Source organism: Nocardiopsis sp. TRM 82005 (assembly GCF_056312425.1).
In genome coordinates this window covers 57,255-114,925 of sequence record NZ_JBWDTQ010000026.1, presented here as the reverse complement: position 1 = coordinate 114,925, position 57,671 = coordinate 57,255, and the positions used below count along the sequence as shown (strand labels likewise).

Genomic DNA, 57,671 nt, shown 5'->3' with positions numbered 1-57,671 from the left:
GTTAGCGATCGTGGCACCGTGTCTCATGAGTCCGATAACGTGACCCGGCCGGGGCGCCGAACGTCTCCGGTCAGCACTCAGACCCCCCACCGGGGAGTGAACGTAAGGGGACGGCGATGACCAGCGGACGCAGTGTTCTCCTGCTGGCCCACACCGGTCGGCCCGCGGCGGTACGCAGCGCACAGCTGGTTCACGAGAGCCTCAGCCGCGCCGGTCTGACCGTGCGCATGCTCAAGAACGAGACCGAGGAACTGGCGGCTGAGGGCTGCGTGCTCTCACCGATCGAGGTCGTCGCGCCGGGCGATGCCGCCGACGGCGCCGAACTGGTCATGGTGCTCGGCGGCGACGGCACCCTGTTGCGGGCGGCCGAGACGGCGCGTCCGGCCGGGGTGCCCCTGCTGGGGGTGAACCTGGGTCACGTCGGTTTCCTCGCCGAGGCCGAGCGCGAGGATCTCGGCGCGACCGTGCGCAGCGTCGTCAACCGCGACTACGACGTCGAGGAGCGCATGACCCTGGACGTGGCGGTCTTCAACGGGGGCCGCTGCGACGCGGCCCCGCCCGTGCGGACCTGGGCGCTCAACGACGCGACCCTGGAGAAGGGCGAGGCACGCCGCATCCTGGAGACCGTCCTGGAGGTGGACGGGCGTCCACTGTCGCGGTGGGCCTGCGACGGGGTGGTGTGCGCCACCCCCACGGGTTCCACCGCGCACGCTTTCTCCGCGGGCGGCCCGGTGGTGTGGCCGGACGTGGACGCGCTGCTGGTCGTGCCGATCAGCGCGCACGCCCTGTTCGCCCGGCCCATGGTGGTGGGACCCCAGGCCACGGTGGCTCTGGAGGTGGTCCCGGGGACGGCACCGGGCGTGCTCTGGTGCGACGGACGGCGTATGGTCGAATTGCCCGCAGGGGCACGAGTCGAGATCACTCGTGCCGATACGCCGGTTCGGCTGGCCCGGTTGCACCGGGCGCCGTTCACCGACCGGCTGGTGGCCAAGTTCGGGCTGTCGGTCGCGGGCTGGCGCGGACGGGACGAGCACGGCCACTGATCGGGGCCGCATGTCCCGGCCCGCCGTGCATGCGTGTGCGTAAGCGCGTGGAGGAGTGGCGTCAACTACAGGAGAGGGATCGGTGCTCGAAGAAGTCCGTATCCAGGGACTCGGGGTCATTGACGACGCCGTTTTGGAGTTGTCACCGGGGCTGACCGTCGTCACCGGTGAGACCGGCGCGGGAAAGACCATGGTCGTCACCGGGCTCGGACTGCTCTTCGGCGGCCGTGCCGACCCCCAGCGCGTACGCCCGGGCGCGCCCAGGGCCGTGGTGGAGGGAAGGCTGACCGTGCCCTCCGAAGGCCGGGTGGCCGCCCGGGTGCTGGAGGCCGGCGGCGACATCGACGACGACGTCCTCATCCTCACGCGCGCGGTGTCGGCCGAGGGCCGTTCACGCGCCACCATGGGCGGCAGGTCCGCTCCGGTGAGCCTGCTCGCCTACCTCGCCGACGATCTGGTGGCGGTACACGGCCAGTCCGACCAACAGCGCCTGTTGCGCACCGACCGGCAGCGCTCCTCCCTGGACCGCTTCGCCGGCGACCAGCTGTCGAAGCTTCTCAAGCAGTACACGGTGGCCTACCGGCGCCACCGCGAGGTGTCGGCGGATCTGGAGGAGCTGGTGCGGCGGGCGCGTGAGCGCACCCAGGAAGCCGACATGCTCCGGTTCGGGGTGGAGGAGATCGCCGCGGCCGAGCCCCTGCCGGGCGAGGACGCCGAACTTCTGGCCGAGGAGACGCGGCTGGCGCACGCCGACAGCCTGCGCGTGGCGGCCACCACCGCGCACGAGGCGCTGGCCGGAGACCCCGCCTCGGACGTGGAGATCGACGTGGCCGCCCTGCTCGCGGCGGCCCGGCAGGCCGTGACGGCGGTACGCGAGCACGACCCCGATCTGGCCGCGATCGGCGGCCGCCTGGACGAGGCGTCCTACATTCTCGCCGATGCCGCCACCGAGCTGGCCTCCTACGCCGAGTCGGTGGACGCCGACCCCGCCCGCCTGGCGGAGGTTCAGGAGCGCCGCGCACTGCTCACCTCGCTCTCGCGCAAGTACGGCGGGACCACCGACGAGGTGCTGGCCTGGGCCGAGAACGCGGGCAAGCGGCTGACCGACCTGGAGGGTGACGACGAGCGCATCGACGAGCTGCGCGCCGAGGTCGACGAGCTGCGTGAGCGCATGGACCAGAACGCCGTCGAGCTGACCCGCGTCCGCACCGAGGCCGCCGAGCGCTTCGGTGACGCGGTCACAGAGGAGCTGACCGCGCTGGCCATGCCACACGCCCGCGTGAGCGTGCGGATCACCACGGGCGAGGAGTTCGGCCCGCACGGCCGCGACGAGGTCGAGCTGCTGCTGGCCCCGCACCCCAGCTCCCCGCCGCTGGCCCTGAACAAGGGCGCCTCCGGCGGTGAGCTCTCGCGTGTGATGCTGGCCATCGAGGTGGTCTTCGCCGGAGCCGACCCGGTGCCCACCTTCGTCTTCGACGAGGTCGACGCGGGCGTGGGCGGCAAGGCCGCGGTGGAGATCGGTCGCCGTCTCGCCCGCCTGGCCCAGCGCGCCCAGGTCATCGTGGTCACCCACCTGCCGCAGGTCGCGGCTTTCGCCGACGCCCACCTGGTGGTGGAGAAGTCCACCGAGGGGCTGGTCACCGAGAGCGGTGTGGTGCGGCTGGACCGTGCGGGTCGTGTCCGCGAGCTGTCACGGATGCTGGCGGGTCTGGAGGACTCCGAGCTGGGTCGCGCGCACGCTGAGGAACTGCTCGCCAACGCCGCCCCGGAGCGTGCCTACCCGGCCGCCTGACCTGGAGCGCGGCTGCTGTTCGCCATGGCCGTGTGACCGGTGGCCTTTTCGGGGTAGGGCCTGAGGCAAGGCCGTCGTCAACATCCCGTTCTGGGGCGGAGGCGACGGCTTTGACCCTGAACACGCCGATCTCACAGCTGTGATAACTCTCCGCAGTAGAGTTCTGACAGTATGCCAGCGATGAAGGTATCGGATGCGCTCAGCGCCACAGTCATGCGGTTCCGCCGCACCCGGGCGGACGCTCCCACAGGGCTGGTCGCGCCCGTCCGCTCGGACCGGCGCACCAAGAACCTGACCAAACGCCTGCGACCGGGCGACATCGCGGTCATCGACCATGTCGACCTGGACCGCGTCAGCGCCGAGGCCCTGGTGGGCTGCGGCGTGTCCGCGGTGGTCAACGTCGCCACGAGTATCAGCGGCCGCTATCCCAACCAGGGACCGGAGATGATCGTCGAGGCGGGCATCCCCCTGGTCGACGACGTCGACCCGGAGGTGTTCACCCGGGTCTGCGACGGGGAGCGGCTCCGGCTGGAGGGCGCCACCCTGTACCGCGGCGACGAGGTCGTCGCCCGCGGCACCCTCCAGGACACCGTGACCGTCAGCGCCGCGATGGCCGAGGCCCGCGCCGGGCTCTCCATCCAACTGGAGGCCTTCGCGGCCAACACCATGGCCTATCTCCAGCACGAGCGCGACCTGCTCCTGGACGGTATCGGCATCCCCGCCATCGAGACCGACATGGAGGGCCGCCACGTCCTCATCGTGGTCCGCGGCTACCACTACCGTGAGGACATCGCCGCCCTGCGGCCCTACATCCGGGAGTTCCGTCCGATCATCATCGCCGTGGACGGCGGGGCGGACGCGGTCATGGAGGCCGGTTACCGGCCCGACATCATCGTCGGCGACTTCGACTCGGTGTCCGACCAGGCGCTCGCCAGCGGGGCCGAACTGGTCGTGCACGCCTACCGGGACGGCCGTGCGCCGGGCCTGCCCAGACTCACCGACCTGGGGTACAACGCCGTCGTCTTCCCCGCGACCGGTACCAGCGAGGACGTGGCGATGATGCTCGCCGACGGCTCGGGCTCCGCGCTCATCGTCGCTGTGGGTACCCACGCCACCTTGGAGGAGTTCCTCGACAAGGGCCGCTCGGGGATGGCCAGCACCTTCCTGACCCGCCTACGGGTGGGCGGAAAGCTCGTCGACGCCAAGGGCGTCAGTCGTCTGTACCGCTCGCGCATCTCTCCTTGGGCGCTGCTCGGGCTGGTCGCCGCCTGCCTGCTCACCATCGTGGTCGCCGCCTACAGTTCGCCGGCGGGCCAGGTCTACCTCACCTTTCTCGCGGCGCGCTGGGACGCGTTCTCCTACTGGCTGACAGGGCTGCTGACGTGATCGATTTCCGCTACCACCTCGTGTCCATCATCGCGGTGTTCCTCGCGCTCACCGTGGGGCTCGTCCTGGGGACCACCATGCTCCAGGACCCGCTGCTCAATACCTTGCAGTCCGAGACCGCCGACCTGCGCGGCCAGACCGACGAGCTGCGCGCCGAGCGCGACGTCGCGGACAAGGTCAACGCCGGTGCCGACGAGATGGCCGAGGCGGTGTCGGAGGACATGCTCGACGACCGCCTGGCCGATCTGGGCGTGACCGTGGTGACCGCGCCCGGTGCCGGCAAGGAGATGGCCAAGGCCCTGACCCGGCGGGTGGAGGAGGCCGGGGGCGAGGTCGTCGGCCGGGTCCAGATCACCGGGGCGTTCCTGGAGGGCGGCAACGCCACGTTCGTCGACGAACTGTCCCTGCAAATCGCCCACGAGCCCGACGACCTCACCGGCGGCCCCTACCAGAAGGCGGGTACCGCGATCGGCCGTGCCCTGGCCGTCACCGAGGAGGACGAGGACACCGGCGCCGAGGACGGCTCGGGGCCCGGGGACGAGGAGGCTGCGGCCGGGGATGGCTCCGAGGAGGACGCCGGAACCGATGAGGCCTCCGAGTCCGAGTCCGGCGACGGGAGCAGCGATGGGCGGAGCGGTGACGGGGAGGGCGACTACGACCCGGAAGCCGTCCTGAACGCCTTCTCCGAGGGCGGTCTGATCACGGTCGAGGACGATCCCGTCGAAGCCTCGGACGCCGTGCTGGTCGTCGCTCCCGCGGCCGGGGCCTCGTCCGGTGGGGACGAGCGCGAGACGGCCAACGCCGTCCTGAGCGCACTCACCGCGGCCCTGCACGAGGAGGTCGGCGCCGCCGTCGTGGCGGGTGACGGAGCCTCCGCGCGGGGCGACGGGATGCTCGCGCAGGCTCGGGCACAGGAGTCGGCGTTCGCCACCGTGGACGTGGCCGGACGCCCCATGGGCGAGGTCATCGCGATCCTGGCCCTGGCCGAGAACCTGGAGGAGGACGGGGGAGCCTACGGCATCGGTGAGGGGGTCCGCGGCTTCCTGCCCGATCCACTGCCCGACCGGCTCAGTTCCTCCGACGAGGACTCATCCGAGGACGGCACGGACAGCCAGAGCACGGACGTCGACGGCGACAGCACCAACGAGGTCCGCCGTACCACCCGGAACGGGGAGTGACACCGATGACGGTCCCCGTCCCCCGCTCCACCCTCTCCTGCACGCGTCTCCTGTCCCAGGGGCTGGCGGGCGCCCTGGCCGGTGCCGCCGCGGCCTCCACCGCCTACGCCCTGCTCACCCGCCGCCCCGCCGCCGGCGGCGGTGTAGGGCGGTCCGCGGCCCGCCGCACCGCCCCGGCGGCCCCTCGGCCCGCGGCCCCCGGCCCCTGGCAGCGCACCAACTTCCGCGGCCGTACCGTCACCCTCCACCAGGGCACCGCCCTGGCCTGCGGGGTGTGCGCGGCCACCGCCCTCGTACCCGGGCCGTCCCCGCGCGTGCGCGCCGCCTCCACGCTGGCCGCGGCGGGCGCCGCCGCCTTCGGCGTCTACGACGACCTGGCGGGCTCGGCACGGGCACGCGGGCTGCGCGGACACCTGGGCGCGCTCGCGCGAGGCAGGGTCACCACCGGGATGGTCAAGATGGCGGGTATCGGCGCCACCGGGGTCGCCGCCGCACGTCTGCTGGGACGCTCCCCTCTGGACACCGTCCTGGACGGGGCACTCATCGCCGCCAGCGCCAACCTGATCAACCTGTTCGACCTGCGCCCCGGACGTGCCGCCAAGGTCGCCCTGCTCGCCGCCGCCCCGGCCCTGGCATCCCCGGCGGCACCGCTGCTCGGCCCCGTCGCGGGCGCCTCGGCGGTGCTGTTGCCCGACGAGCTCGCCGAGCGCTGCATGCTCGGTGACGCGGGCGCCAACGCCCTGGGCGCCGCCCTGGGCTCGGCCGCGGCGGCCGGTGCGCCCCGGCCGATGCGTGTCGCCCTGCTCGGCGGGGTGGCGGCCCTGACCCTGGCAAGCGAGCGCGTCAGCTTCTCCCGCGTCATCGATCGCGTTCCCGCCCTGAGCCGCCTCGACCGGTGGGGCAGGCGCGAGTGAGACGGCCACGGTGCCCCCTACCGTTCACGGCGTGACGCGCGGGGTAGGAACGGCGGCGGCGCTCATCGCGGTGGTCACGGTGGGGGCCCGCCTGGCGGGGTTCGGGCGCACCGTGGTGTTCTCCCAGACCGTCGGCGACACCTGTCTGGGCACCGCCTACGTCACCGCCAACCAGCTGCCCGCCGTCCTGTTCGAGATCGTCATCGGCGGAGCGCTCACCGCCGTGGTCGTTCCCGTCCTGGCCGCCGCCATCCAGCGCGGCGACCACGAGCAGGTACGTCACACCGCCTCGGCCCTCATCACCTGGGTGCTGTTGCTGGCGGTGCCCCTGTCCGCGCTGCTCGCCCTGGCCTCCGTCCCGGCGATGTCGCTGATGCTCGGCGCGGGCACCGGCTGCGACCGGGGCGAGCTGCTCTCGCTCGCGGCACGCATGCTCGTGGTCTTCGCCCCCCAGATCGTGCTCTACGGCCTGGCCGCCGTGCTCTACGGCGTTCTTCATGCACACCGCCGGTTCCTGGCGCCGGCCCTGGCCCCGCTGGTGTCCAGCCTCGTGGTCATCGCCGCGTACCTGGCTTTCGTGCCGCTGGGCGCCGGCCACCGCCAGGATGTCGCGGGCCTGCCGCTGGCGGCTGAGCTCACCCTGTCCCTGGGCACCACCGCCGGGGTGGCCGCGCTCTTCCTCACGGTCCTGGGCCCCGCCGGGCGGTTGCGAGTGCGACCCCGGCCACGCCTGACCTTCCCGACGGGGGTGGGGGAGCGGGTGCGTGCGCTCGCGGTGGCCTCCCTGCTGCCGCTGGTAGCCATGCAGGTGTGCCTGCTTCTGGCGGTGGCCCTGGCCAACTGGGGAGGCGGCGCGGGCGCGGCCGTGCTCTACGCCTACGCCTGGGCGCTGTTCACCCTGCCCTACGGGGTGATCGCGGTTCCCATCGCCACCAGCGCGTTCACCGCGCTGGCGGTGGCGCACGCCGAACACGACCAGAGGGGGTTCGCCTCCCTGGTGTCGGGCAGCGCACGCGCTTGTGTGGTGATCACCGCCGCGGTGGGCACCGCACTGGCCGCCGCCGCGGGCCCGGTGGCCCTGGTCTTCGCCCAGCAGGACCCGCTGACCCTGGAGCGCGCCCTGCTCGCCTACGCGCCTGGGGTGGTCGGGTTCGGCCTGGTCGCTCTGCTCAGCCGGGCCCTGTACGCCTCGCACCACGGCCGCCGGGCCGCCACCGCCCAGGTGGTGGGGTGGCTGGTGGTGATGGCGTGCGCGGTGTCGCTGGTGTGGGCGCTGCCCCCGGGGTGGGCCATCGCGGGTCTTGGCGCGGCCAGCACCGTTGGACTGACCCTGGCCGCCGTCCTGCTGTGCGCCGGGGTGGCACGCACGCACGGGCCCGACGCGCTGGCCGGGGTGGCGCGCTCGGTGGTGGCCGCGGTGCTCGGCGGTGTGGTCGGGTGGGCCGTGGGCCGCTCGGTGGCCGCGGCCCTGCCCGTGGAGGGCATGTGGACGACGGTGATGGCCGCCGCGGTGGCGGGCTCGGCGGGGCTGGCGGCCTACGCGGTCGTCGCCGCGACGGTGGACCGCCCGGCGGTGCGTGCGATCGCTGATCGGGCCAGGACCGTACTCGGACACAGGAGGGGGAAACGGTGAACAGCAGGATCGCGCTGGTCGTGGGGACCAGCAGTGGAGGGGTGGGGCGCCACGTGCGCTCGCTGGGCGCGGGCCTGCGCGCGCGTGGCCACCGGGTGGCGGTGCTCGGCCCGGCTTCGGCCGAGCGCGAGTTCGGCTTCACCTCGGCGGGGCTGCGGTTCTCCCCGGTCCGGATCGGCGCGGTTCCCTCCCTGAGCGATCCTGGCGCCGTGCTGCGGCTGCGCGCTCTGACCGGGGGCGCGGACGTGGTTCACGCCCACGGGCTGAGGGCCGGTGCCCTGTGCGCGCTGGCGGGTGCCGCGCCGCTGGTGGTGACCGCGCACAACGCGCCGCCGCTGCTCCGGGGGCCCCTGGCGGCGGCCTACCCGATGCTGGAACGGGTGGTGGCCACTCGTGCGGACGCGGTGCTGGGAGTGTCCGGAGACCTGGTGCGGCGGCTGCGCGCCGCCGGGGCCCGGGACGCCCGGCTGGCGGTGGTGGCCGCGCCCGAGACCGGTACGCCGCTGAACGGGCGCGAGGCCACACGGGCCGATCTGGCGGTGCGGCCGGAGCGGCCGCTGCTGTTGACCGTCGCCCGTCTGGCCGAGCAGAAGGGGCTGGACATGCTGTTGGACGCGGCGCCCGCCATCACCGACCGCAGGCCCGAGCCCGTGGTGGCCATCGCCGGGGACGGACCCCTGTGGGGGCGCTTGCACGACACGGCCGCGGAGATGCGCGCCGACGTGCGTATGCTGGGGTACCGCTCGGACGTGGCGGACCTGCTGGCGGCCGCGGACGTGTTCTGCCTCACCAGCCAGTGGGAGGGTCCGTCCCTGGTGATCATGGAGGCGCTGCGCGCGGGGCTGCCCGTGGTGGCCACCCGGGTCGGCGGTATCCCGGACCTGTACGAGGGGACGGTCCTGATGGTGCCTCCGGGGGATCCCGCGGCGTTCGCGGCCGGGGTGGGACGGGTGCTGGACGATCCCGCGCTGGCCGAGGACATGCGGGCGCGCTCGCGCGAGGCGGCCAAGTCCCTGCCGACCGAGGAGGACGCGGTGGAGGCGGCGACCGGGGTGTACAAGTCAGTGCTGCGGTGTTGAACCGGGGCGCACGGGGGAGGGGCCCGGTTCGGGCCCTTGGCCACCGGTCCCGGCCCGCTTGGCCCCGTGGCTCGCGGGAGTGGTGCGGGTATCGCCCGGGTGAGGTGAAGACCATCGCCGCCGCGACTTCCGCCGCGAGGGTTTTGATGACATCCTTACTCTCGGTCCGGTGTGCGCGGCTCACTGCGATTCACCGGTATCCTGGCCTGACACGTGAGGGGAGTATCCCTGTCGCGGCGGTGTCGTCATCACGGAGTACAGAGTCGTTCTCCCGGTGCCGTCGGCTCACAGCACCACTGTGTGAGCGGGAGAGACCTCCGGTAGTTCGACGTGCGTGCACACGGCTCGCGCGCACTGACCGGAGGAGAGACCGCCCGTGAACGTTCCCTTGTGGGTGTGGGGTGCCACCATCGGCGCCATGATCATCATCCTGGTGATCGACCTCGCCATCGTGGACCATCCCTGGAACAAGAAGAAGGGTCCCCAGGAGTTCGGCATGAAGCAGGCCGCCTGGTGGGCGGTCTTCTATATCGGCATCGCGATCGTGTTCGGTTTCGGTGTCTGGTACTTCGGCGGCGGGGCCGTCGGGGCCGAGTACTTCGCCGGGTTCGTCACCGAGAAGAGCCTGAGCATAGACAACCTCTTCGTGTTCTACCTGCTGATGGGCTCCTTCGCGGTGCCCAAGAAGTACCAGCACGAGGTTCTGCTCGTCGGCATCGTGATCGCGCTGGTCATGCGCGGTATCTTCATCGTCCTCGGTGCCCAGGTGATCAACGCCTGGAGCGAGGTCTTCTACCTGTTCGGCGCCTTCCTCATCTACACCGGTTACAAGATCGTCCGTGACCACGTGAAGGACGACGAGGAGGACAAGGACTTCACGCAGACCCCGGTGGTGCGGCTGGTCAAGCGCTTCTGGCCGGTGAGCAGTGACTACCACGGTGCCAAGCTCACCGCGAACATCGACGGCAAGCGCCACGTCACGCCGATGCTGCTGGTCATCGTCGCCATCGGTGTCATCGACCTGGTCTTCGCCGTCGACTCCATCCCGGCGATCTTCGGCCTGACCCAGGACGCCTACATCGTCTTCACCGCCAACGCGTTCGCCTTGCTGGGCCTGCGCCAGCTGTACTTCCTGCTGGCCGGTCTGATGGACCGCCTGGCCTACATCAGCTGGGGCCTGTCGGCGATCATGGTCTTCATCGGCGCGAAGATGATCCTGCACGCCCTGCACGAGAACGGCGTACACGTGCCCGAGGTCGGTATCGGCCTGTCGTTGACCGTCATCGTCGGCATCATGGCGGTCACCATCATCGGCAGCCTGCTCAAGTCCCGGCTGGACGACCGCAACGACGCCGCGGCGAAGGTCGAAAAGGACTCCACGGCTGATCGCTCCTGATACCGGGCGGACGGTCGAGTCCGCTCCGTGCGACATCCCGAGAAACGGCTGGTTTCGAACAACCGTTCGTCTATAGTGGTGGCACTCTGGCGCTCCGGCGCCGGGGTGCCACCACTTTTGCGAGGTGGAAGAAACCGTCGTCGGCGGTCGTTAGTCTGAACGGGGAGCCGTGCGCCTCCCCCCACATCCCCCTCAGCGGCCCGCCTCCGAGGCCGAGGCGGTCGCCGGGAGGCCTTCGACCGCCATACCGCGAAGTCACACACGGGTCAGCCGACGTCACGTGACGGGGCCGCGTCCTGTGCGCCAATGCCGAAGGATGTCTCACTCGATGGTCGAACAACTGGTAGTCCGGGGAGCCCGCGAGCACAACCTCAAGGACGTCTCGCTGGACCTGCCGCGCGACTCCCTGATCGTGTTCACCGGCCTGTCCGGCTCGGGCAAGTCGTCGCTGGCCTTCGACACGATCTTCGCCGAGGGACAGCGCCGCTACGTCGAGTCCCTGTCGGCCTACGCCCGCCAGTTCCTGGGCCAGATGGACAAGCCGGACGTGGACTTCATCGAGGGCCTGTCGCCGGCGGTGTCCATCGACCAGAAGTCCACCAGCCGCAACCCGCGCTCCACCGTCGGCACCATCACCGAGGTCTACGACTACCTGCGCCTGCTGTGGGCGCGTGTGGGCGTTCCGCACTGTCCGGAGTGCCACCGCGAGATCGCCCGGCAGACACCCCAGCAGATCGTGGACCGCGTCCTGGAGATGGAGGAGGGTACCCGCTTCCAGGTACTCGCCCCCGTCGTGCGCGGGCGCAAGGGCGAGTACGTCGAACTCTTCAAGGACCTGCAGTCCAAGGGCTACACCCGGGCCGTCGTGGACGGGCGGGCCGTCCGCCTGGACGAGGCGCCCAAGCTGGGCCGCTACGACAAGCACGACATCGCCGTGGTCGTGGACCGCCTCACCGTCAAGCCCTCCGCGCGCGGGCGCCTGACCGACTCCGTCGAGACGGCCCTCAAACTGGCCGGGGGCACCATCGTCCTGGACTTCGTGGACGTGGACGCCGATGACTCCGAACGCGAGAAGGTCTTCTCCGAGCACCTGTACTGCCCCTACGACGACCTGTCCTTCGAACAGCTCGAACCGCGCTCCTTCTCCTTCAACGCCCCCTACGGTGCCTGCCCCGACTGCGCGGGCCTGGGAACCCGCTTGGAGGTCGACCCCGACCTGCTGGTCCCCGACCCGGAGAGGACCCTGGCCGAGGGCGCCATCGGCCCCTGGTCGAGCGGGCCCAACAGCGGCTACTGGGAGCGCATCCTCAAGGCGGTGGGCGAGGCCGTGGGCTTCGACCTGGACACCCCTTGGGAGAAGCTGCCGCGCCGCGCCCGCAAGGCCCTGCTGGAGGGGCACGCCACCCAGGTGCACGTCTCCTACCGCAACCGGTACGGGCGCCACCGCTCCTACTACACCGAGTTCGAGGGCGTCATCCCCTGGGTCAAGCGCCGCCACTCCGAGACCGAGAGCGACTACGGCCGCGAGCGGCTGGAGGGGTACATGCGCACGGTGCCCTGCCCCACCTGTGGGGGGAGCCGCCTCAAGCCGGTCATGCTGGCCGTGACCGTGGGCGGCATGTCCATCGCCGAGGTCGCCGAGATGCCGCTCAGCGAGAGCGCCGCCTTCCTGGCCGGCCTCCAGCTCTCCGACCGCGACATGGTCATCGCCGCCCAGGTACTCAAGGAGATCAACGCCCGTATGGGCTTCCTGCTCGACGTGGGACTGGACTACCTGAGCCTGGCCCGCTCCTCCGGTTCGCTCTCCGGCGGTGAGGCCCAGCGCATCCGCCTGGCGACCCAGATCGGCTCCGGCCTGGTGGGCGTGCTCTACGTGTTGGACGAGCCCTCCATCGGCCTGCACCAGCGCGACAACGCCCGCCTGATGGAGACCCTGCAACGTCTGCGGGACATCGGTAACACGCTCATCGTCGTCGAACACGACGAGGACACCATCCGCGCCGCCGACTGGGTGGTCGACATCGGCCCCGGCGCGGGCGAGCACGGCGGCCACGTCGTGGTCTCGGGGATCGTGGACGAGCTGCTCACCTCCTCCGAGTCGCTGACCGGTGACTACCTGGCCGGACGGCGCAGTATCGAGGTGCCCGGAACCCGACGCCCCCTCACCCGCGGACACGAGATGGTGGTCAGGGGAGCCCGCGAGAACAACCTCGGCGGCGTCGACGTCACCTTCCCGCTGGGGGTCCTCACCGCCGTCACCGGCGTGTCCGGCTCGGGCAAGTCCACCCTGGTCAACGAGATCCTGTACAAGGCGCTGGCCAAGGAGCTCAACGGCGCGCGCAACGTGCCCGGACGCCACCTGCGGGTCAACGGCATGAACAGGGTCGACAAGGTCGTGCACGTGGACCAGAGCCCCATCGGGCGGACCCCGCGCTCCAACCCGGCCACCTACTCCGGTGTCTTCGACCACGTCCGCAAGCTGTTCGCGCAGACCACCGACGCCAAGACCCGCGGCTACATGCCGGGCCGTTTCTCCTTCAACGTCAAGGGCGGCCGCTGCGAGGCCTGCGCCGGAGACGGCACGCTCAAGATCGAGATGCAGTTCCTGCCCGACGTCTACGTGCCCTGCGAGGTGTGCCACGGCGCCCGGTACAACCGGGAGACCCTCCAGGTCCGGTACAAGGGCAAGAACATCTCCGAGGTGCTCAACATGCCCATCTCCGAGGCGCTGGAGTTCTTCGAGCCGATCAACGCCATCCGCCGCCATCTACAGACCCTGGTGGACGTCGGTCTGGGGTACGTGCGGCTGGGCCAGCCCGCCACCACGCTCTCCGGCGGCGAGGCGCAGCGGGTCAAGCTCGCCTCCGAGCTGCAGCGCCGGTCCACCGGGCGGACGGTGTACGTGCTCGACGAGCCCACCACCGGCCTGCACTTCGAGGACATCCGCAAACTGCTGGGAGTGCTCAACCGGTTGACCGACACCGGTAACACGGTGATCATCATCGAGCACAACCTCGACGTCATCAAGACCGCCGACCACGTCATCGACATGGGTCCCGAGGGTGGCTCCGGTGGCGGCAGGGTCGTCGCGGAGGGCACCCCCGAGGAGGTCGCGGCGGTCGCAGACTCCTACACCGGGCAGTTCCTGGCCAAGATGCTCTAGCGGCCCAGAGCCGTCGGGGCCCGTCGCGCACCGGGAGCCGGTGCGGGGCGGGCCCCTCGCGTCAAGCACGTTCGTTCCGGGCCACAGCGGGTTGGCGCGGTCAAGGCATATGTCCCGGGTGAGTAGGCTCGGACGTGCCGGTGCGCTCGCTGGGCGGTCATCCGCCGTGTGCGGCAGCCGGTGGAGCACAGCCCCGCGCGACCGCCCCCGACGAACCGCCCTGGAGGTCGGCCACCGCCATGAACGCTCCTCCTCCCGGCCACGGCAGGGGTAGGCCGCCGGAAGACCAGCCGCGTCCGTGGCGGACGCGCCCGCCCCACGGCGCCGCCTCCGGAGCGGGCGGACCCTCCGGCCCCGAGCCCGTGGAGCGGCTCTATCCGCTGGCCAGCCGAAGGATCCGCGTCCACGCACGTGTCATCGACCTGGTCCTGGTCGCCCTGCCCGCGCTGCTGCTGGCCCTCGTGCTCTCCCTGGCCTGGGTCGGCGTGCAGGAACTCGGTCTCGGTGACACCGACGACATCGGCCAGCGGTACCCGCTCTTCCTGTCGGTGACCTTCTTCCTGCTCTACACCGGTTACGAGACCCTCGCCCTCTCCCGCTGGCAGCAGACCCTGGGCAAGCGCAAAGTGGGCCTGCGTATCGCCCCGGCGGCCGGGACCGGACGTCTGGGGCCGCTGCCGCTGCCGGCCCTGGCCGTGCGCGCCGCGTTGCTGGCCCTGCCCTTCCTGCTGCTCTTCTCCTTCGGTTGGTTCTGGTGGGTGCTGGTGGCCGTGACGGCCCTGCTCACCGGTGGTATGGCGGCCTGGAACAAACCCAACCGGCAGGGACTGCACGACAAGATCGCCGGGACGGTGGTTCTCGACGTGGGAGCCCACGCCCCGGAGCAGGGCCTCCGGTCCACGCCGCCTCCGCCGCGGGGCTAGGGTTTCCGGCCACCCCGGCACCGGGCACCCCAACGCAGCTACTACATTGTGTAGTGATATTTCGGCGCAGGTGAGGAGCGTTTGGTCGTGGCCGGTAAGAGGACGTGTGGGTGCGGGATGAGCAGGCGTCGACTGCTCGGAACGGCGGGGGCGGCCGCGGCCGTCACGGCCGCGAGCGCCTGTGGCGGCGAGGGGCCCAAGCCTCAGGAGGCCCGGTACGGCCAGGTGGTCGGCCAGACCACCGACGTCCCCGAGGGCGCGGGGGCCGTCTTCAGCGACAGCAAGCTGGTCGTCACCCAGCCGGAGAAGGACGACTACCGGGCGTTCGGCGCCGCGTGCACACACGGGGGCTGCACCGTCCAGGAGGTGGAGGAGGTCATCCGCTGCCTCTGCCACGGCAGCGAGTTCGACATCTCCTCCGGTGAGCCGGTGACCGGACCGGCTCAGGAGCCGCTGGAGTCGTTCGTCGTCACCATCGACGGCACCGACATCATCCTGGAGTCGGCTTCCGAATCCTGAGGGACCAGGCGCGGGGACGGCGTCCCCGCGCCCACACGAACGGCGCCCGGAGCAGCTCGCTCCGGGCGCCGTTCGTGTCATGGGCCGAAGAGGGTTCAGGCCTCGCCGGGGTCGCCCCCGGGAGGACCGGTGACGCCGCTGGGCTCGCGGTGCCGAAACGCCGAGGTCGGGAACTGGGAGGCGTAGGAGGCCTCGCTCTCGTCCGCTGCGAGGAACTGGGTGCGGTCGCGCGGCAGGGACTCGGGGTAGTTGGCGACCAGCCAGCCGATCATGTGTTCGCGGATCTCGCAGGCGATGTCCCACTGGGCGCCGGTGTCGGCGGCGGTGGCCACCACCCGCACCATCACACCGCCGGTCTCGGTGATGTCCACGACCTGGCAGGACCAGCTGCGCCCGTCCCAGCTCTTGCTGGAGGTGATCAGGCGCCCGGTCTCCTCGCGCAGCTCCGCGATCGGAACCTCCCAGTCCAGCGGCAGTACCACCTTGGCGGTGATCGCCGTGCTCTGCTTGGTCCAGTTCTCGAAGCTGGTCGTGGTGAAGTTGACGACCGGTACCACCAGGCGGCGCTCGTCCCAGATCTTGATGGTGACGTTGACCAGGCTGAGCTCCTCGACACGGCCCCACTCGCCTTCGACCACGACCACGTCACCGATGCGCAGGGCGTCGCTGAAGGCCAGCTGCAACCCGGCGAAGAGGTTGCCCAGGGTGGACTGGGCGGCCACACCGGCGACGATGCCGATGACACCCGCCGAGGCCAGCAGCCCGGCGCCGAGCGCCTGGACCTCTTCGAAGGTGAACAGGATGGCGGCGATCGCCAGGACCACGATGACCGAGGTGATCACCCTGCGCAGCAGCCGCACCTGGGTCTGTAGGCGCCGGGCCTTGCGGTCGGCGTCGCCGTTGGCGGCCGACAGGCGGGCCAGGACCATGTCCGTGGCGGCGTGGGCAAGGCTGATGCCCAGCGCCGTCAGCGTCGCGATCATGAGGATGCTCATCGCGTGGTCGATGGTCCGGAACGTGCTCCAGTCCACCTCATTCGGGTCGTTGCCCGGGTTGGGCAGGGCCAGGTTCACACCGAGTATGGCGGCCGCGCCGTAGGCCGTGTAGGTCGTACGCGCGACCACGTACTGGGACACCCGCCAGACCCTGCCCAGCTTGTGCTTGAGCACCCAGCGCGCGGCGAAGACCAGCAGCACCGCGATGGTGACGGCGATGCCGATCGTTATCCATTGCTGAACGCTCACGACGAGGGCCCCCTTGTCGTCCATGTCGGGAAGATCCGATGTCCTGGCCCAACTTAGACCATGCGGATACATAATCGTGACGTTTACCTTGCACGCGATGGTAGACGTGAGCGTGCTCCCGGGCCGAAACCGGGTGGCCTGCGGGCGAGGGAGACGGTGGCAGCCGGCCGAGGTGAGGAGCACCACTCCCGGGGCGCACGGGCCGTGGTTGGCCGTATGTCCCCCCGACCTACCAGAATGGGGGCATGGCTGCGACTCCTCACTTGCGTCCCGCACCCGGATCGATTCCGACCGAGCCGGGCGTGTACCGGTTCCGGGACGCGTCCGGCCACGTCATCTACGTGGGCAAGGCCAAGAACCTGCGGTCCCGGCTCTCCTCCTACTTCCGCGACTTCGCCGGGCTGCACCCGCGCACCCAGCAGATGGTCTCCACCGCGGCCGACGTGGACTGGACGATCGTCGGCACCGAGGTGGAGGCCCTCCAGCTGGAGTACTCCTGGATCAAGCAGTACGGCCCCCGGTTCAACGTCAAGTACCGCGACGACAAGAGCTACCCCTACCTGGCGGTCACCCTCCAAGAGGAGTTCCCCAGGGTGCAGGTGATGCGCGGTGCCAAACGCAAGGGGGTGCGCTACTTCGGCCCCTACTCACACGCCTGGGCCATCCGCGAGACCGTCGACCTGCTGCTGCGGGTCTTCCCCGTGCGCACCTGCTCGGCCGGGGTCTTCCGCGGTGCCCGCAACAGCGGCCGGCCCTGCCTGCTCGGCTACATCGGCAAGTGCGTGGCCCCGTGCGTGGGCAGGGCCTCACCGCAGGACCACCGGGCCCTGGTCGACGACTTCTGTTCCTTCCTCGCGGGCGACACCGGCCGGTTCGTCCGCGAACTGGAGGGGCAGATGAAGGAGGCCGCCAAGGAGATGGAGTACGAGCGCGCCGCCCGTATCCGTGACGACCTCGTGGCCCTGCGCGCCGCCCTGGAGAAACAGGCCGTCGTCCTGCCGGACTCCACCGACTGCGACGTCATCGCCCTGGCTGACGACCAGCTGGAGGCCGCCATCCAGATCTTCCACGTACGCGGCGGCCGCATCCGTGGCCAGCGCGGCTACGTCGTGGACAAGGTCGCCGACGATGCCCCGGCCGAGCTGATGAGCACCTTCCTGGGCCAGCTCTACGGGCCCACCGAGGGCGCCGAGGAGAGCGCGGGCACCGGCAGTGCCGTCCCACGCGAGGTCCTGGTCTCCCACGAGCTCGACGATCCCGCGGCCATGGCCGCCTGGTTGGGGGAGCACCGCGGCTCCGCCGTGGATCTGCGGGTGCCCCGGCGCGGCGACAAGAAGTCCCTCATGGAGACCGTCGACAAGAACGCCCGAGAGGCGCTGGCCCGGCACAAGACCCACCGTGCCGGGGACCTGAGCACCCGTGGCCGCGCGCTCAACGAGGTCCAGGAGGCCCTGGACCTGCCCGAGGCGCCGCTGCGCATCGAGTGCTTCGACATCTCCAACCTGCAAGGTGAGCACGTGGTGGCGTCCATGGTGGTCTTCGAGGACGGCCTGGCCCGCAAGTCCGAGTACCGGCGCTTCTCCATCCGCGGCAGCGGCGAGGGAGGACGGGAACAGCACGACGTCGCCGCCATGTACGAGGTGATCCACCGCCGCTTCCGCCGCTATCTGGAGGAGAGCACCAGGAACGGTGAGGTCGCCCACATGGGAGAGACTGGGGACCACAGTGGTCATCAGAGCGGCGACGAGCCGTCACCCGGCAAGTTCGCCTACCCGCCTAACCTTGTGGTGGTGGACGGTGCTCGGCCCCAGGCCGAGGCGGCGCGCCGCGCTCTGGACGAGCTCGGGATCGAGGACGTCGCGGTGTGCGGTCTGGCCAAGCGCCTGGAGGAGGTGTGGTTGCCCGGAGACGAGGACCCGGTGATCCTGCCCCGCGCGGGTGAGGGCCTCTACCTGCTCCAGCGGGTGCGCGACGAGGCGCACCGCTTCGCCATTCGCTACCACCGGCAAAAGCGCGCCAAGGCGCTCACCGGTAGCAGCCTGGACGAGCTGCCCGGCCTCGGTCCGGCCCGCAGGTCGGCCCTGATCAAGGAGTTCGGCTCAGTGAAACGACTGGCCTCGGCCACGGCCGAGGAGATCGCGGCGGTGCCCGGGATCGGCCCCAAGCTGGCCGAGTCCGTGCACGCGCACCTGTCCGGCGGCCCCGCCGGAACAGGCAGGGAGGGAAACGGGGCACCAGAACGGCACACCGCTGACGGGGGAGGAGAGGTATGACGGTCGAACTGGGCGGGGAGCTACCGCCCGAGGTGGTCATCGTCACCGGCATGTCCGGTGCGGGCCGCAGCACGGCGGCCAGGGCCCTGGAGGACCTGGACTGGTTCGTGGTGGACAATCTGCCACCGGGCCTGCTGCCGACGATGATCGAGCTGGCCGGGCGCACGCACGGCGCAGTGCCGCGGGTCGCCGTGGTCGTCGACGTGCGCTCACTGGCTTTCACCGAGGACCTGCTGACCACGGTGGAGGAACTACGCAAGCGCGACATCATCGCGCGCGTGCTCTATCTGGAGGCCAGCGACGAGGCCCTGGTCCGCAGGTTCGAGGGCGTGCGCAGACCCCATCCCCTCCAGGGCGACGGCCGCCTGACCGACGGGATCGACCGCGAGCGCGACACCCTGCGCGCCGTCCGCGGGGAGGCCGACCTGGTCATCGACACCTCCCAGCTCAACGTGCACCAGCTCAAAGCCCGGGTGATCGGCTTCTTCGGGCAGAGTGACGAGGCGCGCCCCCGGGCCAACGTGGTCTCCTTCGGTTTCAAGCACGGTCTGCCCGTCGACGCCGACCTGGTGCTGGACTGCCGTTTCCTGCCCAACCCCCACTGGGTGCCCGAGCTCAAACCGATGAGCGGCCGCGAGGACCAGGTACGCGACTACGTCCTGTCCCAGGACGGGGCCAAGGAGATGCTGGAGGCCTACACCGAGGTCCTCAGGCTGACCATCGACGGGTACCAGCGCGAGGGCAAGCACTACATGACCCTGGCGGTGGGCTGCACCGGCGGCAGGCACCGCAGCGTGGCCATGGCGGAGCAGTTCGCCGACCGCCTGCGCGGGCAGGATGTGGACGTGCACGTGGTTCACCGGGACATCGGCCGCGAGTGATCCGGATCGGCCACCCGGTGCCCTGACTGCCGCCGGTGCACCGTTCTCGGTGGTACGGTCCGATTCGTCCGGTGGACCTGGGACGAGGGGCAGACCACAGCCATGATGAGCACAGCACCCGACGAGGACGGGCGGCGCCCGCCCCGGGTGGTCGCGCTGGGGGGCGGACACGGCCTGCACGCCTCCCTGTCGGCCCTGCGCAGGGTGACCACTGACGTGACGGCGATCGTCACGGTCGCCGACGACGGCGGATCCAGCGGCCGGCTCCGCGAGGAACTCGGCGTTCTGCCGCCCGGTGACCTGCGCATGGCGCTGGCCGCGCTGTGCGGCGACGACGAGTGGGGGCACACCTGGAGCCAGGTGATCCAGCACAGGTTCCGCTCGGAGGGGGAACTGCACGGCCACGCGGTCGGCAACCTGCTGATCGTGGCCCTGTGGGAGCTGCTCGGCGACTCGGTGGCGGGCCTGGACTGGGTGGGCCAGCTTCTGGGCGCGCACGGCCGGGTACTGCCGATGTCGTCGGTGCCGCTGGACATCGCCGCGGAGGTGTCCGGGATCGACCCGGAGCGTCCGGACGCGCTGACCACGGTGCGCGGCCAGGTGGCGTGCGCCAGCACCAGCGGCAAGGTGCGCTCCATCTCCCTGATCCCGGAGGCCCCGCCCGCCAGCCCGCAGGCGGTCAAGGCGGTACGCGAGGCCGACTGGGTGGTCTTCGGCCCCGGGTCGTGGTTCACCAGCGTGCTGCCCCACCTGCTGGTACCGGACCTGGCGCACGCCCTGATCACCACCCGGGCCAAGCGCATGGTGGCACTGAACCTGTCGCCGCAGCGGGGCGAGACCGACGGCTTCCGCCCCGAGACCTATCTGGAGGTGCTGCGCGAGCACGCGCCCAAGCTGGGCGTGGACGTGGTGCTCGCCGACCGGGGAACCGTGGAGGAGACCGAACCCCTGGCGGAGGTGGTCGGCCAGCTGGGCGGGCGCCTGGAACTGGCGCACCTGTCGCGCGCCGACGGTACCCCGCGCCACGATCCCGACCGGCTCGTGAGGGCCTTCGAGCGGATTCTGGAGGACTGACGGATTCGCTCGGGAGGGGAACGGGAAGACCAGCGCCATGGTCGAGCACCACGTGTACGTGGAACGCGTTCACGACGAGGTTCGCGCGGCGCCGAACCCGGACCGGGAGGGGCAGGACACGCCACCGGGCCGGCGCTTCCTGGTGGACCGGCTGTGGCCGCGCGGGGTCTCCAAAGAGGCCTTGGAAGGGGTCGCCTGGGTGAGGGATACCGCACCCAGCGACGGGCTGCGCCAGTGGTTCGGACACGCCCCGGAGCGGTTCGCCGAGTTCGCTGAGCGCTAACGGTCCGAACTGGACGCCCGGCCGGAGGCGCTGGTCCCGATCCTGGAAGCCGCGCGGAGGGGCCGGTCACCCTGCTGTACGCGGCCCGGGACACCGAGCACAACCACGCCCTCGTCCTACGCGACTACTTGCGTGAGACGCTGTCCTCCCAGGCCGGGAGCAATTGACCGCACACCGGCACGAAGGCCGACAGGAACGTCGCCGACCTGGTCGGCGGATGGGCGACACGCCGTGCGAGGGTCGGCATCTGGCGCCTCGTCACGTAGTCTGCCACGGGGAAAGCCGCTCGTGGCAGGGCCGCGGCGGCACATCCCGGCGCCGAGCCCGCGGCGCCGGGTCGGCTTGTTCGACGGGGAGGACCGCAGCGATGGCGATGACCGGCGTGGTGAAGGATGAGTTGAGCCGTTTGGCCATTCTCAAGCCATGCTGCCGCAAGGCGGAGGTGTCCACCATCCTGCGATTCACCGGGGGTCTGCACCTTGTGGGCGGGCGGATCGTGATCGAGGCCGAGCTCGACACCGGCGTGGCCGCGCGTCGCCTGCGCAAGGACATCTCCGAGGTCTTCGGCCACGAGTCCGAGGTGGTCGTGCTCTCTCCGAGCGGTCTGCGCAAGGGTAACCGGTACGTGGTGCGGGTGATCAAGGACGGCGAGTCCCTGGCCCGGCAGACGGGGCTGGTGGACAACAACGGCCGTCCGGTGCGCGGCCTGCCCCGGCACGTGGTGGCGGGCGGGGCCTGCGACGCCGAGTCGGCGTGGCGGGGCGCCTTCATCGCGCACGGATCCCTGACCGAACCGGGACGGTCGATGTCCCTGGAGGTCACCTGCCCCGGGCCGGAGGCGGCGCTGGCGCTGGTGGGCGCGGCGCGCCGTCTGAAGGTGCACGCCAAGGCACGCGAGGTGCGTGGTGTGGACCGGGTGGTGGTGCGCGACGGCGACTCCATCGGCGCGCTGCTGACCCTGCTGGGCGCGCACCAGAGCGTGCTGGCGTGGGAGGAGAGGCGGATGCGCCGGGAGGTGCGCGCGACCGCCAACCGGCTGGCCAACTTCGACGACGCCAACCTGCGCCGCAGCGCGCGTGCGGCGGTGGCCGCCGGGGCGCGCGTGGAGCGGGCCCTGGAGATCCTGGGCGACGACGCGCCCAAGCACCTGGTGGCCGCGGGCCAGCTGCGCCTGGCGCACAAGCAGGCGTCGCTGGAGGAACTGGGCCAGCTGTCCGTCCCGCCGCTGACCAAGGACGCCATCGCGGGGCGCATCCGCAGACTGCTGGCCATGGCCGACAAGCGTGCGAGCGACCTGGGCATAGAGGGGACCGAGGCCAACCTCACCCCGGACATGCTGGTCCCCTGACCGGGGTGCGTTCGCCTGGAGCCGCCACACCTGCGTAACACCCGTGTTCGGCTTTGTTAACCGCACGAACTCGTGGATAACTTCCGACAATGGTATAGACCTTTAAGGCGCGCGGTGCCAGGATGGTCGCGAATCCACAAGGGTCCGGCAGCGCCCGGCCACAGCCTCCCGTCGGCGCTCCGCTAGGCTCTTCGTCAACGCCCGGTGTGCGTTGACCCTGCTCATTGCGGTCGGCCGGTTAGTCCCGGCACGTCCCCGTTCCAGGTGGGGGAATGCCCGGGTGAAAATGATGTGCGATATATGAGGAGATTGGTTCCGTGACCATCCGTGTAGGCGTCAACGGCTTCGGTCGGATCGGCCGCAATTTCTGGCGCGCGGTCGCCGCTGGCGGCAGCGACATCGAAATCGTCGCGGTCAACGACCTCACCGACACCAAGACGCTCGCGCACCTGCTCAAGTACGACACCGTGCTCGGCACCCTGAGCGGCGACGTCGAGGTCGGCGACGACTTCATCCGCGTGGGCGACAAGAGTGTCAAGGTCCTGGCTCAGCGCGACCCGGCCCAGCTGCCCTGGTCGGACCTGAACGTGGACGTCGTCATCGAGTCCACCGGCCGCTTCACCAAGGCCGAAGACGCCAAGAAGCACATCGAGGCTGGCGCCAAGAAGGTCATCATCTCCGCCCCGGCCAAGGGCGAGGACCTGACCGTCGTCATGGGCGTCAACGACGACAAGTACGACGCGGCCAACCACCACGTCATCTCCAACGCCTCCTGCACCACCAACTGCGTGGCTCCCATGGCGAAGGTGCTCCTGGACAGCTTCGGCATCCAGCAGGGCCTGATGACCACGGTGCACGCCTACACCAACGACCAGGTCATCCTGGACTTCCCGCACAAGGACCTGCGTCGTGCCCGTGCGGCCGGGCAGAACATCATCCCGACCACCACCGGTGCCGCCAAGGCCACCGCCCTGGCCATTCCGGAGCTGGAGGGCAAGCTGGACGGTATGGCCATGCGCGTGCCCGTGCCGGACGGTTCGGTGACCGACCTGGTCGTGACCCTGGAGCGCGAGGTCACCAAGGAAGACGTCAACGCCGCGTTCAAGGCCGCCGCCGAGGGGCCGCTCAAGGACGTGCTCCTCTACACCGAGGACGAGATCGTCTCCTCCGACATCGTCGGCACCTCGCCCTCCTGCACCTTCGACTCCAAGCTGACCATGGCCTTCGGCAACCAGGTCAAGATCGTCGGCTGGTACGACAACGAGTGGGGCTACTCCAGCCGCCTGGTCGACCTGGCCAAGCTGGTCGGATCCGGCCTGTAGCGTTCACGGCCCTCATGGCCGACAGCGCGTGAGACGGCACCCCTTCGCCCGCAGTGCGCGCGGAGGGGTGCCGTCGTGCGCGTCGCTCCCGGATCCACCGCCCGGGACCGCCCAACCCACATTCCAAGAGGAGACCAGCATGCGGACGATCGACGAACTCGACGTCTCCGGCAAGCGCGTGTTCGTCCGGGCCGATCTGAACGTGCCCCTGGACGGCGACCGGATCACCGACGACGGCCGCATCCGCGCGGCCGTGCCGACCATCGCCGCTCTCCGCGAGCGCGGCGCCCGCGTCATCGTCGCCGCTCACCTGGGCCGTCCCAAGGGCGCCCCCGACCCCCGCTACTCCCTGCGCTCCGTCGCCGCCCGCCTGGGCGAGCTGCTGGGTACCGAGGTGGCCTTCTCCGCCGACACCGCCGGTGAGTCGGCCCGCGCCACCAGCGCCGCGCTGGAGGACGGCCAGGTCGCGCTACTGGAGAACGTGCGTTTCGAACCCGGCGAGACCAGCAAGGACGACGCCGAGCGCGGTGAACTCGCCGACCGCCTCGCCCAGCTCGCCGACCTGTACGTCGGCGACGCCTTCGGCGCCGTGCACCGTAAGCACGCCAGCGTCTACGACCTGCCCGGCAAGCTCCCGCACGCCGTCGGCGGTCTGGTGCTGACCGAGGTCGAGGTGCTCAGGAAGCTCACGAGCGACCCCCAGCGCCCCTACGCCGTGGTCCTGGGCGGCTCCAAGGTCTCCGACAAGCTCGGCGTCATCGACAATCTCCTCGGTACCGCCGACCGCCTGCTCATCGGCGGCGGCATGGTCTTCACCTTCCTCAAGGCCAAGGGCTACGAGGTCGGTTCCAGCCTGCTGGAAGCCGACCAGATCGACACCGTCAAGGGCTACCTGGAGCGTGCCGAGCGCGAGGGCGTGGAGATCATCCTGCCCGTGGACGTCGTGGCCGCCGACAAGTTCGCCGCCGACGCCGCGCACGACGCGGTCGACGTCAACTCCATCCCGGCCGACCGGATGGGCCTGGACATCGGCCCCAGGAGCCAGGCGCTCTTCGCCGAGAAGCTCGCCGACACCAGGATCGTGTTCTGGAACGGCCCGATGGGCGTGTTCGAGATGGAGCCCTACGCGGGCGGTACCCGCGCGCTGGCCGGCTCCCTGATCGACTCGGGCGCGTTCACGGTGGTCGGTGGCGGCGACTCCGCCGCCGCCGTGCGCGCGCTCGGCTTCGACGAAGCGGCGTTCGGCCACATCTCCACCGGCGGCGGTGCCAGTCTGGAGTACCTGGAGGGCAAGGACCTGCCCGGTATCAGCGCCCTCAAGTAAGCAGTGTGCGCCCGTTTCACCGCGCCTTCCCGCGGTGCCCGGGCCAGCCCTTCGAACGTCCCGTAAGGAAGTGCCGACATGTCCCAACGCCTGCCGCTCATCGCGGGCAACTGGAAAATGAACAACAACCACCTGGAGGCCATCGCGCTCGTCCAGAAACTGGCGTTCGCGCTGAACGACAAGGACCACGACAGCGCCGAGGTCGTCGTCCTGCCGCCCTTCACCGACCTGCGCAGCGTCCAGACGCTGGTCGACGGCGACAAGCTCAAGATCGCCTACGGCGCCCAGGACGTCTCCGCCCATGACAAGGGCGCCTACACCGGCGAGGTCTCCGGCTCCATGCTGGCCAAGCTGGACTGCTCCTACGTCCTTGTGGGCCACTCCGAGCGCCGCGAGCACCACCAGGAGGACGACGCCCTGGTCAACGCCAAGGTCAGGGCCGCCTTCAAGAACGACATCGTCCCGATTCTGTGCATCGGCGAGGGACTGGAGGTCCGTCAGGCGGGTCAGCAGGTGGAGCACGTCCTGGCCCAGCTGGACGGCGCACTCAAGGAGGTCCCGGCCGAGCAGGCCGAGAGGATCGTCGTCGCCTACGAGCCCGTGTGGGCCATCGGCACGGGCGAGGTGGCCACCCCCGAGGACGCCCAGGAAGTGTGCTCGGCGGTCCGCAAGCGCCTGGCCGAGCTGTACTCGCCCGAGGTCGCCGGCGCCGTGCGCGTCCTGTACGGCGGTTCGGTCAAGGGCGACAACGCCCCTGGCATCATGGCCAAGGACGACGTCGACGGCGCCCTGGTCGGCGGTGCCTGCCTCAAGGCCGACGAGTTCGTCAAGATCATCCGCTTCGGCGAGCAGTAGCCGCTGAACGGGACCCCGGCCCGTCACCCTCTATGCCCGATGGTGACGGGTCGGGTGCCCGACAGGTCGTCCGGTCGGGCTAGACTTCGCTATGGGGTTATCCGTGCCTCGCGGTTTCCCCGCCCGTGCCGTCATTGGCACGGTAAAATCCGAAATTGTCCCCGATCTCCTCCTCCTCAGTTCCCGTATCGGCCCAGCACCACCGCCGCCGCGGGTGGGAAGTGGGGATCGAGGCGTCCATCCCCCCGCTTCGGGGTCGAGCTACGGGTGAGCGTGTGATCCTCGGTCTGTCCATCTTCGTGATGCTTCTCAGCGTGTTGCTGGTCCTGCTGGTGCTCATGCACAAGGGCAAGGGCGGCGGTCTCTCCGACATGTTCGGCGGCGGCGTCACGTCCTCGCTCGGCGGGTCGTCGGTGGTCGAACGCAACCTCGACCGCATGACCGTCGGGTTCGCGGTCGCCTGGATCCTCGCCATCGTCGTCCTCGGCCTGCTGATCAACCGGGGAATGTGACCCGCGGTCCGCGGGACGCACCCCGTCTACAGTCAAGCTCGCCCGAGAACCGGTGAGCGAGTTCGCCGAAGGAGTTTTTCGTGGGTAGTGGCAGTGCCATCCGTGGCAGCCGTGTCGGAGCCGGCCCCATGGGCGAGGCGGAGCGGGGCGAGGCCGCCCCCCGCATCCGGGTTCCGTTCTACTGCGCGAACCTGCACGAGGTCGTGCCCAGTTTTGCGGGCGAGGCGCTGGTGCCCGACGAGTGGGACTGCCCGCGCTGCGGCTTCCCCGCGGGCAAGGACAAGGCGAACCCTCCGTCGCCGCCGCGCACCGAGCCGTACAAGACCCACCTGGCATATGTGAAGGAGCGCCGCAGCGTGGAGGAGGGCAGGCTCATCCTCGACGAGGCCCTGGCCAAGCTGCGCGCTGACCGTGCCGCCGTCGAGGCCCACATGAAGGCTTCGCAGAACTAGGCCGACGGGCCTTCGGCCGCAGTATCCGCCCGTCCCGCCCACGACACCCCCAGACCCCCGTCGGCGCCCGAACGACACCCCCAGGGGCCGGACGAGCGTTCACCGAACAGGCTCTGGTCCCCCGAAGGCTTCCCGTGGGGCCCGCCGCGATCGCGGCGGGCCCCACGGGCGTGTGGGCCCCGGACTTCCCCCCTGGCCGTCGCGGCGTCGGAGCCGGCGCGCACCACGCGTACGGACAGGTCCGTCGCGGCAGCCGGACCGGCGCTGGTGAGGACGTCGCCTCCGTCGACGTACGGGCCCGCCCATACATGAAGATGGAAGCGAACTTTCTCATTCTCGGGACTGGTGTGGCTGGTGGGAAATACAGTGATCGCCACACCCCCGACAGCCCCTGTGAGGAGATGGTGTCGATGTCCACGTGCCCTACCGGCGGGGACCACGATTGGATCCTTGGCGACGACCGCAAGTTCCAGTGCGCCAAGTGCGGAGCTCAGAGCGCTCGGCGTTTTTGATCTCCGGGCCCCGGTTGTATCGTTCCGCGTCCGGCGAGCCGCCCCTTGTCCATGGCGCGCCAGGTCACCGGTTCCCCCAGCGTCTCGGCCACCCCCTTGGCCCAGCGCTCCAAGCAGGCGAACCGCTCCGGCCCGTCCGGAAGCACGGTACGGCCCTGGTAGTGCATCCCGTCCAGGACGATGATCTCGCCGTTCACCCACAGTTCGGTGTCGTACTCGTTCATGCTCGGCCTCATGCACCGGACTCTAGCGGCCCGAGGCCGCGGCCACCCGTGCTTTGGTCGATCACGGCCACCGGAACATCCCGCGCATGGGCGCTCCGGCGCACATACCACGCGCGGGAGTTGGAAGAATGGGGGACATGGCCACCCCCGAACCACCGGACCCGACCACAGCGCCTCCGTCGGTCCCCTCGGACCTGAACCAGCCGCCCGGCGGTGTCTCGCACCTGCGCAGGTACGTCAGCCTGCGCGGCCCGAACACGCGGATGTGGATGACCGCGGCCTACTTCTCCGCCGCGCTCACCGTGGGTTTCCTGGTGGTCCTGGGGTCCATGCTCTGGCACGTGCTGCGCCAGGAGAGCACGGTCGGCTCGGTGTCCCTGTGGGCCTCGGCGGGCCTGGTCATGCTCTTCCTCGGCCCGGGGAGCAACGCGTTCATGCTGAGTGGGCTGCCGCAGCGCATCACCCGGCAGGGCATCAGCGCCGACAGCGACGGCGTCACGGTCCTACAGGAGCGCAAGTGGTGGTTCCCCGGTGAGGGGACGTTCATCTCCTGGCCGGAGATCCGGCGCATCCGCGAGGCGCACACCGGCGAGCGCAGGCCCACCTACTTCATCGAGTTCGTGCTCGACACCCACCGCACCGACGCGGAACTGCCCAACTGGGCCGAGACCGCCGAAAGCCTCGGCCTGGAGCCGGTGGAGGCGCCCACGCAGTTCTACGTCCAGGTGCCCAAGGAGATCAAGGAGAAGATCCTCAAGATGGTGGAGCGCACCGCACCGCTGCCCTCCATCGTGGAACGGACCCCTCCGCTACGGTGAGGCGCGCCCGTCCAGGCGCCGGGTCAGCTCGGCGGCGGCGTCGCGGACCCTCCCGGCCAGGGCCTGAGGGGTGACCGGCCGCGCGCTGGGTACCGTCAGGCTGATCGCCGCCGCCGGACGGCCGTTGTGGTCCAGGGCGGCCGCCGCCACCGACACGAAGCCCTCGGTGACCTGGCCGTCCTCGATCGACCAGCCTTGGCGCTGCTCCTCGGCCAGTGTCCGGCGCAGCTCCCCGGGTGTGGCTGGTCCACGCCCGGTGCGGCTGGTGAACGCGGCCGCGTTCGGATACAGGGCGCGCACTTGCGCGCGCGGCAGCCGGGCCAGCATGGACCGCCCGGACGCCGTCAGGTGCGCGGGCAGGCGGACCCCCACCCCGGTGATCAGCGCCGGGACGTGCGGGGGCTGCTCCTTGAGCAGGTAGAGGGTGTCGCCGCCGTGCAGCACGCCGAGGTGGGCGGTGGCACCGGTGGCCTCGGTGAGCTGGTGCAGCAGCGGACGTGCCAGGCGCTCCACGCCGTCGTGGCGCAGGTAGGCCGAGCCGATCTCGAACGCGGCCACCCCCAGCCCCCAGCGGCGCTCCTCGGGCAGGTGGGTCACGAAGCCCTCCTCCGCCATGGCCTCCAGCAGTTGGTACACGCTGGAGCGGGGAACGTCGAGCTCGGCGGCTATCGCCGAGGCCGGCACCGGCCCGGGGCGGGTCGCCAGGAAGCGCAGCAGCCGCAGTGCGCGGGTGGCCGCCGGAACGAGGCTCATGTCCTGATCGTCCCACGGTACTCCTCTTCCTGCTGTCTGAAATGCCAGACGGAACCTTCGTGCCAGGCCTTCATCAGGGGTCCCACAGGAGGTCGAATGGGAGGCATGTCCACAGCAGTTCCTTCCGTCGTCATCGGCGATGCCCGCCTCACCCCGGCCCAGATCCGCGACGTCGCCCGCCACGGCGCGCACGTCACCCTCTCCGAGGAGGCCCGTAAGGCCCTCCGGCACGGCCGTGAACGGGTCGAGTCCCTGGCCCGCGGTGAGACCCCCGCCTACGGGGTCAGCACCGGCTTCGGCGCGCTCGCCACCCGCCACATCGCCCCCGACCTGCGGGCCCGCCTGCAGCGGTCGCTCATCCGCTCCCACGCCGCCGGGACCGGACCCGAGGTGGAGCGCGAGGTCGTGCGCGCGCTGATGCTGTTGCGCCTGCGCACCCTGGCCTCGGGCAACACCGGTGTGGAGGTCACCACCGCTGAGACCCTCGCGGCCCTGCTCAACGCCGAGATCACCCCGGTCGTGCATGAGTACGGCAGTCTGGGCTGCTCCGGCGACCTGGCGCCGCTGTCGCACGTGGCGCTCGCCCTGATGGGCGAGGGCCAGGTCCGCGACGCCTCAGGCGAGGTCCGCCCCGCCTACACCGCCCTGCACGACGCCGGTGTCCGTCCGGTGGAGCTGGGCGCCAAGGAGGGCCTGGCGCTGATCAACGGCACCGACGGCATGCTCGGCATGCTCACACTGGCCTGCATGGACCTGGAACGCCTGCTCAAGGTCGCCGACATCACCGCCGCGATGAGCGTCGAGGCACTGCTGGGTACCGACCGGGTCTTCTCCGAGGAGTTGCAGCGGTTGCGCCCGCACCCCGGTCAGGCCGCCTCCGCCGCCAACATGCGCCTGCTGCTGGCCGACTCGCCGATCATGGCCTCCCACCGCGGCCCCGACTGCAACCGGATCCAGGACGCCTACTCGCTGCGCTGCGCCCCGCAGGTCGCCGGAGCCGCACGCGACACCCTCGACCACGCCCTGCTCGTGGCCGGACGCGAACTGGACAGCGTCATCGACAACCCGGTGGTACTGGACGACGGCCGTGTGGAGTCCAACGGCAACTTCCACGGAGCGCCCGTGGCCTACGTACTCGACTTCCTGGCCATCGCGGTCGCCGACACCGCCTCCATCGCCGAGCGGCGCACCGACCGCATGCTCGACGTGTCGCGTTCCCACGGTCTGCCCGCCTTCCTGGCCGACGACCCCGGCGTGGACTCCGGACACATGATCGCCCAGTACACGCAGGCAGCCATCGTCTCCGAGCTCAAGCGCCTGGCCGTGCCCGCCAGCGTCGACTCCATCCCCAGCTCGGCCATGCAGGAGGACCACGTGTCCATGGGCTGGTCGGCCGCCCGCAAGCTGCGCCGCGCCGTGGACGGCCTGGCCAGTGTGCTGGCGGTGGAGCTGCTCACCGCCGCCCGTGCCCTGGACCTGCGTTCGCCGCTGGAGCCCGGGCCCGCCACCGGCGCCGTGCTGCGCGCCGTGCGCGAGAAGGTGCCCGGTCCCGGACCCGACCGCCATCTGGCCCCCGAGATCGACGCCGTCACCGCCCTGGTCACCGACGGCTCGGTGGTCGAGGCCGCAGAATCCGTCGTCCCGCTGGTCTGACCCGCCGAAGGAGAACCGTATGAGCAGTCCGCGCACCGTCCGCGCCGCACGCGGCGCCGTCCTGTCCGCCAAGGGGTGGCAGCAGGAGGCCGCCCTGCGCATGTTCCACAACAATCTCGATCCCGAGGTCGCCGAGCACCCCGAGGACCTGGTCGTCTACGGCGGCACCGGCCGGGCCGCGCGCGACTGGCACAGCTTCGACCGCATCACCGCCGCCCTGCGCGACCTGGAGGGCGACGAGACCCTGCTCGTGCAGTCGGGCCGCCCGGTCGGTGTCATGCGCACACACGAGTGGGCGCCCAGGGTGCTCCTCGCCAACAGCAACCTGGTGGGGGACTGGGCGAACTGGCCCGAGTTCCGCCGGCTGGAGGCCCAGGGACTGACCATGTACGGGCAGATGACCGCCGGTTCGTGGATCTACATCGGAACACAGGGCATCCTCCAGGGCACCTATGAGACCTTCGCGGCCGTCGCCGCCAAGAGGTTCGGCGGGACACTGGCCGGAACGGTCACCCTGACCGCCGGGCTCGGCGGTATGGGCGGAGCCCAGCCGCTGGCCGTCACCATGAACGACGGCGTCGCGATCGTGGTCGAGTGCGACTCCAGCCGTATCGACCGCCGCATCGAGCACCGCTACCTGGACGTGCGCGCCGACGGCCTGGACCACGCCCTGCGGCTGGCCGAGCGGGCGCGCGACGAACGGCGCCCGCTGTCGATCGGCTTGCTCGGCAACGCCGCCGAGGTCTTCCCCGACCTACTGTCGCGGGGCGCTCCGATCGACGTGGTCACCGACCAGACCTCGGCCCACGACCCGCTCGCCTACCTGCCCACCGGGGTGCCCTTCGAGGACTGGCGGGCCCTGGCCGTCGCCAAGCCCGAGGAGTTCACCGTCCGTGCGCGCGAGTCCATGGCCGCGCATGTGGAGGCGATGGTCGGCTTCCAGGACGCGGGAGCCGAGGTCTTCGACTACGGCAACTCCATTCGCGACGAGGCCCGAAGCGGCGGCTTCGCCCGGGCCTTCGACTTCCCCGGGTTCGTACCCGCATACATCCGACCGCTGTTCTGCGAGGGCAGGGGACCGTTCCGGTGGGCGGCGCTGTCCGGCGACCCCGCCGACATCGCCCGCACCGACCAGGCGATCCTGGACCTGTTCCCGGACAACGACCACCTGGCCCGGTGGATCCGCATGGCGGGGGAGCGGGTCGCCTTCCAGGGGCTGCCCGCCCGCATCTGCTGGCTGGGCCAGGGCGAGCGCGCCGCCGCCGGAGCGCGGTTCAACGAGATGGTCGCCTCCGGAGAGGTCTCCGCGCCGCTGGCCATCGGCCGGGACCACCTGGACACCGGTTCGGTGGCCTCTCCCTACAGGGAGACCGAGGGGATGAAGGACGGCTCCGACGCCATCGCCGACTGGCCGCTGCTCAACGCACTGGTCAACACCTCCTCGGGCGCCTCCTGGGTGTCCATCCACCACGGCGGCGGTGTCGGCATGGGACGCTCGATCCACGCGGGACAGGTCAGCGTCGCCGACGGCACCGACCTGGCCGCCGCCAAACTGGAGCGGGTGCTCACCAACGATCCCGCCATGGGCGTCATCCGACACGTGGACGCCGGATACGAGGAGGCCGACGGTGTCGCGCGGGAGCACGGCATCCGCGTTCCGATGCGCGAGGACGGATGAACCGCGCCGCACCGGAGAAAGCGCGGGAACCATCCGTCCTGACGTTGGGAGACATCCTGTGAGCGACCAGTACACCGCTCCCGACACCGGGGCGTTCGACCGTATGTGGGCCGACCTGGGACCCGTCGGCCGCGACCCCGGCAGCGGCGGCTACCACCGCCACGCCTGGAACGGCGCCGACACCGACGCCCGAGCCTGGTTCACCGAGGCCGCGACCGCGCGCGGCCTGGACGTGCGCGCCGACCGCAACGGCAACCTGTGGGCCTGGTGGGGCGCTCCCGGACCGGGCGCGGTGGCCACCGGATCCCACCTGGACTCGGTCCCCGACGGCGGGGCCTTCGACGGGCCCTTGGGGGTGGTCAGCGCCCTGGCCGCCGTGGACGAGCTGCGGCGGCGCGGCACCGTCCCCGAACGGCCGCTCGCCGTCACGGTGTTCACCGAGGAGGAGGGCGGCCGGTTCGGCCTTCCCTGCCTGGGCAGCCGCCTGACGGCCGGGGAGATCTCCCCTGAGCGCGCACGCGGGCTCACCGACGCCTCCGGGACCACCTGGGCCCGGGCCATGGAAGCCGCGGGGCACGACCCGCACGCCATCGGCGCCGACCCCGGGGCGCTGGCGAACCTGGACGTGTTCGTCGAGCTGCACGTGGAACAGGGCCGCGCCCTGGAGGAGACCGCCCACCCGGTGGGTGTGGCCAGCGCGATCTGGCCGCACGGGCGCTGGCGGATGGACTTCACCGGCCGCGCCGACCACGCCGGGACCACCCGCCTGGCCGATCGCAGCGACCCCATGCTGCCGTTCGCGCACACCGTCCTGGCCGCGCGGGCCCTGGCCGAAGAGCACGGGGCCCGAGCCACGATCGCCAAGGCCCTGGTCACCCCCAACGGCACGAACGCGATCCCGTCCCTGGCCAGTGCCTGGCTGGACGCCCGCGCCGCCGACGAGGCCGTGCTCGACACCGTCGTGGCCGGGGTGCGCCAGGCCGCGGAGAGGGTCGCCCGCGAGCACGGGGTGGGCCACGCGATGGCCAACGAGTCCCTGACCCCGCTGGTGTCGTTCGCGCACGGTTTGCGTGATCGGTTGGCCGAGGTGGTCGCCGCCCGCGCCCCGCAGTCCCGGGTGCCGGTGCTGCCGACCGGTGCCGGGCACGACGCCGGGGTGCTCGCCGCGCATGTGCCCACCGCGATGCTGTACGTGCGCAACCCGACCGGGGTGTCGCACTCCCCCCGGGAGTGGGCCCGGCCCGCGGACTGCCACGCCGGGGTGCTCGCCCTCGCCGACGTGCTCCAGGACCTGCTCGCCCGCCCCGTCCGGGAGGGGGACCGATGATCCCCGGGACGAACGGGCCGTGGAAGGGGGCACGCGGCCACCGCGTGTGGTGCGAGTGGGCCTGGACCGGTGCTCGTGACGGCGCGCCCGAGCACGGTGTGCTCCTGCGGGTGGCCGACGGCCGGATCACCTCGGTGGAGGCGGGGGCGCCGGTGCCCGCCGACGCCGAGGTCCTCACCGGGCTGACCCTGCCCGGGTTCGCCAACGCCCACTCGCACGCCTTCCACCGGGCCCTGCGCGGGCGTACCCACGCGGACGGCGGCTCCTTCTGGACCTGGCGCGAGACGATGTACCGGGTCGCTGACCGCCTGGACCCCGACACCTACTACCGGCTCGCCCGGGCGGTCTACGCTGAGATGGCCCTGGCCGGGATCACCTGCGTGGGGGAGTTCCACTACCTTCACCACGCTCCCGGCGGGGCCCGCTACGCCGACCCCAACGCCATGGGACACGCCCTGGCGGCCGCGGCGGCCGACGCCGGGATCCGGATCACCCTGCTGGACGTGTGCTATCTGTCCGGCGGCCTGGACGCCCACGGCGTCCACCAGCCGCTGGCCGGACCCCAGCTGCGGTTCGGCGACGGCGACACGACCCGCTGGGCCGACCGCCTGGCCGCGTTCACACCCGGCGGCGACCACGCACGCACGGGCACGGCGGCCCACTCGGTGCGCGCCGTCCCCGCGGGGCAGCTGCCCGACGTCGCCGCCTTCGCCGCCGGGCACGGTGCGCCGCTACACGTCCACGTGTCCGAGCAGCCCGCCGAGAACGCCGCGTGCCTGGCCGCGCACGGCCGCACCCCCACGGCCGTGCTCGCCGACGCGGGCGCGCTCACCGAGCGCACCAGCCTGGTGCACGCCACCCACCTGACCGACGCCGACGTCGCGGACGTCCGGGCGTCCGGCGCCACCGTGTGCCTGTGCCCCACCACGGAACGCGACCTGGCCGACGGCCTGCCGCGCACCGGCGACCTGCCCCTGCTCAGCCTGGGCACCGACCAGCACGCCCAGACCGACATGTTCGAGGAAGCCAGGGCGACCGAACTGCACGAACGCCTGCGTACCCACCGCCGCGGCATCCTGGACACCGGGGCACTGCTGCGCGCCGCCACCGCGCACGGGCACGCCTCACTGGGATGGACCCGCGTCGCCTCCGACGGGGAGCCCTCAGCCGGGGACGGGGGCCTCACACCGCGAGAGCCCCGGCCGCAGGAACCTTCGCGCGGCGCTGTGCCGGACGCCGGCGTCCTGGCCTCCGGGGGCCGTGCGGACCTGGTCAACGTCCCCCTGGACGGGGTCCGCCTGGCCGGGGCCGACCCGGCCCGGGCCACCGACGCCGTGGTCTTCGCGGCCACGGCCGCCGATGTGAGGCACGTCATGGTCGACGGGCGCTGGGCCGTCCGCGACGGCGTCCACATCCTGGTGCCCGACACCGCACGTGAACTCGACACGGCCATCAAGGAGATCCACTCTTGAGCGACATCCCAGAGAGCGTCCTCGTCGACGACATCGCCACCCTGGTCACCAACGACCCCTCGCGGGGGCGGGGCCCCGTGGGCGAGGTCCAAGGCGCCGCCCTGGTCATCGAGGGCGGCCGGGTGGCCTGGTCGGGTCCGCGCGCCCAGGCGCCCGCCGCGGACGCGCGGATCGACGCCGCCGGGCGCTGCGTCATCCCCGGGTTCGTCGACAGCCACTCCCACATCGTGTTCGCGGGCGACCGCAGCCGTGAGTTCGCCGCCCGGATGAGCGGGCAGCCCTACTCGGCGGGCGGCATCCGCACCACCGTGGCCGCCACCCGCGAGGCCACCGACGCCGACCTGCTCGCGGGCGCCCGGCGGCTGGTGGGCGAGGCCCGGGCCCAGGGCTCCACCACTCTGGAGGTCAAGTCCGGCTACGGTCTCACCGTCGCCGACGAGGAGCGCTGCCTGGCCGTGGCCTCACGCGTCACCGACGAGGTCACCTTCCTGGGCGCGCACGTGGTCGCGCCCGAGTACGCCGACGACCCCCGGGGCTACGTCGACCTGGTCACCGGATCCATGCTCGACGCCTGCGCGCCCCATGCCAGGTGGATCGACGTCTTCTGTGAGCGCGGCGCCTTCGACGAGGCCGCCTCCCGCCGCGTCCTCACCGCCGGGATGGAACGCGGACTGCTGCCCCGTGTGCACGGCAACCAGCTGGGCGAGGGCCCGGGCGTGCGACTGGCCGTCGAGCTGGGGGCCGCCTCGGTCGACCACTGCACCTACCTGGCCCCCGAGGACGTGGACGCCCTGGCCCAGGCCGCCGGCCGCCCCGAGCCCACGGTTGCCACCCTGCTGCCGGGAGTGGACTTCTCCACCCGCCAGACCTACCCGGACGCACGCGCGCTCATCGACGCCGGTGCCCTGGTGGCCCTGGCCAGTGACTGCAACCCCGGGTCCTGCTTCACCTCCAGCCTGGCCTTCTGCGTGGCGGTCGCGGTCCGCGACATGGGCATGACCCCCGACGAGGCGGTGTGGGCGGCCACCGCGGGCGGCGCGCGGGCGCTGCGCCGTAACGACGTGGGCCACCTGGCCCCCGGCGCGCGGGCCGACCTGGTCCTGCTGGACGCTCCCAACCACCTCTACCTGGCCTACCGGCCCGGCGTACCGCAGGTCGCGGCGGTCTGGAAGGACGGGGAGCTGGTCTCCGGACGTCCCTGAGGCGGGTCGGGCCATGCCGTAGGACACGTAGGACTCCGAATGTCCTCGCGAACTCAATGGCCGTCTAACCTTCCCGAAACCCGAGGCACCGAACCTGGAGTCACGTCGGTGCGCGTCCGCCGCCGCGGTACAGCGTCGTTCCGCGGCGGCGGGGCACCGCCCTTCGACTCCCCGGGAGGTCCGCGGTGAGCCTGTGGCGTATCAGGACGGTGGTCGAGGACCGCCCCGGCAGCCTCGCCCGCGTCGTCGACGCCCTGGCGGGCTGCGGCGGGAACATCATCGGCCTGTCCCTGCACACCGACCTGTCCGGTGTGGTCGACGAGTTCGTCGTGGACCTGCCCGGCGGCCACGGGCCCGCCCTGCACGCGGTCGCCGAACACAGCCCCACCGGCACGGTGACGGCCGTCCCCGCCCACAGGCGCGAGGTCGGGGACGACGTCACCCGGGCGCTGCTGCTCGCCGAACGGCTGCGGTCCCACCCCAACCGACTGCCCGACGCCCTGGCCGAACTGCTGCTGGCGGACGAGGCGTGTTGGACCAACCTGACGCATGCGCGGGAGGACGGAGAGCTGGACCCGGGCACCACCATGCTGGTGCCCGTGGGGCCGCTGCGAGGCGTCCTGGTGCGCCGGGCCTCGCATCACTTCACCTGGACCGAGTCGAGCCGAGCCGACGCGCTGGTGCGTTCGGTGGTGCCATCCACCGGGCCGGTGCCAGCGGACCGGACCGTCCGCACCGCCGAGGGCGTGGGCCTGTCCCTGCGCCAGGTGCGGGAGACCGACGCGCCCGCCCTGAGCGACCTGCACCGGCGCTGCTCGGCCGAGTCCGTGCGTAACCGTTACTTCGCCGGGATGAACGATCTGAACCCGCACATGCTGCGCGTGTTCTGCGACCCCGGGCGTGGCCTCACCCTGGCGGTGCGCCCACTGGGCGAGGAGGAGCCGGTCGCCCTCGGGCACCTGATGTACACGCTTGACCCCGGTGTGGGGGAGATCGCCTTCCTCGTGGAGGACTCCTGGCAGCGACGCGGGGTGGGCACCGCTCTGGCCCGCGCGCTGACGGTCACCGCCGCCGACTGGGGCCTGGCCGAGGTGCGCGCGGAGACCACGCTGGCCAACTCGGGAATGATGCGGATCATGCGCCGTTTCGGGGCGTCGGTGCGCATGCGGGGGACGGGGAGCCCGTACGTGCAGGCCCGGATGCCCGTGGCCGGGGCGCTCCAGGACGTGCCGGGCGGCCGGGTGCGGCGCGGCGGTCAGCTCGCGCGGCTGATGGGCCAGGACTGACGGCGGGGGCCGGCGGCCACCGGGGCGGCGCCGACCCCCGTTCGCGGTTGACGCGATGAGGTCTACTTCTGGGGGACGGGAGTCCGTTCCCCAGAAAGTCTCCTAGTTGGACTCGCTGTCTGCGGCCTCGTCATCGCTCTGGGCGCGCTCGGCGGGCGTGGTGGACGCAGCCTTCTTGGTGGTGCGACGCTTCTTCACCGGACGCGAGTAGTCGACGAGGGGCTCCAAACGGGCCTCGTGCTCCTTGAAGCAGTCGGCGCACGCGTCGACCTCGCGGACGGTGCCCTCCCAGGCGAACTGGATGACCTCGCTCGCCTCGACCTTCTCCTCACGGACGGCGTGGGGATCGCAGTACTTGAGCGTGAAGACCTCGGTGACCACGGCGGGGATTTCCCTTCGGTATCGCGTGAACAGAGCGGACCCCGTAATCATACACCTGTACGAAAGCGTAAACCGGCTGCAAGCCGGATGTTCCGTCACGGGTTCGGGGTCGCCCAGAAGCCTAGCGAAGTTTCGGAAGGCCTGTGCGCTCATGCCCGGTCTGCACGTACGGATGACCAGGGGGTCCGCGCGCGGTCGCGACGCCGATGCTTCCGGGCCCCTGTGATCCCCGTGACCCCCGCCGGCGGAGCCGGCGCCGTTCCGAAGGCGCGAAAAGCGGTGCGGCGTTATGGCGCAGGGTGTTTGCTTTCCCCTTCTTCGTCCGTTTTTCGGAGCCGGTCCGTGCCATTCCTGTAAGTCGATTTGTGCGTTTGGTGAACACAGAGCTGAAGGCGTCACTAGGGTATTGCCCAATCCGGGGGGAACCGCCGAGTTCGGCCCGTCCGCCCGGAGGGACCCGCGGCGGCGCCCTTCGGCGAGCCCGGGGAAACAGCGGATGCCGTGGGGGAGCGGTGTCCGAAGGAGCGGTCAGGGGGAGGGTCGTGGTCGAGTATATGGAGGGCACGTACAGAAGGCGTGCCGACGGGCCGGGGGAGACATCCAGCTCAGGGGTGAGCTGGTCCGTGGCGGGGCGGGGGCGTACGCGGACCGACATGGCGCAGGCCTGCGAGCGCGTGTCGGTCGATCCGCGTTTCGTGAAACTCCGCAGGAGGTTCGCACTCCAGGCCGGTGCGCTGGTCTCGGTATTCCTGACCAGTTACCTTTCCTATCTGCTGCTCTCGGTGCACGCGCGTGATTTCATGAGTACGCAGCTCACGGATTCGGTGAACGTGGCGCTGGCCATGGGAATCGGACAGTTCCTGTTGACGTTCGCCCTCGCCTGGACGTTCGGCCGTTCGGCCGAGCGCTCACTGGACCCGCTCGCCCGGGAGATCCGTGAACAGGCCCGTTACGAGGGGGCCGCCGACAGGACGGCGGTGCGCCGATGACCGCCGCCAGAGAGAACATGGGCGGTGCCGTCACGGGGGACGGCACCGCCCCGGACACGTTCGGCGATCCGTTGATCTCCGCCGATCCGCTGAGCACCCTGGGCAGTGCCCTGGGAGGCCAGTTCGGCGCCACGCACGCCTGGACGATCGGGCTGTGCGCCCTGTTCGTCCTGGTCACCCTGGCCATCACCATCCGCGCCCGGCGCACCACCCGGGACGCGGTCGACTTCTACGCGGGCGGACGCGGTTTCTCCAGCGCCCAGAACGGGCTCGCCCTGACCGGCGACTACCTGTCCGCCGCCTCGTTCCTGGGCATCGCCGGGATGATCTCCCTCCAGGGCTACGACGGGTTCCTGTACTCCATCGGCTTTCTGGTCGCCTGGCTGCTGGTGCTGCCGATGGCCCAGTTGGTGCGCAACACCGGCCGCTTCACCATGGCTGACCTGCCAGCCTTCCGCATGCGCCGGATGCGGGTGCGCCTGGCATGTACCGTCTCCACCGTCACCGTCTGTGTGTTCTACCTGGTAGCGCAGATGGTGGGCGCGGGCGCGCTGGTCGCGGTCCTGATCGGCCTGCACGACGGCGGGAACTTCCTGGGGATGAGCGCCGACCACGCCCGCACCGGCGCGATCGTGCTCGTGGGCGTGCTGATGATCGTCTACGTCATGTACGGCGGTATGAAGGCCGCCACCTGGTTGCAGATCATCAAGGCGGTCGCGCTGCTGACCGTGACCGGGCTGCTGACCGTGCTGGTACTGGCCCTGTTCTCCTTCGATCCGCGCGTCCTGTTCAGCGAGGCGGCCGAGGCCAGCGGTTACGGCCAGGCCTTCCTGGAGCCGGGGCTGCGCTTCGGGGCGGAGGTGTCGGGCGATCCCGCCCGGACCCTGTTCAACAAGCTCGACCTCATCAGTCTCGGGCTGGCCCTGGTCTTGGGCACGGTCGCGCTGCCGCACGTCCTCATCCGCTTCTACACCGTGACCGACGGGCGGTCGGCGCGCACGTCGGTCAACCGCACCATCGTCATGGTCGGCGCCTTCTATCTGATGATGCTGGCGCTGGGCTTCGGCGCCGCCGCCCTGGTCGGTTCTGAGCGCATCGCGGCCATGGACCCCTCCGGCAACACCGCCGTGCCGATGCTCGCCGAGGAGCTGGGACGCCTGACCGCCGGTCCGGTGGGCGCGGCCGTGCTGCTCGCGCTGGTCTCGGCGGTCGCGCTGGCCACCATCCTCGCCGTCGTCGCCAGCCTCACCCTGGCCTCGTCCTCCTCCGTCGCGCACGACCTGTTCGGCCACATCCTCATGTGGGGACGCCCACGCGAGTCGCAGGAGATGGGGGCCGCACGCCTGTCCGCCTGCCTGATCGGAGGCGTGGCCATCCTGCTGGCCGTCCAGGCCCGGGAGCAGAACGTGGCCTTCCTGGTGGGGCTGGCCTTCGCCATCGCGGCCGCCGCCAACCTTCCGGTCATCGTGCTCACCATGTTCTGGAGGCGCTTCAACACACAGGGCGTGGAATGGGGTGTCTACGGCGGGCTCTCGGCCACCCTGTTGCTGATGCTGCTGTCTCCGGTGATGTCGGGCAGGACCGACCCGGTGACCGGAGAGAGCCTGTCGGTGCTGCCCCCCTGGATCGACATCCAGCTCTTCCCGATGGAGAACCCGGCGCTGTTGGCGGTGCCGGTCGGCTTCGCGTGCGCGGTCGCGGGCAGCCTGCTCTCGTCCGAGCGCGACACCGCCCGGTTCACCGAACTGCGGGTGCGCTCCCTGACCGGCTGGGGCGCCGACCGGGACTGAACGCCACGGGCCGGGAGGGAAGAGGCCCGGGGCCCGGGGCCCGTCCCGGGATCAGTGCTCCGGTCCCGACTCGGCCATGGCTCGTGCCAGTTCGCGCAGCAGCCCGGGGATCCGGGGCGCGTTGCGGGCGATCTGGTCCCAGGAGCGCGCTGTCTGGTCGATACGTTTGCGCGTGGTCGGTTCCCCGGTGCCCCGTTTGGCGCTGCGCCTGTCCTCCCTGCGGAAGGAGGCGGTGACCGCCCAGAAGGCCGCTGCCACCAGCGGGCGGAACACGCCGCGGCCGCGCACCCGCAGTACGGCCTCCACCGACCAGCGGCCGTCATCCCCCACGGTGGGGGCCAGCCAGGCGTTGACCTCGGCCAAGGCGTGCGTGGCGTGCAGACGGGCGGGGGAGGCTTCCCGGTCACCGGCCAGCGCCGCGTACCAGGCGTCCGTGTCGATCCGCAGGGTGCCGTCGGCCGACCGCAGCCAGGGACTGCGCCCGGGAACGCGCACATGGCCGGTCCAGGTCAGGAGCTCGGCCGGCGCGTCGTGGGTGACGGTTCCCCAGGTCACGGGAGTCTCGTTCGCGCCGACGGTGTCGGGCATGGCGAAGTCGACCGAGGAGGTGCCCGCCTCGTCCCAGGAGGTGATGGTCAGGCCGGTGCTGCTCCAGCCCTTCTCCGCGTCGTCGGCCGGATCGACGGGCACGCCCTCCGGGGACAGCTCGGCGACGACATAGTGGCTGCGGGGGGCCAGGTGCCGTCCTCTCTGTAGCTGGAGCGCCGTCCTGGAGGCCGTCACGGCCAGCTCGTCGACCGGTGTGTCGGTGGAGCCGTCCCGCAGCTGTTCGGCGGCTTCCCGCCGCTTCTGCCGCAGCCGTTCGGCCTCCTCCTGGTCGATCAGCCCGATCTCGTCGGCGCGCCGCTCCAGGCGCTGCCAGGTCTCGTCGTCGGGGGTGAGAAGCCAGCCCCGTCCGTCGAAGCGGCAGCTCCGGACGACCCCGTGCAGGGCGGAGACGATCCGCGCGACCACCTCCCTGTCCACTGCGGTGATGTCGAAGGTGTGGCTCAGGCGCGGCACGGCGTCTCCGGGGTCGTGGTTCGGTGGTCGTGACGTGGTTCGGGGAGCGGAGCGGCTGAGGAGGGCGCGCTCCGTGTACGCGTGGACCAGCGTACGCACACGCGGCCGCCGGTTGCCTCCGCGGTCCTTCGCCGCCGGTCCGACCGGCAGGTGCGGGCCGAGGCCGGTGACCGGGCCGTCCACGGCCAGTATCCGAACCCTTGTACGGCTTTCGGGAGATGGGCACAATGGCGTGCATGACCGGGTACGTCGCGCTGCCGCGCGGAATCAACGTCGGCGTGCACCGCCGTATCGCCATGGCAGGCCCGGGGCACTGCTCGGCGGGCTCGGCTACCGTGGCGCCACCGCCCACGCACGGAGCGGGAACGCGGTGTTCACCGCCGAGGAGGCCGACCCCCCGCCGTCGCCGACCCGGCCGAACCCCTCGTCCTGCTTCTGTTCTCGCGCTCCGGACGCCGGGGGGCCTCGCGGGGATCGAGCCCTCCCCGTGTCCACAGGAGCGCATGGCGGCGCCCGGAGCTGCCGCGAACGGTGGCCGCCGGGCTCCGCGACTGTCCGAGAGGAGTCCTCGGTGGACCGAGGACGAGGACGGCGCGCATCCGGACGCCGTCACGACCATGTGAAGGGGTGGTGCCCGTGCCGAGGCGGTGGACCGTGATCCTGCGGGACCTGGCGGACACGGCGCGGCCGATCCGGCCCGAGGACTGCCACGGGCTGCTCAACCGCTGGTGGCCGCAGTCCCCGGAGGAGCACGCGGCGGCCAAGCGGTGGGCCATGAACGGCTGGCCCTCGCCCCTGGGCGACCGGACGCACCACTGGACGCTCACCTGGCTGGACGACGACACCCCGCCCCCGCTGTCGCCGGAGGAGCTGGTCGGCGACCCGCAGCGCATCGGCGACCACCTACTGGTACCGCTCTCGGTGACCCGCACCTTCGACCGCACCTACACCCAGATGCTCACCGAGCCGCGATCCCCCTCCGCCGTGCGCTCGGCGGAGGTACGCAGCCAGACCCCCGTCGTCATGACCACCCGCGACGCCGCCGGTGAGCGCATCCCGCACATCTGGCCCAGCCCGCGCCGCCTCTTCGGTGCCGTGCACCGCTCCGGTGGCGGGATCGTGGGCGGTAGCGGGGCGGTGGGCGCCGTGGCCCGGTTCGCGTCGCCGGTGCTCGCCGAGCCCTGGCTGGAGATGGTGCTCGACGGCCTGGCCCGGGTACGCCGCGCGCCCCTGCCCGGCGAGGACGTGCGGCTGGCGGAGCATCACCACACCGACAACCGCACCGTGCTCGGCTGGCACGGCGGACTGCGTCTGGACCTGGCCGGGGGTGAGCGCCGCCACACCGACGCCTTCGTGACCCTCCTGGAGCTGCTGGAGCTGGCCGGTGCCGGCAAGTACACGGCCCAGGGCTTCGGCTCCGTGCGGGTGGACACGGTGACCAGCGGCCGGCCGTCCGCCGGTGTGCCCGCGCAGCGCTCCCGCCGGGGCCCGCACCGTGTCTCCCGCCGCGCCTCGCAGCGTGTGGGGGAACCCCGTGCCCGCGCCGTCGCCGAGACCGAGGAGTTCGGAGGAGCCCTGTTCGACTGAACCGCGCCTCCGCCCGCCGGGGACGGCGGGCGGGAATCGGCGCCCCGCGCGGGGCGCCGCCACCGCTGGCTCCCGTCCCGTGGACGGGGACGGGAGCCAGCGCGTGCGCTCACTGGAGGGGGAGCCGCTCCTGTGTGGCCTGGTCCGCGCTCTGGTCCCTGAGCGCGCGGGCCAGGCCACGCAGGTGCGGCACAAGCTTCCGGGGGGTGAGGGGCGGTGTGTCGGTGGCGGGGGCGGACGGGGCGCGACGCCTTCGCGCGACCGTTTCGAAGGGGTGAGGGGCCATGGGGAGACCTCCAAGCCAGGGACGGGTCCGTGCATTCAGCTCTCTCGGACAGCGCGTCACCGCCCGGGCGGAAGCTGGCAGCGCGGTGGCACGGGAGGCGTGCTCCGGGGAAGGAGGGAGGACTGGTACGGTCCGGGGCTGGTATCGGTGGTATTCGACGACCGTTGGCGGAGAGCACCGTCCGAGAGAGGTCAGCGGATGCCCGTTCCCGCACGGTCCCATGCCATGACCCGCATCGCACGTCCCGCTGAGAAGGAGCCCGACACGGTGGCCTTCGCCCCCGAGCAGCACCGCCCTCCCGGGGCCGGACCGGGGGGACCGCCGTCCAGCGGTGTGGTGGTCGGCGTCGACCTGCGCGGCATCCAGGCCTACGTGTACAGCGGTCGGCGCATCCTGGACGCGGTCGGGCGCGCCGCCCTGGTAGCGGAGCTGACCGACACCTCCGACGCCGAGCACGGGATCGCCGACCTGGTACCGCCGGACTGCGTGGTGCTGCGTGACGCCGGAGGGGCGCTCACGGCGGTCTTTCCGGACACGGCGTCGGCACGCGAGTTCACCGCCCGCTACACCCGCCGTCTGCGCGACCGCGCCGGCGGCCTGACCCCCGTGGTCGCGCACGTGCCCTACGGTCCCCGCCCGCAGCCCCGGACCACGGGGGTTCCCGAGACCACCGGGGCCGGCGGTCCGGCGTCCGAAAGACGTGCCGAGTGCGGCGGGGCGTCCTCAGCACCGCGGGGTGGGCAGGACGCTTCCCCGTCCGGAGTGGACGAAGCGCTGGCCGCGCTGCCGGTGCGGCTGCGCGAGGCACGGCGATACATGTCGGCCCTGCACACCCCCGCCCACGGGTACGGGATCACCGCCGTGTGCTCCGTCAGCGGCGGCCCCGCCGAGTCGGTGGACAGCAGCCGCGCCCAGGACGACAACGCCGGAGTCAACGAACGGGTGGCCGCCGACGTGGCGCGAGCCCGGGGGATCGGTCGGCGCTGGCACCGCGCCCACAGTTCCGCCTGGCTCGCCGACGCCGTCACCGCCACCGGCGCGCCCTCCCTCACCCTGCCGATGGAGGTCGACCGGCTGGGCCGCGAGCACGGCGGTGTCAGCCGTGTCGCGGTCGTGCACATCGACGTCAACGGCCTCGGCGCCATTCTGGGCGACTACCGCGAACGCGCCGGGGACCCGGGCGTGCCCGGATCCGGCGCGCTGGCCCAGCGGCACCTGTCCACCCGCGTCTCCGGGGTCACCGAAGGGCTGGCCCGCGTCCTGGCCCGCGCCGTCGCGGCCACCGTCCACGCCGCGCCCGGCCGACGCCCGGTCATCCACGGCACCGGCACCGCCGGACCCGTCGCCCTCCACCACGTGCCCCCCGGGCCCGTGGGAGTGCCGGTGCGCCCCATAGTGGTCGCCGGGGACGACCTCACCGTCCTGTGCGACGCCCGGCTCGCCCTGAGCCTGGTGCGCTACGCGTTCGACTGGTTGGACGTCGACCCCGTGGCCGTCGGCGACCCCCGCGACCCCCGTGTGGGCCTGCACCGCGCGCTCGCGAAGGCCCACGGTGACCGCCCCGGCGGCCGTACCGTCACCGGCCCTGACGGGGCCACGCACACCACGTTCGTGCCCACGGTCGGGGCGGGCGTCGCCGTCCAGCCGGTCGGCGCACCACTGTCACTGGGCTACGACCTGTGCGAGGCGATGTGCCGCCGCGCCAAGCAGCACCGGCTCCAGCTCGCCGAAGACGATCCCGGCGCCCCCGACGAGCACGCCGTGGCCTGGACGACGCGCTTCGACGGGGTCGACCGGGTCCTGCGCCGCCTCGACCAGGCCCGTCAGGCGCCCAGCCCGCGGACCGAGCTGCCGCTGACCGGGACGGGGTTCACCCGGTTTCTGGACCGCTACCTGTCCGCGACGGCCCCGGGCAGCCTGCTCGCCGGCGGCGGGACCTGCCACCGGGGCTGGCTGGTCTCCACACTGGTTCCCCTGCTGGAGTCGGGTGCCGACCCCGGCCCCGAACTCGCCCGCCGCGCCCACGCGACCGGGGGCCCCGTCGAGCTGCCCCGGGGCTGGACGCCCGGCGGGCTGCTCGACGCGGTCGAGGTGGTGGACCTGCACCTGGACCCCGGCCTGGCGGCGGCTCTCGAACCCCGCCGGCCCCAACCACAAGGGCGGACAGGGGCCGGCGGCCCACTTGTCCGGGCGGCCCGTCCGGGGAGCGCACCCCGATGAGCCGCCCGGACGGCATCGTGGTGTACCTGGCGTCGCCGGCGCTGTTCGTCGGCGCCAGTGCGGACGGCACGGGCGCCGACACCGACGTGGTCACCGACGAGCACGGCCTGCCCCACCTGCCCCGCCACCGCCTCGCCGCGCGACTGCGCGCCGGTGCGGCCAGAGCTCTGGCGGTGGCGCCCGAGCTGGCCGGTGCCCGCGACGCGGTCTTCGGCCGGGGGAGCTCCCACGGAGCGGACCGGATACTGCGGGTGGGCCACGCCGTCCTGAGCGACCAGGTGCGCGTGACGGTCGCCCGCGCGCTCGCCGGCCGCGCCGAACCGGTGCGCTCCGCCTTGCGCCGGGCGGTCACCGACGCCTACACCACCCTGGAGTCGGGGACCGAGGTCGGTCCGGACGGGGCCCCCGAACCGGGCCGTCTGCGCACCCACCGTGTGCTCCTGCCGGGGCTGACCCTCACCGCCGCGCTGACCTGGGCGGCCCCGCCGCGGGAGGAGCACTGGCGGCTGCTGGCCCGCGCCTGCCTGGCCACCACCCGGATCGGGCTCCGGGGCACACGCGGCCGGGGCAGGGTGGACGTGCGCCTGGCCGGCCCCGGCGACACCGACCCGCACGCCGTGACCCTGCGCCTGGCCACGCCGGTGGACAGGCGCGGGGACCGGGAAGAGACACCAGGGTGAGCACCCCTTCCCCCGACACACACGCGGCGCCCGGACCTGTCGCTCCCGCGGCACGGCGCGCGCCCGTGGACGGCCTCGCGGTGAGCGGCTACCTTCCCCTGCGCTTCGTCCTCACCGACACCCTGGCCGTGCGCACCTCCTTCGACCCGCTGCGCATCGACTCCGAGCACACCATCAGCGGGCGCGCCCAGCGCGGCATGCTCGCCGCCGTTCTCCGGCGCGCGGGCCGCGACCGTGAACTCCACGACTGGGTGGCCCGGGGCGAACGGGTTCGCTTCGCCCCCGCCCACCCCCGGCTGGAACCGGGTGCCGACCCCGGCCTCCCCGGCCTCCCCCGCCGGGCCGCCGTCGCCTACCCTGCCCCCGCCTACCTCTACACCCCGGGCAAGAACGGCGACACCACCGTCGACGTCTTCGGTGACACCGACCCCGCCACGCCCTACCGCGCGGTCCGCGGCCCCCTCACCACCGACCGCTCCCTGCGCGCCGCCGTACGCACCACCGCCGAGCAGTACCTCGGCCGTCTCCGTACCGGTGAGGCCACCCGGAGCACCCCCTTCTTCACCACCAGCGTCGACCCCGGCCAGGTCTTCGAGGCCCGCTGGCAGCTGCGCGCCCCCGACCACGCCTCCCTCCGGCGGCTCGCCGAGGACGTCGCCGCCCTGCTCGCCGAGGCCGACGGCACCCTCACCCTCGGCTCCGGAGGAACCCGTGCCCACGGCAGCGTCCGCGTGGCCCCCGTCGACCCCGACCGCCCCTTGTCGCTGGACCGGGTCGAACCCGTGCACGCGCGCTCATGGGCGGCCGGGTCACCCGTCGACCTGCTCCTGCTCTCCCCGGCACTGCTGGTCGGTGCCGACGGCCAGGCCAGCCCCCGCGCCCTGGTGCCCGCCGTGCTCGACCTCCTGGCCCGACGCCTGCCCGGCGTGGGCGCACACGTTCTGGCCAGCCACGTGGAGGCCGAGCTCGTCGGCGCCTACCATCGCGGCTACCGAGGGCCCATGGCCCAGCGCTGGGCCGCCCGCCCCGGCTCGGTGGTCCGCCTGAGACTGGACAGCGATCTGACCACCGGCCAGGCCCGCGATCTGGAGGCGCACCCCCTGGGCGAGCGAGTGGTGGACGGCCACGGCCAGTTCACCCTGCTGTGCCCGCCCCCGCCCGGCCCCGAACCCCTCGCACCCGTGGCCGTTCCCCTCGCGGGCCGTGAGCCGGGCGCAGTCACCCTCCCCGGCGGGCGTGCCCTCCCAGCCGCGGAGCCCTTCCGCCCGGAGCAGGACGGCCAACTGCGTTCCCTCTACGACGAACTCCTGTGGAACGCCGCCGCCCAGCCCGTCCGCGACCACGCCCGTGTCCTGGTCCGGGACTCGGCGCACTGGCTGGGCCCGCTCACGCCCAACCTGCTGGACCGCCTGCGCGAGGTCGCCGCCCATCCCCACCACACCCCCGAGGGCGCCCTGGCCGCCCTCGAACACATCGTCGCGGGCCACCCGCCCAGCCACACGGGTGCCGATCCCGAAGGTGCCCACAAGGTCCTGCACGACCGTGCCGTACGCGCCCTGGCCCGCGCCCGCCTGGTCCGTCCCGGAAGCCGGAGCCCCGTCACCGTCCAGTCCTGGTTGGAGGGGCTGTCCGGCCGGACAACAGCCGCCTGGTGGTCCGCCAACCGTCCCGACCCCGGGCACGGCCCCGCCTACGCCCGCGCGATCGCGGCCGTGGACCTGTCCCTGTCCGATGGCCTGCCACCCGCAGACCACGCCAGCGGCCTCTCCGCGCACGCCCGTGAATGGGAGCGACGCGCCGCTCCCCGCCTCGCCCTGGCCCTGGTCTCCTCCTGGCTAGCCGAGTCCGCCCGTGTCCTGCGAGCCGAACAGGACGGGGGACGTCCCGACGGGGGAGGCCCCAAGTGAGCGGCGAACCCGCCGGGCCCGAGCTGCTCTGGGAGATCGCCCTCCGGCTGTGCCTGCTCTCCGACACCCACATCGGCGCCGCGCGGTCCGCTCACCGCCACGCCGCCGAGAGCGACGTGGACCTGCATGTGGACCGCGATCCGCGTACCGGTGTGCCCCGCCTGCGCGCCACCACCCTGGCCGGGCTGCTGCGCCACGAACTCGCCGCGCGCACCGGCGACCCCGGCAGCGTCCGCGCGCTCATGGGTGCCGCGCAGGCGCGCACCGTCACCGACCAGGACGCGCCCGCCACGAGTGCCCTGGACGTGGACGACGCCCTCGCCGAGCTCCCCGAGGACACCGCGATCGCGGTCCGGGCCAGCTCCCGGGTGGACCCGGCCGCCGGCACCGTTCAGCCGGGCCGTGTCTGGCGGTGGGAGGTCCTGCCCGCGGGCACCGTCCTCACCGCGCACCTGCGCCTGCACGTGCCCGCCCCGGCGGACGAGGCACGCCTGCTCACCCTGCTGCTCCTGGCAGCCGACGGCCTGGCCGGGCCCGACGCCTCCGGGCCGGGAATCCGTGTCGGCGGCCGTACCGGCCGCGGCTACGGAGCCGTCCGCGCCACCCACTGGGCGGCGCGCCGCCACGACCTCACCGACGCACACGACTGGTTCGCCTACCACGCCCGTTCCTGGGACGAACGCTGGGAGCACGGCGCCGACGCGCTCCACGACGCCCCAGCCGACCTAGCCACCGCCCTGACCACCAGCCTGCGCGCCTCCGGCCGCACGGCGACCGCCGCTCATGTGGCCGCCCGCACCGACCAGCCCGATCACCGCCACCGCGCCGAACTCCACCTGACCCTGGCCGCCGCGGAGCGGCCCGACCCCACCGGCCCGCTGAGTGAGCTCCGCCCGGGACTGCTCATGGTCGGCGACGCTCCCGCACCCGAGAGGCTCGGCGAGGTGGACCGGGCACACCGGTACCGTCCCGCCGTCACCGACCCGGACAAGGCCACCGTCCACCTTGCCCCGGTCCTCGGTGACACCGCGCTGTTCGCCCTGTTCAAGCGGATCGGCGGCCGCTTGGCCCGGGACGCCGCCGAACACCTGGGCGCCTCACCCGACCACTGGCGGGGCTGGCATGAGCGCTGGTGGGGGGCGGACAACGACCACCGCGGCCGCCCGCGACCCTCCCGCGTCCGGCTGCGTACCATCCCCGTCATCAACGGCGGCGCGCCCCTGACCACCACCCGCCTGACCGTGGACGCCCTGTTCGGTGACACCGTCGACGGCCACCTGTTCACCACCGACCTGCACTGCGGCGGTAGCGCCGAGGCGGTCGTGGACGTGCGCGAACCCGACGACGCGGTACGCGGCCTGCTCACCCTTCTCGTACGCGAGCTGGCCACGGTACCCTTCGACACCCTCGGCGCGGGTGCGGGCAGTGGGAACGGCCGTCTGACCGCGACCCGGGCCCACCTGACCACCCGAACCGGAGACGACGGCCCGCCGCACACGGTGGACCTGCTCACCGCCGTGTTCGAACCCGACAGTGCGGAGGCCGCCACCGCGCGCGGATGGCTGTCCTCCCTGCGCGCGGCGCTCGCTCCCGGCGACGGAGACGACACGAAGGAGGCGCCCCGGTGAACCACGAACATCCGAGCCCGCGGGGCCTGGCCGTCCGGCGTCTGACCGACGGCCAGATAGAGGCGGCCCTGACCGACGTCTTCGTCCGAGGTGAACGGTGCCGTCTGCTCGACACGGGCACCGAGGACATCCCCGGTGCCCCCGACCAGCCTCAGTGGCTGCTCGCCGAACTCGGTGACGGACGCATCACCGGGGCCTGTCCGGGCCCCTGGTGGCGTCGCTCGGACCAGCCGCCCACCGCCGACTTGTCGGCATCGCCCCTGGACCCCGGCACCGACCGCTGGCGGATCCTGGAGATCCTGGTGTTCGGCCCGCACGCGCAGATCCGCGTTGGCGAGGGCGCCGGATCCGGATGGATCAGCGCCGACGCGCCCGGGCCGCTCCCGGAGTGGCTGCGCCCGCGTGACCGCTCCTTCCTCCTCCAGGGCTGGAACGGTCCGGCGCACAGCCGCACCCTGGACGGGGCGGCGCCCCTGGCGGTGACCCGGGAGCCCTCCGGAACCCGGGCCGTGCTTCCGGTGGAGTGGTCCGACTTCTCCGGCCACCTCCGGCCCGTGCCCGGCGGCGGGAACGCCCTGGAGAGCACGGGCACCTGGTTGACCGTGCGCGAGTACTGGGCCGGCGATCCCGGAACCGGGGCGGTCGGGGTGGCCTTCCACCGGCTCACCGGTATGCGCACGGGTACCAAACCGACCGGACCGGAGTTCGACGTGGGCACCGGTGACGAGGTCCAGGGAGGGGCACACTGATGGCGGACCCGCGCGAGGTCGCCGCGCGGCTCGGCGACACACCCCTTCCGGCGCGAGGGGACGACCACTTCCACGCCACCGCGCCCTACGGGCTGGTCCGGCTCGCCGACACCCCCATGCCCGCCTCCGACCTGCACGGCGGCCACCCCACCGAAGAGCTTCTGCGCAGCCACGACCGCACTGTGGAGGGCACCCACTCGGGGTGGATCGACCTGACCCTGACCACGCTCACCCCCACCTTCGTCGGCCAGACCCTCGAACGCGGCCGGGTGAGCGCTTCCATCCGCTTCCCCCACGGCGACCGCCACCTGCCCGCCGTCCCCGGCTCCACCCTGCGCGGACTGGTCCGCCACACCGTGCGCATGCTCACCAGCGGTGAGACCGGCCCGGTCAACACCCCGATGCTGTTCTTCCGCGCACCCGTACGCATCGACCCCGACAGCACCGACAGCACCCTGTCCACCCGTGCTCGCCGGGTCATGGCCCACCAGCACTCCCACTACCGCAGGCGCCGCGCCGGGCTGCGCACCAAGCAGGGCTTCCTGTTCCACTCGAAGCCCGACGAGCGCTGGTACGTGGTCGAGGTCCCCGCCACCGCCCTGTCCAGCGAGCCCGGCCAGGCGCTCAAGGTGCCCTTCACGGTCCTGCGCGAGAGCCTGCGCACGTGGGACTTCGGGGTCGGGGAGTTCCCCGACCCGCCCAGGAGCAGCACCTACGTCCCCACCACCCACGAACAACACGGACATCTGCAGTACCGGTGGGTGTACGCCGTCCACCTGCCCGGGGAGCGGCGCGTAGCCGCCGTCGCCCCCACCGCCGAGGAGGCTCACGCCTACCTCGACGCACGCACCACCACGGACCGGGGCCTCGGCCTGGGCGGCGTGGTGCGGGCCCTGGTCGTCCTGACCGGGGTCGCCGCCGGTGAGCGCCGCAACGCCTACCTCTTCCCCCGGCCCCCGGACCTGAGCGGACGGCTGCGCGTCCCCGACGCCATGGTGGAGCTGTTCGAGTCGGCCGAGCAGGTCACCGGCTACCAGCGCGCAGCCTTCCCCGACACCCTCGGCACGGGACCGGCCGACCCCGGACGGGAACCGGTCGCCGGGGCCAGCGGTGGCGGCCTGCCCCGGCGCAGCCTCGAACCGGTCTGGTTCGACCTCGACCCCTCCGGCGCGGTGGTCTCCTTCGGGCGCTCCGGCGGCTATCGCATCGCCGTCAGCGACGACAGCCCGATCCGCCGGGCCCTGCCCGCGCCCGTCCTGGGGCCCCAGCACGGGGACCCCGACCGGGCCGCGCTGGCGGGCCGCACCGTGGACGTGTGCCGCGCCCTGTTCGGCGACACCGACACCTTCGCAGGCGAGGCCGGGGCCTCCAAGGGGCGGGTGTCGTTCGGCAGCGCGCTGAGCACCGACCCCGACCCCGACTACCCCGACGGCGCGGTGCTGCGCGTCCAGCTGCTCTCGCCCCAGCGCGGCTGCTTCGCCAACTATCTGGTGCAGGGCCCCGACGCGGCCTCGGGGGAGCGGTCCGACATCATCACGTGGTCGCACGAGGGCCGGGTACGCCTGGGTGGGTACAAGGTGTACCTGCACCGGCACCGCGCCGAACTGGGCAGTCCGGTCCGCTACGACGCGCGCGCCCGTGAGGAGCTGGGCCTGGCGGTGCTGCCGCCCGGCCCGCAGGCCGAGCCGCCCCGTGACACCCAGCGCGACATCGTCCCCCTTCGCGATGGCCTCACCTTTCGCTCTCGTATCACCTTCACCAACCTCACCGACGGTGAACTCGGTGTGCTGCTGCGCGCCCTGCTGCTCGACAACCCGGTGGACGGAGGAGACCCCGCCGATCCTGAGCACGCCCACAAGATCGGTATGGGCAAGTCGCTGGGCATGGGCAGTGTGCACCTGCGCCCGGAGCTGTACCTGGTGGACCGGCGCGCCCGCGCACTGGACCCGTCTCCGGACGCCGGAGTCGCGCGTGTCGGCGGCGACCGTGTCCAGGGGTTCCTGGACGCGTTCGCCGCAGCGCTGACGGACAGGCGCCTGCCGGGCGGCTCCTCCGCCGAGCGGTGGCGGGAGGTGGAGCAGGCTGTGGACGTGTGCCTGGCCAGCCGGTGGCGCGGCCGCCTGCCCTGGGGGGAGACCGCGGTGATGTCGCTGCGCGAGTTCGCCGAGTATCCGGTGCTGCCCCCGCTGACCCGGCGGTTCCGCGACGCCGGGCGGTCCGGGCGGGTGTGACCGGACCGCCGTCGGAGGCCGCCGCCTCCTCCCGGTCAGTCGTCGATGGCCTCCGCCAGCGCATCCAGCAGGTCCGCGCGCGTGTCGGGGTCCTCCTGGGCGCGCGCCCACAGAGCGGGGACGGCCGGTCCCTCCTCCAGCAGGGAGCACAGCAGGGTGTCGAGCGCCTCCTGGGGATCGGCCTCGAAGTCCGCCCGCGACCTCTGGGCCCGTGCGGTCAGCTCCAGGGCGGTCCGCTCCAGCCAGGCGCGCTCCCTCCCGCCCAGCACCTCGTGCCGGCCGGAGTCATCCTCCGCCGGTTCCGGGGCGTCGGGGACGGGGGAGTAGGGGGCGCTGCGGGCCCGGCCGCGCGCCCGCTGAACGAGTTGGAAGTGGACGGGCATGTCCACCGACATCCGTCCCAGGACAGCGGTGAGCCTGCGGGCGACGTCCTCGCCGCTCATACCGGGCAGCAGTCCGCGCAGCAGCAGGCGGCGCCGCTGGTCGGGGGTGCGGCCCGGGTCGGCCTCGCGCCCCGAGGCCAGCTCTGCCAGCTTGCGCAGCAGGTAGTCGCCGGTGGCGGTGGAGACCATGGGCGGCTCCTTGACCGTGGTCTGGGCGCGCCCGCGCAGGTCGGCCACGGGCACGGCACTGCCGTCCTCGGTGAAGGAGACCGTCTCGCCAGGGTGGATGTCCTCGGGCAGATCGGCGGCGGGGTTGCCCCAGCCCGCGGTGAGCACCAGCATGGCCAGTGCCTCCTGGTCGATCAGGTCCGTGGCGACTCGGGCCACGTCGCGGCGCTGCGCCCAGCGGCGCGGGCGCTCGGAGAAGGCGCAGCGTGTCCGCCCGTCGGGGGCGGTCTGCGGGTAGACGCGGCGCAGGTTCTTGTAGGAGCGGTCCCGGCGCACGTCGTCCAGGGCATCGCGCAGCCGATGGACGGCGGTGCGGTCGATGCCGGTGTCGCCGGGCGCGGCGCGTCGCATGCGCACGGCGATGACGCTGTCGGGACCGCCTCCGTGCACCGGGCACGGGCAGTGCTCGGCGCACAGGTCGACATAGTCGCAGAACTGTTCGGAGTGACCCGAGCAGCCCTGCGCGGTCCCGTCCGTGGAGCAGGGCCCGCACCCCAGCACGCGCGTGAAGGCGCGCAGGAAGGCGGCGGAGCCGAACAGCTCCCAGGCGGAGCAGTGGTGCGTGCTCACGAACTCTTCTCCCCGGTGGTCCGGGGCCGGGTCGCTTCCCCAGCCCTCCGGGAAAGCGTGTTCGAAAGAGACGTGAGACCTCAGGTGACACCCCCGCGTTAACGGGAGGCCATGTATCAAAATAGGTTCACTATGGTGAAAATGTCAATTGTTGGACTCTCGCGCCAAGCTGTATAAAGCAATAAAGGTATTAATAAAAAGGACATCAGCAACAGGGGTCTCATCCTTTTCCCCGATTCCTGGCACGGCGGGTCGCTCCGGAGGCCGGGGCTGTGTCCGAGAGACTGCGGTGAGGGCTCCGGAACGGGTCACGTCAGGCCGGACCGGGGCGTCCTCCGGCAGTTCGGAGCGAGAGGAACGGAGGTCGCCGGATGCGGGTGGTCAACCTGACGCCGCATGTGGTGACAGTCGTGGACGAGAGGTCGCGCGTCATCCGGCGCTGGCCCGGGTCGGCCGAGCCCGCCCGCGTGGAGGCCGTACGCGTCCCCGTGGGGCTGGAGGTGGCCGGAGTCCCGCTGATGGCCGAGGAACGTACCCGGGCCAACCTTCCCGAGCCACAGGAGGGGGTGTGGTTCATCGTCTCCTCCGTGGTCGTCTCCGCCCACCCCGAGCGCAAGGACCTGCTCGTCCCCTCCGACCTCGTGCGCGACGGCAGCGGGGTGGTCACCGCCTGCCGATCCTTCGTGGTCAGCGACTCCCCTGTACGGCTCGGCGTCCGGGCCGGAAGCACCGGGAAACGGGACGTCCCCGTGAGGGGCGCGGCGCGTGCTCGTTAGCGTGGCCGCCGAACCGCATATCCCTTGTACTCCTTTCTGAGAAGGACGCCGTGGACAGTCCCCGTGCCGCCGTCGTGCTCGTCGGGAGAAACCCCACCCCCGCGCTGCTGTCCTCGCTCACCCTCCCCGCCGACCACCTGGCCCTGGTGGCCAGTGACGGGACCCGTGCCCTCGCACGTCGGGTCGCAGCCGCCGTGGAGCGCCTGGCCTCCCCCGAGTCGGTGCGGGTGGTGAGTGTCGGCCCCGACCCCCACGACTTCGGCCCGGTCACCGGTACTCTGGCCGCCCTGCACCGGGCCAACGGCGGTCGACCCTGGTTCCTGGACTACACCGGCGGCACCAAGGTGATGAGCGTGGCCGCGGCCCTCCTGCACGAGCGGTCCCTGCCCGCGGACCGCCACCCCGACACCCGCCGCTGGCGCCACTACCTCGACGCCGTCCGCGACACCCTGCGCACCGCCGACGGCTCCCACCCCGGGCGCCCCGTGGTCAGCGACGGCGTCGACCTGCGCACTCTCGCCGGGATTCACGGCGCCCGCTGGCTGGAGGACCGCGACCCCGAGCCCGTCCGCCTCTTCGTCCAGGGCGGGCAGCAGGCCCTCCGGGCACGCTTTCCCGACCTGTCCCCGTCGGTGCGGCGCGGTGTCGTCGCCGAGGGGCGTGTCCTGTCCCACCTGCTGCGCCACACACGCCGCCACCCCGACGCCGAGGTCGTCGGGGCCCGCCAGGTCGCCGACCCCCGCCACCCCGACGGATCCATCGCCGACTTCGACGCCGTCGTGCGCTACCGCCACCGTGTGCTGTGCGTGGAGGCCAAGACCCGTCCCGACGACGTCGTGGCCCGCGCCGGGTGGACCGTGGCCAAGGCACGCCGGGTCTTCGGCGTCGCCGTGCAGGTGCTGTTCGTCTACTCCGGCCCCGCCGTCCCCGGGCTGCGCGAGCGCGTCACCGCCTACAATCCGGCCCTGACCGCCCGCAACGTACACGTGTGGAACCTGGGTGACCTGCTGTCGCGGCTGACCTCCTTCGAGGAGATCCGCAAGGCCTTCTTCCCGGGGCTGGGAACCCCGCCCCCGACGGCGTCCACCGGACCCGGTCCCGCGACGGAACCCTCCGCGGATCCGGTCCCGGCGCTCGAACACCACCCCGGATCCGAGGACGGGTCCGTCCTGGTCACCTCCCTGGGCGGCAGCCGCCTGGGCACCCTCACCGCCGTACACGCCCACCGGCCCGCACACACTCTGATCCTGTCCTCCCGGCAGAGCGTGCGGGACGGCGTGCGCGAGTCCGCGGCCCGCACCCTGCACGCCGCCGAACACCCCGGCGCGCCACCCGCAGACGCCGCCCGCCTGAAGGAAGCCGGGTACCGCGACCGGGTCCGCTTCACCCCCGATCCCGTGGACGGCTCCGACGCCGACGCGGTCGCCGCCGTCGCCCGGGACTGGATCATCCGAGAGCAGGCCACCGACCCATCGCCCCCGGTCGTCGCCGACATCACCACCGGGACCAAGGCGATGAGCCTGGGCCTGGCCCTGGCCGCCCGCCGCTCGGGCGCCTGCGCCACCTACCAGCTGGCGCGCAGGCGCACCGTGGTCTGCCTCGCCCACGGCGCGCTGCCCCTGCGGGGCCGCGCCAGCGTGGACTGGTCTCTGGTCCTGCCCGGGTACACGCCGCTGACCGGCGAACGGACCGGAGACCGTGCCGGGGCCCTGGCCGGGCGGGTGTGCCGTGCGGCCCGCTCCCAGGTGGACACCGGTCTGCTCGACGCGACCCGTGCCGCCCTGGTACGGGCGGCCAGCGGCCCGGTCGGGGTGTGGATGGACGCCTCCCTCACCGACCCCGAGGAGTGTCTGACCGCTCAGGAGCGCCCCAGCCTGGTGCTCACCTTCGACGACCGCGCGGTGGGTCTGACCGCACCGGGCTGGCACCGGCGCCGCACCCCGGGCGGCCGGTCGCTGGGGGTCGGACGTGGCGCGTGGGCGCAGAGCGTGTTCGCCGCCACCGTGCACCTCAGTACGCGCTGCGACGTGGCCGGGACGGTGATCGCCCTGACCCGGCCGGGAGGAGACGTCAGCCGCGCGGTCGAACTGGTGGACTGGATCGCCCACGCCGATCCGGAGGAGGAACCGGGACGGATCGCCTTCGGTGAACCCCTGCGCCCTCTGGTGGTGGACGCATCCCCCGACGCCCTGCCCGAGTTGTTCGACACCGACGTCAGCCTGCTCTGAGGCCCGCTCCGGGCCCTCGGGCCGTTTCGCGTGGTGCCTTCGTCGGCGCGGACGGTGTGAGGGAGGCTCTGACCTGGGCAGAGGCACCTACAGGGGCGGGGGAACCAGGAACGGAGCCGCGCGTGCGCTGCGGAGTATCGACCACCGGGGGTGGCGGGCTGTTGGCGGTGGCGGTGCTGGCCGCGGGATGCTCACCGGCGGGGGAGGGCGATCCCTTCGCCGGACAGGACGTCTCCTGGCGGGCCTGCCACGACGAGGAGGAGATCACGGAGTTGGTCGACCGGGGGGCCGACTCCGAATGGTCACAGGCCCTGGAGTGCGGCACGGTCACCGTCCCCCTTGACCACGACGACCCCGGAGGGAGAACCCTGGAGCTCGCGCTGGTCCGCGTGCCCGCCAGCGGCCCGCAGGAGGAGCGCCTGGGCTCCCTGGTCCTCAACCCGGGCGGCCCGGGTAT

46 protein-coding genes and 1 pseudogene (2 of these 47 cut by a window edge) are annotated in these 57,671 nt (G+C 72.3%); 41 read left to right on the top strand and 6 right to left on the bottom strand.

Translation table 11 applies throughout. The annotated features are described in order from the left end of the window. The 12 genes from AC0T5L_RS20970 to AC0T5L_RS20915 form a co-directional block, all read left to right on the top strand. Positions 1–5: the 3' portion of a TlyA family RNA methyltransferase gene (locus tag AC0T5L_RS20970; protein ID WP_476167162.1), read on the top strand. 796 nt of this gene lie to the left of the window's left edge; only the last 5 of its 801 coding nucleotides appear in the window; its start codon lies beyond the left edge, outside the window; its stop codon occupies positions 3–5. 111 nt (positions 6–116) lie between these two features. Continuing rightward, positions 117–1,043, top strand: coding sequence for an NAD kinase (locus AC0T5L_RS20965; RefSeq protein WP_476167161.1), 927 nt, complete (start codon positions 117–119; stop codon positions 1,041–1,043). An 82-nt stretch (positions 1,044–1,125) separates the two neighbouring features. After that, a complete protein-coding gene (recN, locus tag AC0T5L_RS20960; RefSeq protein ID WP_476167160.1) occupies positions 1,126–2,835 on the top strand; it encodes a DNA repair protein RecN in 1,710 nt (569 codons plus the stop codon). A 213-nt stretch (positions 2,836–3,048) separates the two neighbouring features. Beyond that, the gene (gene steA, locus AC0T5L_RS20955; RefSeq protein WP_476167176.1) at positions 3,049–4,221 is read left to right on the top strand and encodes a putative cytokinetic ring protein SteA; all 1,173 of its coding nucleotides are present in this window, start codon (positions 3,049–3,051) and stop codon (positions 4,219–4,221) included. Next, a complete protein-coding gene (locus tag AC0T5L_RS20950; RefSeq protein WP_476167159.1) occupies positions 4,218–5,399 on the top strand; it encodes a copper transporter in 1,182 nt (393 codons plus the stop codon). Before steA ends, AC0T5L_RS20950 begins: the two co-directional genes overlap by 4 nt. Before the next feature lie 5 nt (positions 5,400–5,404). Beyond that, positions 5,405–6,313, top strand: a complete 909-nt coding sequence (locus AC0T5L_RS20945) for a hypothetical protein (RefSeq protein ID WP_476167158.1) — start codon at positions 5,405–5,407, stop codon at positions 6,311–6,313. Between the two features lie 31 nt (positions 6,314–6,344). Further along, on the top strand, positions 6,345–7,946 hold the full coding sequence (gene murJ / locus AC0T5L_RS20940) for a murein biosynthesis integral membrane protein MurJ (RefSeq protein WP_476167157.1): 1,602 nt from the start codon (positions 6,345–6,347) through the stop codon (positions 7,944–7,946). Continuing rightward, the gene (locus AC0T5L_RS20935; protein WP_476167156.1) at positions 7,943–9,025 is read left to right on the top strand and encodes a glycosyltransferase family 4 protein; all 1,083 of its coding nucleotides are present in this window, start codon (positions 7,943–7,945) and stop codon (positions 9,023–9,025) included. Before murJ ends, AC0T5L_RS20935 begins: the two co-directional genes overlap by 4 nt. A gap of 376 nt (positions 9,026–9,401) precedes the next feature. Next, positions 9,402–10,421, top strand: a complete 1,020-nt coding sequence (locus tag AC0T5L_RS20930; RefSeq protein WP_476167155.1) for a TerC family protein — start codon at positions 9,402–9,404, stop codon at positions 10,419–10,421. Positions 10,422–10,749: 328 nt separating this feature from the next. After that, positions 10,750–13,584 (top strand): excinuclease ABC subunit UvrA, encoded by a 2,835-nt coding sequence (gene uvrA, locus AC0T5L_RS20925; protein WP_476167154.1) that lies wholly within the window; start codon positions 10,750–10,752, stop codon positions 13,582–13,584. 239 nt (positions 13,585–13,823) lie between these two features. Next, positions 13,824–14,507: an RDD family protein gene (locus AC0T5L_RS20920; RefSeq protein WP_476167153.1), complete on the top strand. Its 684-nt coding sequence runs from the start codon at positions 13,824–13,826 to the stop codon at positions 14,505–14,507. A 117-nt stretch (positions 14,508–14,624) separates the two neighbouring features. Next, positions 14,625–15,026 (top strand): Rieske (2Fe-2S) protein, encoded by a 402-nt coding sequence (locus tag AC0T5L_RS20915; protein ID WP_476167152.1) that lies wholly within the window; start codon positions 14,625–14,627, stop codon positions 15,024–15,026. 95 nt (positions 15,027–15,121) lie between these two features. Here AC0T5L_RS20915 and AC0T5L_RS20910 read toward each other — a convergent pair whose 3' ends face one another. Then, positions 15,122–16,270: a mechanosensitive ion channel family protein gene (locus tag AC0T5L_RS20910; protein ID WP_476167151.1), complete on the bottom strand. Its 1,149-nt coding sequence runs from the start codon at positions 16,268–16,270 to the stop codon at positions 15,122–15,124. A gap of 245 nt (positions 16,271–16,515) precedes the next feature. Here AC0T5L_RS20910 and uvrC point away from each other — a divergent pair, with 245 nt between their 5' ends. The 10 genes and pseudogenes from uvrC to AC0T5L_RS20860 all read left to right on the top strand — a co-directional run bounded on the left by uvrC (position 16,516) and on the right by AC0T5L_RS20860 (position 26,594). Further along, positions 16,516–18,543, top strand: a complete 2,028-nt coding sequence (uvrC, locus tag AC0T5L_RS20905; protein WP_476167150.1) for an excinuclease ABC subunit UvrC — start codon at positions 16,516–16,518, stop codon at positions 18,541–18,543. Then, positions 18,540–19,424, top strand: coding sequence for an RNase adapter RapZ (rapZ, locus tag AC0T5L_RS20900; protein WP_476167149.1), 885 nt, complete (start codon positions 18,540–18,542; stop codon positions 19,422–19,424). The genes uvrC and rapZ overlap by 4 nt, the downstream gene beginning before the upstream one ends. A gap of 105 nt (positions 19,425–19,529) precedes the next feature. Next, positions 19,530–20,498: a gluconeogenesis factor YvcK family protein gene (locus AC0T5L_RS20895; protein WP_476167148.1), complete on the top strand. Its 969-nt coding sequence runs from the start codon at positions 19,530–19,532 to the stop codon at positions 20,496–20,498. Between the two features lie 37 nt (positions 20,499–20,535). Beyond that, a pseudogene (locus tag AC0T5L_RS20890) lies at positions 20,536–20,948 on the top strand (DUF488 domain-containing protein). 200 nt (positions 20,949–21,148) lie between these two features. Then, positions 21,149–22,129, top strand: coding sequence for a DNA-binding protein WhiA (whiA, locus tag AC0T5L_RS20885; protein WP_476167147.1), 981 nt, complete (start codon positions 21,149–21,151; stop codon positions 22,127–22,129). A 317-nt stretch (positions 22,130–22,446) separates the two neighbouring features. After that, positions 22,447–23,451: a type I glyceraldehyde-3-phosphate dehydrogenase gene (gap, locus tag AC0T5L_RS20880; RefSeq protein WP_476167146.1), complete on the top strand. Its 1,005-nt coding sequence runs from the start codon at positions 22,447–22,449 to the stop codon at positions 23,449–23,451. 139 nt (positions 23,452–23,590) lie between these two features. Further along, complete coding sequence (locus AC0T5L_RS20875; protein ID WP_476167145.1) at positions 23,591–24,775, top strand: phosphoglycerate kinase; 1,185 nt, start codon at positions 23,591–23,593, stop codon at positions 24,773–24,775. Between the two features lie 78 nt (positions 24,776–24,853). Next, positions 24,854–25,630, top strand: a complete 777-nt coding sequence (gene tpiA / locus AC0T5L_RS20870) for a triose-phosphate isomerase (protein ID WP_476167144.1) — start codon at positions 24,854–24,856, stop codon at positions 25,628–25,630. A gap of 275 nt (positions 25,631–25,905) precedes the next feature. Beyond that, positions 25,906–26,142: a preprotein translocase subunit SecG gene (gene secG, locus AC0T5L_RS20865; protein ID WP_476167143.1), complete on the top strand. Its 237-nt coding sequence runs from the start codon at positions 25,906–25,908 to the stop codon at positions 26,140–26,142. Between the two features lie 80 nt (positions 26,143–26,222). Continuing rightward, positions 26,223–26,594, top strand: coding sequence for an RNA polymerase-binding protein RbpA (locus AC0T5L_RS20860; protein WP_476167142.1), 372 nt, complete (start codon positions 26,223–26,225; stop codon positions 26,592–26,594). A gap of 490 nt (positions 26,595–27,084) precedes the next feature. Here the strand turns inward: AC0T5L_RS20860 and AC0T5L_RS20855 are convergent, their stop codons facing one another. Then, complete coding sequence (locus AC0T5L_RS20855) at positions 27,085–27,342, bottom strand: hypothetical protein (RefSeq protein ID WP_476167141.1); 258 nt, start codon at positions 27,340–27,342, stop codon at positions 27,085–27,087. A 125-nt stretch (positions 27,343–27,467) separates the two neighbouring features. On the opposite strand from AC0T5L_RS20855, the gene AC0T5L_RS20850 reads away from it, so the two are divergent. Beyond that, entirely contained in the window at positions 27,468–28,148 is a 681-nt protein-coding gene (locus AC0T5L_RS20850; protein WP_476167140.1) for a hypothetical protein, read from the top strand. Here AC0T5L_RS20850 and AC0T5L_RS20845 read toward each other — a convergent pair. Beyond that, complete coding sequence (locus AC0T5L_RS20845) at positions 28,140–28,901, bottom strand: IclR family transcriptional regulator (protein WP_476167139.1); 762 nt, start codon at positions 28,899–28,901, stop codon at positions 28,140–28,142. The genes AC0T5L_RS20850 and AC0T5L_RS20845 overlap by 9 nt on opposite strands. A gap of 105 nt (positions 28,902–29,006) precedes the next feature. On the opposite strand from AC0T5L_RS20845, the gene hutH reads away from it, so the two are divergent. The 6 genes from hutH to AC0T5L_RS20815 all read left to right on the top strand — a co-directional run bounded on the left by hutH (position 29,007) and on the right by AC0T5L_RS20815 (position 37,519). Next, complete coding sequence (gene hutH, locus AC0T5L_RS20840; protein WP_476167138.1) at positions 29,007–30,554, top strand: histidine ammonia-lyase; 1,548 nt, start codon at positions 29,007–29,009, stop codon at positions 30,552–30,554. Between the two features lie 19 nt (positions 30,555–30,573). Continuing rightward, positions 30,574–32,232 (top strand): urocanate hydratase, encoded by a 1,659-nt coding sequence (hutU, locus tag AC0T5L_RS20835; protein WP_476167137.1) that lies wholly within the window; start codon positions 30,574–30,576, stop codon positions 32,230–32,232. Between the two features lie 58 nt (positions 32,233–32,290). After that, positions 32,291–33,559: an allantoate amidohydrolase gene (locus tag AC0T5L_RS20830; protein WP_476167136.1), complete on the top strand. Its 1,269-nt coding sequence runs from the start codon at positions 32,291–32,293 to the stop codon at positions 33,557–33,559. After that, on the top strand, positions 33,556–35,031 hold the full coding sequence (locus AC0T5L_RS20825; RefSeq protein WP_476167135.1) for a formimidoylglutamate deiminase: 1,476 nt from the start codon (positions 33,556–33,558) through the stop codon (positions 35,029–35,031). The genes AC0T5L_RS20830 and AC0T5L_RS20825 overlap by 4 nt, the downstream gene beginning before the upstream one ends. Continuing rightward, complete coding sequence (hutI, locus tag AC0T5L_RS20820; RefSeq protein WP_476167134.1) at positions 35,028–36,233, top strand: imidazolonepropionase; 1,206 nt, start codon at positions 35,028–35,030, stop codon at positions 36,231–36,233. The genes AC0T5L_RS20825 and hutI overlap by 4 nt, the downstream gene beginning before the upstream one ends. A gap of 185 nt (positions 36,234–36,418) precedes the next feature. Continuing rightward, positions 36,419–37,519 (top strand): GNAT family N-acetyltransferase, encoded by a 1,101-nt coding sequence (locus AC0T5L_RS20815; RefSeq protein WP_476167133.1) that lies wholly within the window; start codon positions 36,419–36,421, stop codon positions 37,517–37,519. Positions 37,520–37,621: 102 nt separating this feature from the next. On the opposite strand, the gene AC0T5L_RS20810 is transcribed toward AC0T5L_RS20815, so the two are convergent. Beyond that, positions 37,622–37,900, bottom strand: coding sequence for a hypothetical protein (locus tag AC0T5L_RS20810; RefSeq protein ID WP_476167132.1), 279 nt, complete (start codon positions 37,898–37,900; stop codon positions 37,622–37,624). Between the two features lie 653 nt (positions 37,901–38,553). Between AC0T5L_RS20810 and AC0T5L_RS20805 the strand changes: the two genes are divergently transcribed. Further along, positions 38,554–38,889, top strand: a complete 336-nt coding sequence (locus AC0T5L_RS20805) for a DUF485 domain-containing protein (RefSeq protein WP_476167131.1) — start codon at positions 38,554–38,556, stop codon at positions 38,887–38,889. A 17-nt stretch (positions 38,890–38,906) separates the two neighbouring features. Then, the gene (locus AC0T5L_RS20800) at positions 38,907–40,679 is read left to right on the top strand and encodes a solute symporter family protein (protein WP_476167175.1); all 1,773 of its coding nucleotides are present in this window, start codon (positions 38,907–38,909) and stop codon (positions 40,677–40,679) included. 51 nt (positions 40,680–40,730) lie between these two features. On the opposite strand, the gene AC0T5L_RS20795 is transcribed toward AC0T5L_RS20800, so the two are convergent. Beyond that, positions 40,731–41,741 carry a hypothetical protein gene (locus tag AC0T5L_RS20795; protein ID WP_476167130.1) on the bottom strand — a complete coding sequence of 337 codons (1,011 nt, stop codon included), beginning with the start codon at positions 41,739–41,741 and terminating at the stop codon, positions 40,731–40,733. 627 nt (positions 41,742–42,368) lie between these two features. On the opposite strand from AC0T5L_RS20795, the gene AC0T5L_RS20790 reads away from it, so the two are divergent. The 7 genes from AC0T5L_RS20790 to AC0T5L_RS20760 all read left to right on the top strand — a co-directional run bounded on the left by AC0T5L_RS20790 (position 42,369) and on the right by AC0T5L_RS20760 (position 53,029). After that, the gene (locus AC0T5L_RS20790; RefSeq protein WP_476167129.1) at positions 42,369–43,328 is read left to right on the top strand and encodes a CRISPR system precrRNA processing endoribonuclease RAMP protein Cas6; all 960 of its coding nucleotides are present in this window, start codon (positions 42,369–42,371) and stop codon (positions 43,326–43,328) included. A gap of 511 nt (positions 43,329–43,839) precedes the next feature. Continuing rightward, a complete protein-coding gene (locus AC0T5L_RS20785) occupies positions 43,840–45,834 on the top strand; it encodes a hypothetical protein (RefSeq protein ID WP_476167128.1) in 1,995 nt (664 codons plus the stop codon). Further along, positions 45,831–46,514, top strand: a complete 684-nt coding sequence (locus AC0T5L_RS20780) for a hypothetical protein (RefSeq protein ID WP_476167127.1) — start codon at positions 45,831–45,833, stop codon at positions 46,512–46,514. The genes AC0T5L_RS20785 and AC0T5L_RS20780 overlap by 4 nt, the downstream gene beginning before the upstream one ends. 65 nt (positions 46,515–46,579) lie before the next feature. After that, the gene (locus AC0T5L_RS20775; RefSeq protein WP_476167174.1) at positions 46,580–48,421 is read left to right on the top strand and encodes a hypothetical protein; all 1,842 of its coding nucleotides are present in this window, start codon (positions 46,580–46,582) and stop codon (positions 48,419–48,421) included. Beyond that, entirely contained in the window at positions 48,418–50,049 is a 1,632-nt protein-coding gene (locus AC0T5L_RS20770) for an RAMP superfamily CRISPR-associated protein (protein WP_476167126.1), read from the top strand. Before AC0T5L_RS20775 ends, AC0T5L_RS20770 begins: the two co-directional genes overlap by 4 nt. Then, positions 50,046–50,798 carry a hypothetical protein gene (locus AC0T5L_RS20765; protein WP_476167125.1) on the top strand — a complete coding sequence of 251 codons (753 nt, stop codon included), beginning with the start codon at positions 50,046–50,048 and terminating at the stop codon, positions 50,796–50,798. Before AC0T5L_RS20770 ends, AC0T5L_RS20765 begins: the two co-directional genes overlap by 4 nt. Next, the gene (locus AC0T5L_RS20760) at positions 50,798–53,029 is read left to right on the top strand and encodes a TIGR03986 family type III CRISPR-associated RAMP protein (protein WP_476167124.1); all 2,232 of its coding nucleotides are present in this window, start codon (positions 50,798–50,800) and stop codon (positions 53,027–53,029) included. The genes AC0T5L_RS20765 and AC0T5L_RS20760 overlap by 1 nt, the downstream gene beginning before the upstream one ends. Positions 53,030–53,064: 35 nt before the next feature. Here the strand turns inward: AC0T5L_RS20760 and AC0T5L_RS20755 are convergent, their stop codons facing one another. Beyond that, a complete protein-coding gene (locus tag AC0T5L_RS20755) occupies positions 53,065–54,210 on the bottom strand; it encodes a hypothetical protein (RefSeq protein WP_476167123.1) in 1,146 nt (381 codons plus the stop codon). 371 nt (positions 54,211–54,581) lie between these two features. On the opposite strand from AC0T5L_RS20755, the gene AC0T5L_RS20750 reads away from it, so the two are divergent. The 3 genes from AC0T5L_RS20750 to AC0T5L_RS20740 form a co-directional block, all read left to right on the top strand. Continuing rightward, positions 54,582–54,986 (top strand): hypothetical protein, encoded by a 405-nt coding sequence (locus tag AC0T5L_RS20750; RefSeq protein ID WP_476167122.1) that lies wholly within the window; start codon positions 54,582–54,584, stop codon positions 54,984–54,986. A 50-nt stretch (positions 54,987–55,036) separates the two neighbouring features. Beyond that, positions 55,037–57,214 (top strand): CRISPR-associated protein, encoded by a 2,178-nt coding sequence (locus AC0T5L_RS20745; protein ID WP_476167121.1) that lies wholly within the window; start codon positions 55,037–55,039, stop codon positions 57,212–57,214. A gap of 122 nt (positions 57,215–57,336) precedes the next feature. Next, a protein-coding gene (locus tag AC0T5L_RS20740) for an alpha/beta hydrolase (protein ID WP_476167120.1) crosses the window boundary here: on the top strand, positions 57,337–57,671 show its beginning. It continues 1,282 nt past the right edge of the window; only the first 335 of its 1,617 coding nucleotides appear in the window; its start codon is at positions 57,337–57,339; its stop codon lies off the right edge, out of view.

Bases quoted from the DNA above. Each gene is read 5' to 3' on its own strand.
- AC0T5L_RS20965 (WP_476167161.1), top strand. From the start codon at position 117: ATGACCAGCGGACGCAGTGTTCTCCTGCTGGCCCACACCGGTCGGCCC.
- steA (WP_476167176.1), top strand. From the start codon at position 3,049: ATGCGGTTCCGCCGCACCCGGGCGGACGCTCCCACAGGGCTGGTCGCG.
- AC0T5L_RS20945 (WP_476167158.1), top strand. From the start codon at position 5,405: ATGACGGTCCCCGTCCCCCGCTCCACCCTCTCCTGCACGCGTCTCCTG.
- uvrA (WP_476167154.1), top strand. From the start codon at position 10,750: ATGGTCGAACAACTGGTAGTCCGGGGAGCCCGCGAGCACAACCTCAAG.
- AC0T5L_RS20920 (WP_476167153.1), top strand. From the start codon at position 13,824: ATGAACGCTCCTCCTCCCGGCCACGGCAGGGGTAGGCCGCCGGAAGAC.
- AC0T5L_RS20915 (WP_476167152.1), top strand. From the start codon at position 14,625: ATGAGCAGGCGTCGACTGCTCGGAACGGCGGGGGCGGCCGCGGCCGTC.
- uvrC (WP_476167150.1), top strand. From the start codon at position 16,516: ATGGCTGCGACTCCTCACTTGCGTCCCGCACCCGGATCGATTCCGACC.
- rapZ (WP_476167149.1), top strand. From the start codon at position 18,540: ATGACGGTCGAACTGGGCGGGGAGCTACCGCCCGAGGTGGTCATCGTC.
- AC0T5L_RS20895 (WP_476167148.1), top strand. From the start codon at position 19,530: ATGAGCACAGCACCCGACGAGGACGGGCGGCGCCCGCCCCGGGTGGTC.
- whiA (WP_476167147.1), top strand. From the start codon at position 21,149: ATGGCGATGACCGGCGTGGTGAAGGATGAGTTGAGCCGTTTGGCCATT.
- AC0T5L_RS20875 (WP_476167145.1), top strand. From the start codon at position 23,591: ATGCGGACGATCGACGAACTCGACGTCTCCGGCAAGCGCGTGTTCGTC.
- tpiA (WP_476167144.1), top strand. From the start codon at position 24,854: ATGTCCCAACGCCTGCCGCTCATCGCGGGCAACTGGAAAATGAACAAC.
- AC0T5L_RS20855 (WP_476167141.1), bottom strand. From the start codon at position 27,342: ATGAGGCCGAGCATGAACGAGTACGACACCGAACTGTGGGTGAACGGC.
- AC0T5L_RS20850 (WP_476167140.1), top strand. From the start codon at position 27,468: ATGGCCACCCCCGAACCACCGGACCCGACCACAGCGCCTCCGTCGGTC.
- AC0T5L_RS20845 (WP_476167139.1), bottom strand. From the start codon at position 28,901: ATGAGCCTCGTTCCGGCGGCCACCCGCGCACTGCGGCTGCTGCGCTTC.
- hutH (WP_476167138.1), top strand. From the start codon at position 29,007: ATGTCCACAGCAGTTCCTTCCGTCGTCATCGGCGATGCCCGCCTCACC.
- hutU (WP_476167137.1), top strand. From the start codon at position 30,574: ATGAGCAGTCCGCGCACCGTCCGCGCCGCACGCGGCGCCGTCCTGTCC.
- AC0T5L_RS20825 (WP_476167135.1), top strand. From the start codon at position 33,556: ATGATCCCCGGGACGAACGGGCCGTGGAAGGGGGCACGCGGCCACCGC.
- AC0T5L_RS20805 (WP_476167131.1), top strand. From the start codon at position 38,554: ATGGCGCAGGCCTGCGAGCGCGTGTCGGTCGATCCGCGTTTCGTGAAA.
- AC0T5L_RS20800 (WP_476167175.1), top strand. From the start codon at position 38,907: ATGGGCGGTGCCGTCACGGGGGACGGCACCGCCCCGGACACGTTCGGC.
- AC0T5L_RS20785 (WP_476167128.1), top strand. From the start codon at position 43,840: ATGACCCGCATCGCACGTCCCGCTGAGAAGGAGCCCGACACGGTGGCC.
- AC0T5L_RS20780 (WP_476167127.1), top strand. From the start codon at position 45,831: ATGAGCCGCCCGGACGGCATCGTGGTGTACCTGGCGTCGCCGGCGCTG.
- AC0T5L_RS20760 (WP_476167124.1), top strand. From the start codon at position 50,798: ATGGCGGACCCGCGCGAGGTCGCCGCGCGGCTCGGCGACACACCCCTT.
- AC0T5L_RS20750 (WP_476167122.1), top strand. From the start codon at position 54,582: ATGCGGGTGGTCAACCTGACGCCGCATGTGGTGACAGTCGTGGACGAG.